This window comes from Lactiplantibacillus garii (assembly GCF_003885105.1).
Lineage (GTDB): Bacteria > Bacillota > Bacilli > Lactobacillales > Lactobacillaceae > Lactiplantibacillus > Lactiplantibacillus garii.
The window spans coordinates 57,672-114,711 of the sequence record NZ_QWZQ01000002.1 but is presented as its reverse complement, the minus strand read 5'-3'; the positions used below and the strand labels follow the sequence as shown (position 1 = coordinate 114,711).

63 protein-coding genes, 7 tRNA genes and 1 riboswitch (2 of these 71 only partly in view) are annotated in these 57,040 nt (G+C 48.4%); of the genes, 7 read left to right on the top strand and 63 right to left on the bottom strand.

From position 1 onward, the window contains the following. The 8 genes from rpsI to pplA all read right to left on the bottom strand — a co-directional run. Positions 1-164, bottom strand: partial view of a 30S ribosomal protein S9 gene (gene rpsI / locus D1831_RS01325; RefSeq protein WP_047999212.1) — the beginning only. The gene continues 229 nt to the left of window position 1, outside the view; the window shows 164 of its 393 coding nt (coding positions 1-164); the start codon lies at positions 162-164; its stop codon lies beyond the left edge, outside the window. Positions 165-177: 13 nt separating this feature from the next. Then, positions 178-621 (bottom strand): 50S ribosomal protein L13, encoded by a 444-nt coding sequence (gene rplM, locus D1831_RS01320; RefSeq protein WP_125070883.1) that lies wholly within the window; start codon positions 619-621, stop codon positions 178-180. Positions 622-835: 214 nt separating this feature from the next. Then, positions 836-1,633, bottom strand: a complete 798-nt coding sequence (gene truA / locus D1831_RS01315; protein WP_125070881.1) for a tRNA pseudouridine(38-40) synthase TruA — start codon at positions 1,631-1,633, stop codon at positions 836-838. Between the two features lie 58 nt (positions 1,634-1,691). Then, positions 1,692-2,492 carry an energy-coupling factor transporter transmembrane component T family protein gene (locus tag D1831_RS01310; RefSeq protein ID WP_125070879.1) on the bottom strand — a complete coding sequence of 267 codons (801 nt, stop codon included), beginning with the start codon at positions 2,490-2,492 and terminating at the stop codon, positions 1,692-1,694. Next, complete coding sequence (locus D1831_RS01305) at positions 2,482-3,369, bottom strand: energy-coupling factor ABC transporter ATP-binding protein (protein WP_125070877.1); 888 nt, start codon at positions 3,367-3,369, stop codon at positions 2,482-2,484. Before D1831_RS01305 ends, D1831_RS01310 begins: the two co-directional genes overlap by 11 nt. Next, positions 3,345-4,187, bottom strand: a complete 843-nt coding sequence (locus tag D1831_RS01300) for an energy-coupling factor ABC transporter ATP-binding protein (protein ID WP_179950277.1) — start codon at positions 4,185-4,187, stop codon at positions 3,345-3,347. Before D1831_RS01300 ends, D1831_RS01305 begins: the two co-directional genes overlap by 25 nt. Before the next feature lie 50 nt (positions 4,188-4,237). Beyond that, entirely contained in the window at positions 4,238-5,353 is a 1,116-nt protein-coding gene (locus D1831_RS01295) for an FAD:protein FMN transferase (protein ID WP_125070872.1), read from the bottom strand. Between the two features lie 695 nt (positions 5,354-6,048). Beyond that, a complete protein-coding gene (pplA, locus tag D1831_RS01290) occupies positions 6,049-6,972 on the bottom strand; it encodes an extracellular electron transfer flavoprotein PplA (protein WP_125070871.1) in 924 nt (307 codons plus the stop codon). Between the two features lie 284 nt (positions 6,973-7,256). Between pplA and D1831_RS01285 the strand changes: the two genes are divergently transcribed. The 4 genes from D1831_RS01285 (at position 7,257) to D1831_RS01270 (ending at position 11,328) form a co-directional block, all read left to right on the top strand. Further along, positions 7,257-9,167 carry an NAD(P)/FAD-dependent oxidoreductase gene (locus D1831_RS01285; RefSeq protein ID WP_125070869.1) on the top strand — a complete coding sequence of 637 codons (1,911 nt, stop codon included), beginning with the start codon at positions 7,257-7,259 and terminating at the stop codon, positions 9,165-9,167. 95 nt (positions 9,168-9,262) lie between these two features. Beyond that, entirely contained in the window at positions 9,263-9,754 is a 492-nt protein-coding gene (locus tag D1831_RS01280) for a NusG domain II-containing protein (protein WP_125070867.1), read from the top strand. A gap of 5 nt (positions 9,755-9,759) precedes the next feature. After that, positions 9,760-10,329: a Gx transporter family protein gene (locus D1831_RS01275; protein ID WP_125070865.1), complete on the top strand. Its 570-nt coding sequence runs from the start codon at positions 9,760-9,762 to the stop codon at positions 10,327-10,329. Positions 10,330-10,335: 6 nt separating this feature from the next. Beyond that, positions 10,336-11,328: a polyprenyl synthetase family protein gene (locus tag D1831_RS01270; RefSeq protein WP_125070863.1), complete on the top strand. Its 993-nt coding sequence runs from the start codon at positions 10,336-10,338 to the stop codon at positions 11,326-11,328. A gap of 300 nt (positions 11,329-11,628) precedes the next feature. On the opposite strand, the gene rplQ is transcribed toward D1831_RS01270, so the two are convergent. The 33 genes from rplQ to rpsL all read right to left on the bottom strand — a co-directional run bounded on the left by rplQ (position 11,629) and on the right by rpsL (position 30,335). Then, entirely contained in the window at positions 11,629-12,012 is a 384-nt protein-coding gene (gene rplQ / locus D1831_RS01265) for a 50S ribosomal protein L17 (protein WP_125070861.1), read from the bottom strand. A gap of 21 nt (positions 12,013-12,033) precedes the next feature. After that, a complete protein-coding gene (locus D1831_RS01260; protein WP_125070859.1) occupies positions 12,034-12,978 on the bottom strand; it encodes a DNA-directed RNA polymerase subunit alpha in 945 nt (314 codons plus the stop codon). Between the two features lie 86 nt (positions 12,979-13,064). Next, positions 13,065-13,454, bottom strand: coding sequence for a 30S ribosomal protein S11 (gene rpsK, locus D1831_RS01255; protein ID WP_003638085.1), 390 nt, complete (start codon positions 13,452-13,454; stop codon positions 13,065-13,067). Positions 13,455-13,478: 24 nt separating this feature from the next. Next, on the bottom strand, positions 13,479-13,844 hold the full coding sequence (gene rpsM, locus D1831_RS01250; RefSeq protein ID WP_125070857.1) for a 30S ribosomal protein S13: 366 nt from the start codon (positions 13,842-13,844) through the stop codon (positions 13,479-13,481). A 27-nt stretch (positions 13,845-13,871) separates the two neighbouring features. After that, a complete protein-coding gene (gene rpmJ / locus D1831_RS01245; protein ID WP_083491579.1) occupies positions 13,872-13,991 on the bottom strand; it encodes a 50S ribosomal protein L36 in 120 nt (39 codons plus the stop codon). Between the two features lie 36 nt (positions 13,992-14,027). Continuing rightward, positions 14,028-14,246, bottom strand: coding sequence for a translation initiation factor IF-1 (gene infA / locus D1831_RS01240; protein ID WP_003638082.1), 219 nt, complete (start codon positions 14,244-14,246; stop codon positions 14,028-14,030). Between the two features lie 178 nt (positions 14,247-14,424). Further along, complete coding sequence (locus D1831_RS01235) at positions 14,425-15,075, bottom strand: adenylate kinase (protein WP_318531876.1); 651 nt, start codon at positions 15,073-15,075, stop codon at positions 14,425-14,427. A 65-nt stretch (positions 15,076-15,140) separates the two neighbouring features. Continuing rightward, the gene (gene secY / locus D1831_RS01230; protein ID WP_125070853.1) at positions 15,141-16,436 is read right to left on the bottom strand and encodes a preprotein translocase subunit SecY; all 1,296 of its coding nucleotides are present in this window, start codon (positions 16,434-16,436) and stop codon (positions 15,141-15,143) included. Between the two features lies 1 nt (position 16,437). After that, a complete protein-coding gene (gene rplO, locus D1831_RS01225) occupies positions 16,438-16,869 on the bottom strand; it encodes a 50S ribosomal protein L15 (RefSeq protein WP_003638079.1) in 432 nt (143 codons plus the stop codon). A gap of 31 nt (positions 16,870-16,900) precedes the next feature. Next, positions 16,901-17,083: a 50S ribosomal protein L30 gene (rpmD, locus tag D1831_RS01220; protein WP_057706086.1), complete on the bottom strand. Its 183-nt coding sequence runs from the start codon at positions 17,081-17,083 to the stop codon at positions 16,901-16,903. 16 nt (positions 17,084-17,099) lie between these two features. Beyond that, a complete protein-coding gene (gene rpsE / locus D1831_RS01215; protein ID WP_125070852.1) occupies positions 17,100-17,600 on the bottom strand; it encodes a 30S ribosomal protein S5 in 501 nt (166 codons plus the stop codon). Between the two features lie 20 nt (positions 17,601-17,620). Further along, positions 17,621-17,986, bottom strand: a complete 366-nt coding sequence (gene rplR, locus D1831_RS01210) for a 50S ribosomal protein L18 (RefSeq protein ID WP_057706088.1) — start codon at positions 17,984-17,986, stop codon at positions 17,621-17,623. 34 nt (positions 17,987-18,020) lie between these two features. Next, positions 18,021-18,557: a 50S ribosomal protein L6 gene (rplF, locus tag D1831_RS01205; protein ID WP_125070848.1), complete on the bottom strand. Its 537-nt coding sequence runs from the start codon at positions 18,555-18,557 to the stop codon at positions 18,021-18,023. Positions 18,558-18,586: 29 nt separating this feature from the next. Then, positions 18,587-18,982, bottom strand: a complete 396-nt coding sequence (gene rpsH / locus D1831_RS01200) for a 30S ribosomal protein S8 (RefSeq protein WP_003638074.1) — start codon at positions 18,980-18,982, stop codon at positions 18,587-18,589. Between the two features lie 33 nt (positions 18,983-19,015). Further along, entirely contained in the window at positions 19,016-19,201 is a 186-nt protein-coding gene (locus D1831_RS01195) for a type Z 30S ribosomal protein S14 (protein ID WP_003638073.1), read from the bottom strand. A 20-nt stretch (positions 19,202-19,221) separates the two neighbouring features. Then, entirely contained in the window at positions 19,222-19,764 is a 543-nt protein-coding gene (rplE, locus tag D1831_RS01190; RefSeq protein WP_003638072.1) for a 50S ribosomal protein L5, read from the bottom strand. 28 nt (positions 19,765-19,792) lie between these two features. After that, positions 19,793-20,107 (bottom strand): 50S ribosomal protein L24, encoded by a 315-nt coding sequence (gene rplX / locus D1831_RS01185; protein WP_125070846.1) that lies wholly within the window; start codon positions 20,105-20,107, stop codon positions 19,793-19,795. A 33-nt stretch (positions 20,108-20,140) separates the two neighbouring features. Further along, entirely contained in the window at positions 20,141-20,509 is a 369-nt protein-coding gene (gene rplN, locus D1831_RS01180; protein ID WP_125070844.1) for a 50S ribosomal protein L14, read from the bottom strand. Between the two features lie 39 nt (positions 20,510-20,548). Continuing rightward, the gene (rpsQ, locus tag D1831_RS01175) at positions 20,549-20,818 is read right to left on the bottom strand and encodes a 30S ribosomal protein S17 (RefSeq protein ID WP_125070842.1); all 270 of its coding nucleotides are present in this window, start codon (positions 20,816-20,818) and stop codon (positions 20,549-20,551) included. Between the two features lie 22 nt (positions 20,819-20,840). Next, the gene (gene rpmC, locus D1831_RS01170; protein ID WP_024624521.1) at positions 20,841-21,035 is read right to left on the bottom strand and encodes a 50S ribosomal protein L29; all 195 of its coding nucleotides are present in this window, start codon (positions 21,033-21,035) and stop codon (positions 20,841-20,843) included. After that, the gene (gene rplP / locus D1831_RS01165; RefSeq protein WP_125070841.1) at positions 21,025-21,459 is read right to left on the bottom strand and encodes a 50S ribosomal protein L16; all 435 of its coding nucleotides are present in this window, start codon (positions 21,457-21,459) and stop codon (positions 21,025-21,027) included. Before rplP ends, rpmC begins: the two co-directional genes overlap by 11 nt. 2 nt (positions 21,460-21,461) lie before the next feature. Then, complete coding sequence (gene rpsC / locus D1831_RS01160; protein WP_125070839.1) at positions 21,462-22,118, bottom strand: 30S ribosomal protein S3; 657 nt, start codon at positions 22,116-22,118, stop codon at positions 21,462-21,464. 12 nt (positions 22,119-22,130) lie between these two features. Next, entirely contained in the window at positions 22,131-22,478 is a 348-nt protein-coding gene (gene rplV, locus D1831_RS01155; protein ID WP_057706094.1) for a 50S ribosomal protein L22, read from the bottom strand. Positions 22,479-22,495: 17 nt separating this feature from the next. After that, positions 22,496-22,771, bottom strand: a complete 276-nt coding sequence (rpsS, locus tag D1831_RS01150; protein WP_024624524.1) for a 30S ribosomal protein S19 — start codon at positions 22,769-22,771, stop codon at positions 22,496-22,498. 39 nt (positions 22,772-22,810) lie between these two features. Further along, positions 22,811-23,650 carry a 50S ribosomal protein L2 gene (rplB, locus tag D1831_RS01145; protein ID WP_125070837.1) on the bottom strand — a complete coding sequence of 280 codons (840 nt, stop codon included), beginning with the start codon at positions 23,648-23,650 and terminating at the stop codon, positions 22,811-22,813. Between the two features lie 23 nt (positions 23,651-23,673). Beyond that, a complete protein-coding gene (rplW, locus tag D1831_RS01140) occupies positions 23,674-23,967 on the bottom strand; it encodes a 50S ribosomal protein L23 (RefSeq protein WP_024624526.1) in 294 nt (97 codons plus the stop codon). Further along, positions 23,967-24,590 carry a 50S ribosomal protein L4 gene (rplD, locus tag D1831_RS01135; RefSeq protein ID WP_125070836.1) on the bottom strand — a complete coding sequence of 208 codons (624 nt, stop codon included), beginning with the start codon at positions 24,588-24,590 and terminating at the stop codon, positions 23,967-23,969. Before rplD ends, rplW begins: the two co-directional genes overlap by 1 nt. 18 nt (positions 24,591-24,608) lie before the next feature. Further along, a complete protein-coding gene (rplC, locus tag D1831_RS01130) occupies positions 24,609-25,238 on the bottom strand; it encodes a 50S ribosomal protein L3 (protein ID WP_125070834.1) in 630 nt (209 codons plus the stop codon). A 37-nt stretch (positions 25,239-25,275) separates the two neighbouring features. Next, the gene (gene rpsJ / locus D1831_RS01125; protein ID WP_003638059.1) at positions 25,276-25,584 is read right to left on the bottom strand and encodes a 30S ribosomal protein S10; all 309 of its coding nucleotides are present in this window, start codon (positions 25,582-25,584) and stop codon (positions 25,276-25,278) included. A gap of 509 nt (positions 25,585-26,093) precedes the next feature. After that, positions 26,094-26,915: a Cof-type HAD-IIB family hydrolase gene (locus D1831_RS01120; protein WP_125070832.1), complete on the bottom strand. Its 822-nt coding sequence runs from the start codon at positions 26,913-26,915 to the stop codon at positions 26,094-26,096. 272 nt (positions 26,916-27,187) lie between these two features. Then, complete coding sequence (fusA, locus tag D1831_RS01115) at positions 27,188-29,287, bottom strand: elongation factor G (RefSeq protein ID WP_125070830.1); 2,100 nt, start codon at positions 29,285-29,287, stop codon at positions 27,188-27,190. Between the two features lie 147 nt (positions 29,288-29,434). Beyond that, the gene (gene rpsG, locus D1831_RS01110; protein WP_125070828.1) at positions 29,435-29,905 is read right to left on the bottom strand and encodes a 30S ribosomal protein S7; all 471 of its coding nucleotides are present in this window, start codon (positions 29,903-29,905) and stop codon (positions 29,435-29,437) included. Between the two features lie 16 nt (positions 29,906-29,921). Further along, positions 29,922-30,335 (bottom strand): 30S ribosomal protein S12, encoded by a 414-nt coding sequence (gene rpsL / locus D1831_RS01105; protein ID WP_125070826.1) that lies wholly within the window; start codon positions 30,333-30,335, stop codon positions 29,922-29,924. Between the two features lie 318 nt (positions 30,336-30,653). Here rpsL and D1831_RS01100 point away from each other — a divergent pair, with 318 nt between their 5' ends. Continuing rightward, positions 30,654-31,331 carry a prepilin peptidase gene (locus D1831_RS01100; protein WP_225422744.1) on the top strand — a complete coding sequence of 226 codons (678 nt, stop codon included), beginning with the start codon at positions 30,654-30,656 and terminating at the stop codon, positions 31,329-31,331. A 66-nt stretch (positions 31,332-31,397) separates the two neighbouring features. On the opposite strand, the gene rpoC is transcribed toward D1831_RS01100, so the two are convergent. From rpoC to D1831_RS00995, 20 genes are all read right to left on the bottom strand, one after another. Next, positions 31,398-35,039, bottom strand: a complete 3,642-nt coding sequence (gene rpoC, locus D1831_RS01095; RefSeq protein WP_125070824.1) for a DNA-directed RNA polymerase subunit beta' — start codon at positions 35,037-35,039, stop codon at positions 31,398-31,400. Between the two features lie 17 nt (positions 35,040-35,056). Then, positions 35,057-38,671, bottom strand: a complete 3,615-nt coding sequence (gene rpoB, locus D1831_RS01090) for a DNA-directed RNA polymerase subunit beta (protein ID WP_179950276.1) — start codon at positions 38,669-38,671, stop codon at positions 35,057-35,059. 243 nt (positions 38,672-38,914) lie between these two features. Next, a complete protein-coding gene (locus D1831_RS01085; protein WP_125070820.1) occupies positions 38,915-39,517 on the bottom strand; it encodes a TetR/AcrR family transcriptional regulator in 603 nt (200 codons plus the stop codon). Positions 39,518-39,701: 184 nt separating this feature from the next. Continuing rightward, positions 39,702-42,206, bottom strand: a complete 2,505-nt coding sequence (locus D1831_RS01080) for an ATP-dependent Clp protease ATP-binding subunit (RefSeq protein ID WP_125070818.1) — start codon at positions 42,204-42,206, stop codon at positions 39,702-39,704. Positions 42,207-42,224: 18 nt separating this feature from the next. Beyond that, the gene (locus tag D1831_RS01075; RefSeq protein ID WP_125070816.1) at positions 42,225-42,692 is read right to left on the bottom strand and encodes a CtsR family transcriptional regulator; all 468 of its coding nucleotides are present in this window, start codon (positions 42,690-42,692) and stop codon (positions 42,225-42,227) included. Positions 42,693-43,013: 321 nt separating this feature from the next. Then, a tRNA-Pro gene (locus D1831_RS01070) sits at positions 43,014-43,087 on the bottom strand. A gap of 52 nt (positions 43,088-43,139) precedes the next feature. Beyond that, positions 43,140-43,213: transfer RNA gene (locus D1831_RS01065), tRNA-Pro, on the bottom strand. Between the two features lie 7 nt (positions 43,214-43,220). After that, a tRNA-Arg gene (locus D1831_RS01060) sits at positions 43,221-43,294 on the bottom strand. A 9-nt stretch (positions 43,295-43,303) separates the two neighbouring features. Further along, positions 43,304-43,389, bottom strand: a tRNA-Leu gene (locus D1831_RS01055). An 8-nt stretch (positions 43,390-43,397) separates the two neighbouring features. Then, positions 43,398-43,469, bottom strand: a tRNA-Gly gene (locus D1831_RS01050). A gap of 21 nt (positions 43,470-43,490) precedes the next feature. Beyond that, positions 43,491-43,563, bottom strand: a tRNA-Thr gene (locus D1831_RS01045). Positions 43,564-43,566: 3 nt separating this feature from the next. Continuing rightward, positions 43,567-43,648 (bottom strand) — tRNA-Leu (locus D1831_RS01040). 624 nt (positions 43,649-44,272) lie between these two features. Further along, entirely contained in the window at positions 44,273-45,550 is a 1,278-nt protein-coding gene (serS, locus tag D1831_RS01035) for a serine--tRNA ligase (RefSeq protein WP_125070813.1), read from the bottom strand. Positions 45,551-45,837: 287 nt separating this feature from the next. Then, on the bottom strand, positions 45,838-46,473 hold the full coding sequence (locus D1831_RS01030) for a deoxynucleoside kinase (protein ID WP_125070811.1): 636 nt from the start codon (positions 46,471-46,473) through the stop codon (positions 45,838-45,840). A gap of 252 nt (positions 46,474-46,725) precedes the next feature. Continuing rightward, positions 46,726-47,355 carry a pyridoxamine 5'-phosphate oxidase family protein gene (locus D1831_RS01025; protein ID WP_158610630.1) on the bottom strand — a complete coding sequence of 210 codons (630 nt, stop codon included), beginning with the start codon at positions 47,353-47,355 and terminating at the stop codon, positions 46,726-46,728. A 298-nt stretch (positions 47,356-47,653) separates the two neighbouring features. Beyond that, positions 47,654-48,421 carry a M15 family metallopeptidase gene (locus D1831_RS01020; RefSeq protein WP_125070807.1) on the bottom strand — a complete coding sequence of 256 codons (768 nt, stop codon included), beginning with the start codon at positions 48,419-48,421 and terminating at the stop codon, positions 47,654-47,656. A 170-nt stretch (positions 48,422-48,591) separates the two neighbouring features. Further along, complete coding sequence (locus D1831_RS01015) at positions 48,592-50,040, bottom strand: amino acid permease (protein ID WP_125070805.1); 1,449 nt, start codon at positions 50,038-50,040, stop codon at positions 48,592-48,594. Positions 50,041-50,175: 135 nt separating this feature from the next. Next, a riboswitch (Lysine riboswitch) is annotated at positions 50,176-50,357 on the bottom strand. Positions 50,358-50,414: 57 nt separating this feature from the next. Then, on the bottom strand, positions 50,415-52,097 hold the full coding sequence (gene alsS / locus D1831_RS01005) for an acetolactate synthase AlsS (protein WP_125070801.1): 1,683 nt from the start codon (positions 52,095-52,097) through the stop codon (positions 50,415-50,417). A gap of 190 nt (positions 52,098-52,287) precedes the next feature. After that, entirely contained in the window at positions 52,288-52,812 is a 525-nt protein-coding gene (locus D1831_RS01000) for an RrF2 family transcriptional regulator (protein WP_125070799.1), read from the bottom strand. Then, entirely contained in the window at positions 52,799-53,374 is a 576-nt protein-coding gene (locus D1831_RS00995; RefSeq protein WP_125070797.1) for a GNAT family N-acetyltransferase, read from the bottom strand. The genes D1831_RS01000 and D1831_RS00995 overlap by 14 nt, the downstream gene beginning before the upstream one ends. Positions 53,375-53,435: 61 nt before the next feature. Between D1831_RS00995 and D1831_RS00990 the strand changes: the two genes are divergently transcribed. Beyond that, positions 53,436-54,239 (top strand): alpha/beta hydrolase, encoded by an 804-nt coding sequence (locus tag D1831_RS00990; RefSeq protein WP_125070794.1) that lies wholly within the window; start codon positions 53,436-53,438, stop codon positions 54,237-54,239. A gap of 349 nt (positions 54,240-54,588) precedes the next feature. On the opposite strand, the gene D1831_RS00985 is transcribed toward D1831_RS00990, so the two are convergent. Further along, entirely contained in the window at positions 54,589-55,251 is a 663-nt protein-coding gene (locus tag D1831_RS00985; RefSeq protein WP_125070911.1) for a phosphatase PAP2 family protein, read from the bottom strand. 269 nt (positions 55,252-55,520) lie between these two features. Here D1831_RS00985 and D1831_RS00980 point away from each other — a divergent pair, with 269 nt between their 5' ends. Continuing rightward, complete coding sequence (locus D1831_RS00980) at positions 55,521-56,552, top strand: LCP family glycopolymer transferase (protein WP_125070792.1); 1,032 nt, start codon at positions 55,521-55,523, stop codon at positions 56,550-56,552. A gap of 110 nt (positions 56,553-56,662) precedes the next feature. On the opposite strand, the gene D1831_RS00975 is transcribed toward D1831_RS00980, so the two are convergent. Then, positions 56,663-57,040: the 3' portion of a threonine/serine exporter family protein gene (locus D1831_RS00975; RefSeq protein WP_125070790.1), read on the bottom strand. Its footprint extends 81 nt past the window's final position; only the last 378 of its 459 coding nucleotides appear in the window; its start codon lies off the right edge, out of view; the stop codon is at positions 56,663-56,665.

Genomic DNA, 57,040 nt, shown 5'->3' with positions numbered 1-57,040 from the left:
GTAACTTCGAATGGTTGTAACAATTCCTTGCGAATATCTGCAAATGGAATGTAGTCTTCAACGGACTTATCATTCATAACAATTTTACCAGTACCTGGTACTAAACGTACGCGGGCAACTGAATCTTTACGACGGCCTGTGCCGCGATATTGTACTTGAGCCAATGTAGTTTCCTCCTTAGATTAAGTTAGTGATGTCCAAAACTTCAGGCTTTTGTGCTTGTTGCGTATGTTCTGCACCAGCATAAACATGCAACTTCAAGCCCATCTTGTGACCTAAAGAGTTGTGAGGAAGCATACCCTTAACTGAAGTTTCAATTAACTTAGTAGGTTCCTTAGCTAAGAAGTCACCGGCAGTCCGTTCCTTTAAACCACCAGCATAAGCAGTATGATGATAATAAATCTTCTTTTCTGCTTTCTTCCCAGTCAAAGCGACCTTGCTTGCATTAATAACAATAACGTTGTCACCAGTATCCACGTTAGGGGTAAAGGTGGGTTTGTTCTTACCACGTAAGATTGATGCTACGACAGTAGATAAGCGACCCATAGGTACATCGGTTGCATCAACTACATACCATTTACGTTCAATTTCACCTGGTTTAGCCATATATGTTGTACGCACGTTGTGTTCCTCCATTTTCTGTTTTGCTTGACACTCAATAAGATTTCCGGGGCTTATCGTGGGGCAAACAATACCAACGATTAGTTTACCTAACTTAGCTTCAGAAGTCAATCTTTAATTCGTTTTCAGTAAGCGTGTCGGCCACCAAAACTGGCAATCGAACACGAGTGAACAGTCTACCACATTTTCAGCGTCCTGTCGCCCCCCACACTAATTATTGGTGGGGATCGTTAGCCAGGTCCGCCCGTAATTCGGCCGCGTCGTAGTACACCTTTTTCATGTAAAGGCCGGACGCCGGGGCGGTCCCCCGTGCTTGTTCACGGTCTTGCGCCGCTAACAACGCCGGAATGCAGTCAACCGCCCGCCGGCCCTGACCAATTTCCATCAGCACGGCCACCATGATGCGTACCTGGTTGTACAAAAAACCACTCCCGCAAAATTCAAACTGAATCTCGCCTTCACCCGGAAGCGCCCAGGCAGTCGCGGAATAAATTTCCCGCACGTGGTCGTGGGCCTGCGAACCGGACGCCACAAAACTTGAAAAGTCGTGTTTGCCGACTAGGTCGGGCAACGCCCGCTGAATCCGGTCAATGTCCGCTTGGAACTTGAAGTGGCCGGTGTAGTGGCGCTTAAACGGGTCGACGAACTCGTTTTGGTACGCCCGGTACCAGTAACGCTTGCCGACCGTGTCGTACCGCGCGTGAAAATCGTCGGCGACGATGGCGGCCGACTTGACCAGCACGTCGGTCGGCAACAGGCTGTTGAGCCCCCGGCGCACTCCCTCGGCGTTGATCGCGTACGGCAAATCAAAGTGAATCGTTTGCCCAAAGGCGTGTACCCCGGCGTCGGTGCGCCCGGCACCGTAAATCATGATCGGTTCAGCCGGATCCTTAGCCATTTTATTGACGGCCTTACTAAAAACCTGTTCAACGGTCCGCTGGTGCGGTTGGCGCTGAAAGCCGGCAAAGTTGGTGCCGTCATACGCCAAAACTACTTTATACCTGGTTGTCACAATACCCTCCATGATTGAAAAAGTTGGTGCGCCCAACTGGCCGTACCAACTTGATTAACTACGCTCTTAAGAAAATCAGCGCCGCCGTTAACACGGCAAAACTGACGGTCGCCCACGAATCGCGGGCGTGCCACTTCAAAATCCGAAACTTGCTCCGACCTTCACCGCCCTGATAACCCCGGGCTTCCATCGCGGTCGCCAGGTCCTCAGCCCGGTTAAACGAGCTGACAAACAGGGGAATCAGTAACGGCACCACGGCACGCATTTGTTGGAAGATGTTGCCTTCCCCAAAGTCGACCCCGCGGGCCCGTTGCGCGTTCATGATCTTTTCGGTTTCGTCCATCAACGTTGGCACGAACCGCAGCGCAATCGATAACATTAACGCCACTTCGTACACCGGAAAGTGCACGGCTTTGAGCGGCATCAGAATGTATTCGATGGCGTCGGACAGTTCCAACGGGGGCGTCGTCAGCGTCAGCAGCGTGGACATAAAGATGATCAAGACGAAGCGACAGAAGATGTACGCCCCGTTGATCAGGCCCAGTTGGCTGATCGTGATAATGCCCCAGTGCCAGTAAACGTGGCCGCCACTGGCACTAAACAAGATCTGTAAGACCACCGTGAACAAGATCAACCAAATCAACGGCTTGACCCCGTTAATGAAAAACGACCACTTGACACCCGACAGCGTAATTGCCAAAAAGGTAAAGGCAAACAATAGCAGGTACGTCAGCCAGTTATTCGCGATAAAAATAATTCCAATAAAATAAAAGCTCAGTAATAATTTAGCCCGCGGATCCATGTGGTGGATCACGGAATCGCCCGGAATGTAGCGACCAAAAATCAGCTTATTCATCATCGGTCGGTGCACCCCCAAACGCCGTGGCCGGCAACTGTGCAATCAAGTCGGCCGCTAGTTCGTCTTCAGTCAGCGGCATCCGGTCAAACTGCCAGCCGCGGTCGATCAGCTGCTGGGCAAAGGCCGTCGTTTTCGGTAGGCCCAGTTGGTGGGCCACCAGCCACTGCGGGTCCTTAAAAATCTCCCGCGGAGCGCCGGTCTTGACGACCCGCCCCTGATCCATCACGATCACGTGGTCGGCGTAGTTGGCAACGTCGTCCATTTGGTGGGTGACCAAAACAACCGTCAAATCCCGTTCACGCCGCAGCTTGGCGAACATTTCCATCATGTCCAGCCGGCCCTGCGGATCAAGCCCGGCCGTGGGTTCGTCTAAAACCAGTACCCGCGGCTGCATAGCTAACACGCCGGCAATCGCGACCCGCCGCATCTGGCCCCCGGAGAGGTCAAACGGCGAGCGGTCCAGTAACGACTGGTCCAAACCGACCAAGTCTAACATTTCGGCAGCCGTTTTAAGCGCGTCGGCTTCACTGACCCCAAAATTTTGCGGGCCAAAGGCGATGTCCTTAGCGACGGTCTCCTCAAACAGCTGACTTTCCGGAAACTGAAAAACGATGCCCACGTGTTGGCGCAGTTTTTTTAAATCCTTATTACTGGTTTCCGGCGTAATCACCCGTTCACCAATCGTGACGGTCCCGCTGGTTGGTTTTAATAACGCGTTTAAGTGTTGCAACAGGGTGGACTTCCCACTCCCGGTGTGCCCAATCAACGCGGTGTAGGAACCGTCCGGAATCGTTAGGTTAATGTCGGTTAACGCCTTAGTTTCAAAGGGGGTGCCCGGTTGGTAAGTAAAATCTACTTGTTTGAACGTAATTGCCATAACCAGTCCGCCATCCCTTTCTCCGTTAAGTAAGTTGCGGGAACCTGGACGTTTTGCCGTTTTAGCGCCGCCTTTAAACGTTCGGCGTAGGGCATGTCCAGTCCCATTTTGATCAGGTCTTCCCCGTGTTTAAAAATCTCCGCCGGGGTGCCCTCTTCTTTTAATTGTCCGTCGTTGACCACCAGGATCCGGTTCGCACTGGCAGCCTCGTCAATGTCATGGGTGATCGACAGCACCGTCAGATCCGAAGCGGCTTTCATCTGGCGAATCGTGGCCAAGACTTCTTCGCGGCCACGCGGGTCCAGCATCGAAGTCGCTTCGTCCAAAATTAGGATCTGCGGGCGGGCCGCAATCATCCCAGCCAACGCCACCCGTTGTTTTTGACCACCGGATAAGCGGGCCGGTTCACGGGTCGCGAAGTCCTGCATGTTGACCTGCTTTAACGCCGCCGGGACCCGCGTTAGCATCTCCTCGCGGGAAACGCCCTGGTTTTCCAAGCCAAACGCCACGTCGTCAGCCACGGTCGCACCGACAAACTGGTTATCGGGGTTTTGAAAAACCATCCCGATTTTGCGCCGAATGTCCCAGACCGTGTCTTCCGCCAGCACCTGGCCGTCCACGGTAATCGTCCCCGAAGCCGGGGCCAACAACCCGTTGATGTTTTTCGCCAGCGTCGACTTACCCGAACCGTTGTGCCCGACAATGGCGACCCATTCGCCCGCCGCAATCGAAAACGAAACGTCGCGCAGCGTTAATTCGTCCGCTGGCTGTTGCGGGTAGCGGTAATTCAAATGTTCAACGTCAATAATCGGACTCACCATCGTCCCTCATTTCCATAAATTGCTGGTTCTAATCATAACATACCTAACTATTTCAAATCACTAGTCGGTCCGTATTTATAGCCGTTGTCACCAAACAACGTAAACTTTTTCTTTAAGTTATTTGAAACGTAGACCTTTTTGTCCTTGGTGATGAAAATGGCCCCGATACCTTCATCGGCCTTGCCATTAATGTACTTCATCCCGTCCTTCAGCCCCTTATCAAAGGTTGCCGTTGACAAGGCGTCACCGTCCGTGGACTTCTTCGAGATGATTGAAACGCCCATCAAGTTGTTTTGGTACGGTGCCCCGGTCTTAGGGTCCATCAAATGACTATAGACCTTACCGTTCTTCTTCAAATAACGTTCGTAGATCCCGGACGTCACGATCGACATGTTCTTTTCGGGAACCGAGCCGATCGCCGTTCCCCGGGAAGCCTTCGGATCTTGGATACCAACCGTCCAGTTACCAGACTTGGTGCCCTTTGGACTGTCACCCAAGACGTAAATGTTACCACCTAAGTCAATAATGGCGGTCGAAACGCCGTGATTCAAGAAATAAGTCTTCACTTGATCGGCCATGTAACCCTTGGCGATTCCGCCTAAGTCCAGTTGCATGCCCTTCTTTTCCAAGTAGACCGTGCGTTTCTGGTCGTTCAATTTGACCTTGGTGTAGTCGACCAGTTTAACGTTGGTGTCAATTTCCTTTTGAGTCGGGACCTTCGCGTCGGAGAACCCGATGTGCCATAACTGGGTAATGGGCCCAATTGCCATGTCAAACGACTCGTCGGAATTCTTACTATAGTAGTAAGCCGCCTTGAGCATCGGGTAAAGGTCCTTGCTAACGGTGACCGGATGTTTACCGGCGGCCGCGTTGATCTTATCGATTTCCGACCCCTTCTGATTAACGGTGACTTCCTTAGCTTCTTTTTTAAGCAGCTTAAAGGCCCCGTCGATCACGTTATCCTTACCCTTGTTATAAACCCGCAGTGTAACCACGGTCCCCATCATAAACTGGGTATCTTCAGACGGGGTCTGAACTACCTTCGTGGGTTTGGGCCGGCTACTGCTAGCGGCCCCCTTAGAACTCGTACTCGTCCCACAAGCGGTCAGTGGCACTACCATGGCCACTGCTAAACCTAACTGAACCAATTTTCTCAGTTTCATGTCTTTACTTCCCCTACATATAATTTCAATCGTAATTATACCAAAGTTTCTATAACCCAGTGATACCGAATTTAAAACCCTTTCAGAAACAATGTGCGAACCAACACATTGTTCACAATTTATTTTGTAAATTCACCGTGAACTTTGCACTACTATGTGATAGACGTAACTATACATACTATTCGCTGTCCACCCTCCCCGCAAACCGGGCTCATGGGGACAACTTCTTCCGCTTAGCTACGATTAACCAACAATGGCAAGGCCCGCCCTACCTTGGGTGCCGAAACGTGTGTGGGGAGCAGCCTCCTCCGCTTGCTACGCTAACGCAATCGTGGCAAAGCCCGCCTTACCTAGAGTGCCGAAACGTGTAGTGAAAGGCAGCTTCTTCCGCTTGCTACGCTATCGGCAAAATGGCAAAACCCGCCATTCCTTGGGTGCCGAAACGTGCTCGTGGGGGCAACTTCTTCCGCTTAGCTACGGTTAACCAACAATGGCCAGGCCCGCCCTACCTTGGGTGCCGAAACGTGTAGTGAAAGGCAGCCTCTTCCGCTTGCTACGCTATCGGCAAAATGGCAAAACCCGCCATTCCACCAATAGCTAGGCAATGCTCGGAAGCTCCCGCCTTTTACTACACTCTAAAAATAAAGAGCCCTCAGCTTTCGCCTCAGGCTCCTACTTTAATAATGCTTAATTTCTTATTCAGCGAAGATCATGTTGTCAACGGAGATGGTCTTAGTGTCACCCTTTTGTGCCGCGTTTTGTAATTGTTCAGCATACAAAACGAAGGTGTTGGATGATTCAGTTGCACCCGTAACAACGTCAACCTTAGTTGGGTCACTGCTCTTAACCAATGACTTGTTCAAAGCTGGTTGGTAAGCCTTTGGATTAGTCTTGGCGATTTTCTTCATTTGCTTGTTGTAAGCAGCGTCGTCAACCTTGGACTTGCCCTTCTTGTTTACGTTGTCATAGTCTGACTTCGTAATCTTACCATTCTTAACGGTGATGGCAAACGTTACCCGGTAGCCGTGTGAGTAGTTCTTTTCAGCTAACTTGTAAGTCCCGTCCTTCATCTTCTTGCCGTTGTTGATCTTGATGGTAGCAGTATCGCCAGCTTGTGCGGCTTGAACTAATTGTTGCGTGTAGTTTTGGAAAGTCTTGGAAGATTCCGTTGCACCCGTAACAACGTCAATTGAACCTACGTTACCAGTTGCAGCGCTGGTCGTCAAAGCCTTGTTCAACTTAGGAATGTAAGCCTTCGGGTTAGTCCCGGAGCCCTTCTTCATTTGTTTGTTGTACGACGTATCGTCAACTTTGGACTTACCCTTTTTATTCACTTGATCATAACTGGACTTAGTGATTTTGCCCTTGCTGTTAACGGTGATGCTCATCTTAGTACGGTAACCGTATGAGTAGTTTTCTTCTTCGAGTTTGTAAGTACCCGCTTTCATTTTGCTGCCGGCGGTTAACTTAGCAACCTTGGTGGTCTTAGCTGAGCTCGATGATGAACTCTTCTTTGATGATGATGAGCTAGAACTTGACGAACTGCTCCCACAACCTGCTAAGGCTAATGCTGAAATTGCAACGACTGACGCAACTGCAGAAACTGATTTAAACTTCATAATATCCCACTCCTAACCTTTTTGTATGAAAATTCACATTTATCTTAACGTTTAAAATTAAATTAGTCAATCATATTTTAACAAAATAATAGTATTTTATGCTGATAACAGCGCAAATGAGAGCGGTTCACCTAATCTACTCCGGTTACCACTTCATTCGGGCCATCGGCAATGTGATATATTATGCATTCTGTTCAATAATCCATAGACAACCGCTTACATTATCGTTATAATTGTTAGTGGAATTATTATTTTACATTATTATTCAAGGGAGTTGTTACGCAATGGCAAAGAAAAACATTGTCGTTGTCGGTGCGGGGTTTGCCGGTGTCTACGCGACCAAGAAACTGTCCAAGCATTTTAAGAAGAACCCGGACGTTGAGATCACGCTTATCGATCGGCATTCATACTTCACGTACATGACCGAACTACATGAAGTAGCCACTGAACGGGTGGAACCAGGGCATATCCAATACGATTTGCAACGGTTGTTCGCACGGCGGAAGAATGTTCGCCTAGTTACCGACACGGTAACCGGCGTTGATAAGGAGAAACAAGTTGTTACCACTCAAAATGGAAGTTATCAATATGATCAACTCCTCATTAGTTTAGGTGGGGAATCCAACGACTTCGGAACTCCCGGTGTTAAGGAACACGGTTTTGAACTGTGGTCATTTGAACAGGCCATGGCCTTACGGGCTCACTTAGCGGCCATCATCCGGCGCGGTGCGGCCGAACTTGATCCGGCTAAACGGAAAGCAATGTTAACGCTGACCGTCTGCGGGTCCGGTTTTACTGGTTCCGAATTAGTCGGTGAATTAATTGAATACCGGGACGTCTTAGCGAAGGAAAACAAGTTGGACCCGAGCGAGATCACCCTTCAATTAGTTGAAGCGGCACCAACCATCATCAACATGCTCAACCGGACGCAAGCCGGTAAAGCTGAAAAGTACATGACTAAACATGGCGTTGATATTATGACCAACTCCATGATCACCGAAGTCTTCGAAGACCACGTTAACTTAAAGGGCAAGGATCCAATTCCGACCTATACGTTAATTTGGACCGCCGGTGTGCGGGCTAACAGCGTGGTTAAGAACTTCGGGATTGAAACCAACCCGCGTGGGGGTCGTTTAATTGCCAACGAGTTCATGCAAGCTAAGGACACCAAGAACGTCTTATTAGCCGGTGACTCGACCAGCTACCAAGAACCCGACCAACCACGGCCAGTTCCTCAAATCGTTCAAGGGGCCGAAGAAACGGCTGCTAAAGCGGTTGAAGGAATTATCAAGAACGTGGACGGCGGCAGCAAAGAAATCAAACCGTTCAAGGGTGCTTACCAAGCTTCCGTGGACTCAATTGGGTCTAAGTACGCCGTTGCCCAAGTTATGGACCACTGGAACGTTTCCGGTTTCATCGCCGTTCTCTTGAAGCACGCGATCAACTGGTTGTACTACTGCCAGATTTTCTCCGGCTACTACCTCTTCCAGTACTTCATGCACGAATTCTTCCGGACCCGCAACGGTCGGAACCTCGGGCGTGGCTGGATTTCACGTGCCGGTAACGTTTTGTGGAGTGTCCCACTCCGGTTCTTCTACGGTGCGATGTGGCTGTGGGACTGCTGGACGAAGGTTCAGGGTTCTGAATCCTGGTTCACCGACAAGTTGCGCTTACCGTTTAGTTGGTTACAAGCTGCCGCTACGAGTGGTGCTAGTCAAGCAACTAAGGCGGCCGCAACCAGCGGTGCTTCCGAAGCCGCTTCCGCAACCACGAAGGCTGCCAAAGGTGTCTTCAGTTTATCTTACATGTATGGTAAGGAACCGTTGATGGTCTTTGACAAGATGCCACACTGGTTCGAATCCGTTACTAAGGTCTTCGTACCAAACATGCAGATGGCGCTCTTCTTCCAGAAGTTCATGACCTGCGTGGAAATCGTTATCGCCCTTTGCATCTTCTTTGGTTTGTTCAGCTGGTTAGCGAACGCCATCACGATCGGCTTAGTCGTCGTCTTCTGCTTGTCAGGGATGTTCTACTGGGTCAACATCTGGATGGTCTTCGTGGCCCTCGCCTTAATGAACGGTTCCGGCCGGACATTTGGTTTGGACTACTGGGTCGTTCCGTGGATGCAAAAGCACCTCGGGCACTGGTGGTACGGCAACGTTCGTTCACATTACGATGCTGTCAAAACCCGCTAGATGCGTTATAATTAATTGAATAGTTTCCCGATGGTTCGAGGGTGGCTTTTTCCCCTTGAACCATTTTTTATGCCACGAAAAAAGGAGGGCTAACGATGAAGAAGTTACGGGCAACCGTTGACGTGCTCAAACGTTACGGCGGTATGATTCGGCCTTTTGATATTATTATTATTATTGCCTTGATTATTTTATCGTTTACCCCGATAGTTATTTTTTCATACCAGCAAAAACAACAAGCCCAGCGGGCCGAGCAGGTTGCCAAACAGCGCGCCCAAAAACGCCGGACGGATTACACCGCCGTCGTTTCCCATAACGGGACGGTGCTCAAACGGGTCAACCTGACCACCCTGAGTAAAACCACCCACTACACGTACCGCGCTAAGGACGGTGACTACAATACGGTGACCTTTAAGCCCCACAAAGTGGCCATTACGAAGGCCAACTGTAGTGACCAAGTTTGCATCCGTCGCGGCTGGATCACGAAACCCGGACAGACCATCGTGTGTTTGCCGCATAAGGTTTTGATCGAGATCAAGTCGGATAGCGGACACGTCAAGTCCGGCGGTAACGGGCTAGTTACGGAGTAAAACTATTGAATAATTCATTTGGACAATCAAACAAGACCCATCGCAATATTTACATTGCCCTCCTGGTTGCTCAAGGGGTGATCATCGGGATCTTAGAGCGGATGATTCCCTTCCCGTTTGCGTTTGCACCGGGGGCCAAATTGGGGTTGGCCAACTTAATCACCATCGTTGCCATTTTTACGTTGTCGTTCCGTGACGTCATCACGCTGACCTGGTTGCGCCTGATTCTGACCGCCCTACTGGGGGGAACCATGTCCACGTTCCTGTACAGCTTTGGTGGTGCTTTTCTCAGCCTGTTTTCGATGCTGCTCGTCAAACTACTCGGGCCGAAACGGGTGAGCATCATTGGCATTTCTGCGACGGGGGGCGTGATGCACAACGTTGGGCAATTACTAGTGGCGAGTCTGATCGCCCAGACGTGGACGGTGATGTTATATTTGCCGGCCATGTCGATCATCGGCCTCGCAGCCGGCATCGCCCTCGGAATCGCCGCCAACTACCTGTTTACGCACGTGACGATTCTTAGCTACTTACGGTTTAACCACGAAAAACACCCAAGCGAAAAAAAGGAGTAACAATTTATGCAATCGGCAACGCAATTACACCCCATCTGGCGTGATTATCCGGCGATGCAGCCGGAACTAAGCAAAGTCATGCAACTCATGACCGATAACATTAATATTCAGGATAGCGCCGTTTCCGACGCCATCGTTGACATGATTCACAGCGGTGGTAAGCTCCTGCGTCCCGCCTACTGCCTACTATTTTCCCAGTTTAAAGAGACCGACCGTGACCGGATGATCGCCTTAGCCGCGTCCTTAGAGACCCTGCACACGGCAACGCTGATCCACGACGACATCATTGACGACTCGGAACTGCGCCGGCACCAGGAGACCATTCAGGCCCGCTTCGGTAAAGACGTTGCGGTGTACGCCGGCGACTACCTGTTCGTCGTCGTCTTTAAGATTTTAGCCAAGTACTCCAGCAGTTTTAAGAGTATCCAACTAAACTCCGAAAACATGGAAAAGATTCTAGTTGGTGAGGTCCAGCAAAAGGACCGCCATTACCGCATCGACATTACCATGGACGAATATAAAGAACAGATCCAGGGGAAAACGGCCGAACTATTCGCGCTGAGCTGTTTCTTGGGCGCGTTCGAATCCGGTGAAAGCACGCTCTTCGCGCAACGGGCCCGTAAAGCCGGCATGGCCATCGGGATGGCTTTCCAAATCTTGGACGACATCCTTGATTACCAGGAAGCTAGTCAAGAAACGGGAAAGCCGGTCCTCGAAGACGTCGCTGAGGGCGTCTACACCTCCCCACTGATCTTCGCCTTACAAACGACGGCCCGCCGCGACCTGCTGCCCCTGATGCGCCTCCAAGGGGCCATTACGGACGAACAACGCCGTGAACTGCAAGCCATCGTAATTGCCGCGGGCGGTGTCCAGCGGGCCCAACAGCTCGCCGAGAAGTACACCCACGACGCGCTGCGACTATTAAATAAGTTACCAAACCAGCCGGCCAAGGATGCGTTGATCCAACTCACCACTCAATTACTGACTCGGCATAACTAACAGTTACACACAAAAAGGACGGTTTGCGTTAAAGCAGGCCGTCCTTTTTTACTCGCTTAATAGACAACTTAACGTTAGTCCACCACGCCAACACCAAAAAACCGTTCGCTGGCCTTCTTGATCGAAGTAACCACCGAACGGTTTGCTTTTGGCTGGCGCCAAAAAAAATCACTTAAGACTGCGATATGCCATCTATGTTAACCATAAACAACTTCCGAACTAGACTTGGAACCCCGTGGGGCTGCCCATCATCATAGCGTCCGTCAATCATCAATCCCAGTGATCCGTAAAACAATTTAACTAGTCAACGAGTTGCAAGACAACCATTTGTGCACCGTCGCCACGACGAGGCATAGTCTTGTAAATTCGTGTGTACCCACCATTGCGGTCAGCGTATTGAGGACCTAAGTCACTAAATAGCTTTTGCAAAGCGGTTTGTACAGCCACGTTGTCGCCATCTTCCTTAACATCGGCAACGACGTCACGCATAAAGGTAGCAGCTTGACGACGGGCGCTTAAATCACCCTTCTTTGCCAAAGTGATCATCTTGTCGGCAGTTGAACGAACTTCCTTAGCACGTGCTTCAGTCGTTTCGATCTTACCGTTAACGATCAATGAAGTCGTTAAATCACGGAGTAAGGCACGACGTTGTGAACTTGTACGTTGTAATTTACGGTAACTCATGAACGGATATCCTCCCTTGTATTAGTCTTCTTTGCGTAATGATAACCCGAGGTCAGCTAATTTTGCTTTAACTTCTTCGAGTGACTTGCGTCCAAGGTTGCGAACCTTCATCATATCAGCTTCAGTTTTGTTAGTTAATTCTTGGACCGTGTTAATACCAGCACGCTTCAAGCAATTGTATGAACGGACGGAGAGGTCTAATTCTTCGATCGTCATTTCTAACATTTTTTCCTTATGCGTTTCTTCCTTCTCAACCATCACGTCAGTGTTTTTAGCTTCATCAGTGAGATTTACGAAGATTGAAAGGTGATCAGTCAGGATTTTGGCTGATAGACTAATGGCTTCACTTGGAGTGATTGAACCATTTGTCCAAACGTCTAAGGTTAACTTATCGAAATCATCACGTTGGCCAACCCGCGTGTTTTCAACTTGGTAGTTGACACGTTCGATTGGGGAATATAATGAATCAACAGCTAAAACGCCAATTGGCATATCATCTTCACGATGTTTGTTATCCTCAGCGGAAACATAACCACGACCAGTATTAGCGGTCATACGCATATGGAAGTGTGCACCGTCCGCTACAGTACAAATTGCTAAGTCTGGATTTAAGACTTCAACGTCCGCGTCGCCAATGATATCACCGGCAGTCACGTTCGCTGGTCCCTTAACGTCGATTTCCAACGTCTTGGTTTCATCTGAATTCAACTTAAGCGCGATCTTCTTCACATTCAAGATGATTGCCGTAACGTCTTCGGTTACGCCTTCCACCGTTGAGAATTCGTGGAGAACCCCGTCAATTTGAATACTAGTAACAGCAGCGCCAGGTAAAGAAGAAAGAAGAATCCGACGAAGTGAATTCCCTAAAGTTGTACCATAACCACGTTCGAGTGGTTCTACAACAAACTTACCATAGTTGTCGTTTTCATCAATTTTATGAATGTTAGGTTTTTCAAATTCAATCATTCTTATCTTTTACCCCTTTCAAAACGCGTGGTGTTTAGTAGTTGTGCGCACAAAATGAAGTTTGCCCTCAAAATGAACGTCACAGATTAAACACGACGGCGCTTTGGAGGACGAGAACCATTATGAGGAACTGGCGTAACATCGCGAATGGCGCTAACTTCCAAACCAGTGGCTTGTAAAGCACGGATAGCGGCTTCACGACCCGAACCAGGGCCCTTAACAGCGACTTCAACAGTCTTCATGCCATGTTCCATTGAGGCCTTGGCAGCGGCTTCTGCGGCCATTTGAGCAGCAAAAGGCGTTGACTTACGAGAACCCTTGAAACCTAATGAACCAGCTGATGACCACGCAACGGCGTTCCCTTGCATATCAGTGATCATAACAAGCGTGTTGTTGAACGTTGAATGGATGTGAGCCACACCGGATTCAATGTTCTTTTTTACCCGACGACGACGGGTTGTCTTTCTAGTTGCCATAAAATTCGAAAACCTCCCTTATAATTATTTTTTACGTCCAGCGATGCTGACCTTTTTACCCTTACGAGTACGGGCGTTGTTCTTGGTGTGTTGACCACGAACAGGTAAGCCACGACGATGGCGCATCCCACGGTATGAACCGATTTCTTGCAATAACTTGATGTTTAAGCTGACTTCACGACGTAAGTCACCTTCAGTTTTGTAACCGTCAACGACGGTACGGATCTTATCTTCCTGGTCAGGAGTTAAGTCGCGTACACGAACGTCTTCTGAAACACCGGCTTCAGCAAGGATCTTCTGTGCAGAAGTGTTACCGATACCGTAGATATAAGTCAAACCAATGACAATACGCTTGTCACGTGGTAAGTCAATCCCTTCAATACGAGCCATTAATATTTCACCTCCGAATTATTTGAATTATTTACCTTGGCGTTGCTTATGCTTTGGGTTAGCAGAGCAAATAACCATTACGCGGCCTTTACGGCGAATAACTTTGCAGTGTTCGCACATCGGCTTTACAGATGGTCTTACTTTCATGAATTTTTACCTCCTATAAGGTACGAAGCGTCGGTCCTACTTGAAACGGTAGGTAATCCGGCCCTTAGTTAAATCATAAGGTGACATTTCGACCGTAACCTTGTCACCAGGTAAGATTCGAATGTAGTGCATCCGGATTTTACCAGAAACGTGTGCCAAGATTTCAGCGCCGTTTTCAAGTTCAACCTTAAACATTGCGTTCGGCAATGTTTCTTTGATGGTTCCTTGAATTTCAATGACGTCTTCCTTTGCCAAGTATGTGTCCCTCCCTTATTATATGGTTTCGTGCTGCCACGTATTTGGTTCGCTTTTCGAACCAGTCATTAGCTAATCATAACATTAAGAAAATATTAAATCAGTCAACGGCTAAACCTGAATAAGTTTATCACAACGGCATTTGAAAAGCAAACGCCGCCCTTTAGGAACCCTGGTTTTAAAGGTTATCAAGAATTTTTTTAATGTCCTTGTAAACATCATCAATGTCACGGTCACCGTCAACATTGTGTAATAAGTTTTCTTGACCGTAAAAATCAATTAACGGCGTGTTCAACTTAACGTTCACGTCTAACCGGTTCTTAACGGTTGCGGGCTTGTCATCTTCACGTTGATAGAAGTCGTGCCCACCACAAACGTCACAAGTGCCTTCAACTTTAGGCTTGTTGTAAATCTTGTGGTAAGTCGTGCCACAAGTCCGGCAAATGAAACGACCGGAAAGCCGTTCAACTAACACGGCTGGTTCAACGTGAATGTTGATCACGCCGTCCAACGGCTTGTTGAGGTCTTTCCCGATTTGTTTCAAAGCGTGGGCTTGATCAATGTTACGTGGATAACCGTCAAGCAAGAAACCATTTTTCGTATCCGCTTCGGCTAAACGGTCACGAACGATGCCGTTAGTGACTTCGTCCGGAACCAAGTTACCCTGGTCGATATACTTTTTGGCTTCAAGGCCCATCTTAGTTTCGTTCTTAATAGCGGCTCGGAAGATATCCCCCGTCGAAATATGCGGAATATCAAAATCTTCGAGGATCTTCTGAGCTTGAGTACCCTTACCGGCACCTGGTAGTCCCATTAAAATCAGGTTCATTGTTCCCATGCTTTTTTCCTCCTAAAAGTACAAATGTGCTGAGTTTCCCCAACACATTCGCTTGATTAACGGATAAAACCGACGTAATCGCGTTTCATCATTAATCCTTTAATTTGACGAATAGTTTCAAGGGCAACCCCGACAACGATCAGTAAGCTCGTCCCACCTAAACCAATGGATTCATCCAAGCCCCAAATATCAGAAGCTAATAATGGAATCAAGGAAATCAACCCAAGGTAAAGGGAACCAACCGTACTTAACCGCATCAACAATTTTGAAACCCAGTCCTGAGTATCCTTACCCGGCCAAACACCAGGAATATAGCTGCCTTGCTTTTGCAAGTTCTTGGAGAGTTTTTCAGGGTTGACCTGAACAAACGCGTAGAAGAACGTGAAGAGCACGATCAGAACGGTATATAGGATCGCACCGGTCGTCGACTGCATATTAAAGATGTTACTCATGACTTGGTACCAAGTTTCGTCACCATGACTCGCTTGGAAACCTAGTAAAATCGTTTGGGGTGTTGCAATGAAGGAACTCGCGAAAATAACGGGAATAACCCCGGCAACGTTCACCTTCAGTGGTAGGTAACTACTGTCAGGCGCACCAGCTGCACGACGCGTGTATTGAATTGGAATTCGGTCATTTGCTTGTTCGACCCAGGTCACAAACATGACGATGATCAAAACAATTAATAACAACCCAACGACAAACAACCCACTTTGCCACCATTGATCCTTGGCTACGTTAACGAATTGTTCTTGGTAAATTTGATAAATCGACGTAGGCATGCGGGCAATGATCCCGGCGAAGATGATAATGGAAACCCCATTACCGATCCCGCGGTCGGTGATCATGTCCCCCATCCAAGTCGTTAACATCGCCCCACCGGTTAGGATGATCCCAATCGTCAGGTAGGTGCTAATGCTTGGATTATCAACTAATTTAAGTTGACTGAGGGAGTTAAACCCGGCAGTGATCCCAATCGATTGAATGAACGCTAGGGCGATGGTCAGCCAGCGGGTCGCTTGATTAAGCTTGCGCCGACCAACTTCACCCTGTTTGCCCCATTCAACAAACTTCGGAACGATATCCATTTGTAACAGTTGGACAATGATTTGTGCAGTAATGTAGGGGGATACCCCCATAGCAAGGATGGAATAATTTGTTAAACCGCCACCACTGAATGTATTCAACATACTTATCAGCCCCGACGACGCAACCGATTGGAGCGCCTGGGCGTTAACCCCGGGAACTGTGATATAAGAGCCAAGACGAAATACAATCAAAACGCCCAACGTGAACAGAAGTTTATTCCGAATATCCTTTACTTTGAGAGCGTTCTTCATGGTAGTCAGCAAATTAGATCACCTCAGTTTTACCGCCAGCAGCTTCAATTGCCGCAACAGCGGTTGCGGAGAACTTGCTTGCCTTAACTGTTAATTTTTTGTTGAGTTTACCATTACCGAGAACTTTAACAGCAGAACTCTTTTTAACTAAGCCGGCTTCCTTTAATGATTCTGGTGTTACTTCGGCACCATCATCAAAACGGTTTAAGCCGTCAAGGTTAACAACCGCATATTCTTTACGGTTGATGTTAGTAAATCCACGTTTAGGAATCCGACGGTACAATGGCATTTGGCCACCTTCGAAACCTACACGAACCTTACCACGCGCCTTTTGACCCTTTTGGCCACGACCAGAAGTCTTACCTTGGCCACTTGAGTCACCACGACCAATGCGACGACGTGAAAAACGTGAACCTTCACTAGGTGTTAATTCATGTAACTTCATTTAGTAGGCACCTCCTCTTTGAAAATTTTAATTACTTAACGATTTCAACATCGATCAAGTGAGCGATGTGAAAGATTTGTCCGCGAGTTGCCGCGTCATCAGGTTTGATAACTGAGCTGTTAACCCGGCCCAAACCTAATTCCTTAACAATTTTACGTTGCTTAGGAAGACGGTGAGCTGCGCTGCGAACTAAAGTGATCTTTAATTGAGCCATGTTGTTTGTCCTCCTATTATTCAGCTAAGTGTTCGGCTGAAACACCACGTAAAGCGGCAATTTGTTCAGCAGTCTTTAAGCTCTTTAAGCCTTCGAACGTTGCACGAACAACGTTAACGGGCGTGTTTGAGCCAAGTCGCTTACTAGTAACATCATCCACACCGGCTAATTCCATGACGGCACGAACGGCGCCACCAGCGGCAACCCCAGAACCTTCAACGGCAGGCTTAAGCAAAATGCGGCCACCGCCGTAAACACCGATAGTTTCATGAGGAATGGTGGTACCAACCATTGGTACAGTGATCAAGTTCTTTTTAGCAGCTTCGGAAGCTTTCCGAATTGCTTCTGGAACTTCTTGAGCCTTACCAGTACCGAAACCAACGTGTCCTTTGTGGTCCCCAACGATTACTAACGCAGCAAAACGTAGGCGACGACCACCTTTAACAACTTTGGTAATCCGGTTAATGGCAACAACGTTATCGTCAAGATCTAATTTTGATGGATCAATGAAAGTCATATGGTATTATTCCTCCTTTGTTAGAATTTAAGTCCGTTTTCACGAGCGGCTTCAGCCAAGGCTTGAACCCGACCGTGATATAAGTAACCGCCACGATCAAAGACTACGTCTGAGATCTTCTTTTCAGCAGCTCGTTTAGCAACAACTTCACCGACGGACGCAGCCTTTTCGGTTTTGTTGTTACCCTTAACTTCGCTATCTAAAGTTGAGGCACTTGCGAGCGTTACACCCTCTACATCATCAATAACTTGAGCGTAGATGTTTTTGTTTGAACGATAAACATTTAAGCGTGGGCGCTCAGCAGTACCAGAAATCTTACCGCGAACACGTGCGTGACGACGTTGACGTGTTTTGTTTTTATCTGGTTTTGAAATCACAATAGTCACCTCTATATATTAGTATGGACAGCTTTAAGCTGCATTATTTACCAGTTTTACCTTCCTTACGACGAACATATTCATCGACGTAACGAATCCCTTTACCTTTGTAAGGTTCAGGCGAACGAATCGCCCGAACTTCGGCAGCAAAGTCACCAACAGCTTGCTTACCAATACCAGAGATATTGATGTGCGTGTTGTCAGGAACTTCGACCGTTAAGCCTTCGGGCGTTGCGAATTCAACTGGGTGGGAGTAACCAACGCTTAATACTAACTTCTTGCCTTGCAATTGGGCACGGTAACCAACACCGACCAATTGAAGGTTCTTAGTAAAGCCTTTAGTAACCCCTTCAACCATGTTGTTGACATTGGCACGGGTAGTACCGTGTAATGCCTTCATTTTGTAATCATCAGTTGGGCGCGTGAATTTAACTTCGTTGCCTTCAACTGACATCGTAATCTTGCTGTCGATGTTCCGCGTTAACGTTCCCTTAGGTCCCTTAACCGTAACGACTTCGCCAGCTTGTGAAACTTCTACCCCAGCGGGTAATTCAATTACTTTATAACCAATACGACTCACTTAGTTGCACCTCCCGTCTTATTTAGATATTACCAAACGTAAGCTAAAACTTCGCCGCCAAGCTTCTTAGCGCGAGCTTCTTTATCAGTAATTACGCCTTCTGAAGTTGAGATGATAGCAATCCCTAAACCGTTTAAAACCTTAGGAACAGCATCAGCTTTGACGTATGAACGTAAACCTGGCTTTGAAATACGCTTCAAACCAGAAATAACCCGTTCATTGTCCTTACCATACTTCAAGAAGACACGGATGATGCCCTGTTTGTCATCATCGATGTATTCAACGTCGCGAACAAAACCTTCATTCTTTAAAATTTCAGCAATGTTGCGTTTGATTTTTGATGCAGGAACTTCTAATGAATCGTGACGTACCATGTTAGCGTTACGGATACGAGTCAAGAAATCTGCGATTGGATCAGTCATCATGAAAGTTTAACCTCCTTTAACTTGGGTTCGTTTTTACCAGCTGGCCTTTTTCATGCCAGGGATTTGACCTTTGTGGGCCAGGTCGCGTAAGCAGATACGGCACAAGTGGAATTTACGGTAAACTGAATGTGGACGACCACAACGTTCGCAGCGCGTGTAGTTTTGTACGTTAAACTTGGCGCCACGCTTTTGTTTAGCAATTTGTGATTTTTTAGCCAACTTCGATTAACCCCCTTCGGTTATTTGGCAAATGGCATGCCAAATTGAGTTAACAGCTCACGTGATTCTTCATCACTATCAGCCGTCGTGACGATTACAATGTCCAAACCGCGAACACGGTTAACATTGTCATAGTTGATTTCTGGGAAGATCAATTGTTCACGGACACCCAACGTGTAGTTACCGCGACCATCAAATGAACGAGTACTTACACCATGGAAGTCACGAACACGTGGTAATGAAACGTTGATCAACTTGTCCAAGAAGTCATACATACGTTCACCACGTAAGTCAACTTTGGCACCAATTGCCATACCTTCACGAAGACGGAAACCGGCGATAGATTTCTTTGCCCGGGTAACCAATGGTTTTTGACCGGAGATCAAAGTCAATTCTTCGACTGCTTCGTCTAAGTTTTTAGCGTTGGTAACTGCATCACCAACACCCATGTTCAAAACGATCTTTGCCAGCTTAGGAACTTGCATTACTGAAGTGTAATTGAACTTGTCAACTAATGCTGGAACGATTTCTTTTTCATATTGAGCTTTTAAACGGTTTTCCATGAAACTTGCTTCCTCCTTTCAGTCAGTTTTAGTTTTCTAAGTCCTTACCAGACTTTTTAGCAAAACGGACACGCTTGCCATCATCTTCGCGACGAACACCTAAACGCGTAGGTTCGTTGGTCGATGGGTCAAGGAACATAACGTTCGAAATATCAATTGGTGCTTCGATATCTACGATCCCGCCTTGTGGGTTAACGTTCGTTGGTTTTTGGTGTTTCTTGATCTTGTTAACACCTTCAACAACGACACGGTTCTTGGCAACGAGTACCTTTTTAACAGTACCTTCTTGACCACGATCCTTACCGCTGATTACACGAACTTTATCACCAGTTTTAATCAACATTAGGTTGCGCACCTCCTTATTTACGGTGTGTGACTACAGAACTTCTGGCGCTAATGAAACGATACGCATGAAGTCCTTATCACGTAATTCACGAGCGACAGGGCCAAAGATACGAGTCCCTTGCGGAGTCTTGTCATCTTTGATAATAACTGCAGCATTTTCGTCAAACTTGATGTATGAACCGTCAGCACGGTGAACGCCAGACTTAGTCCGAACGATTACGGCTTTAACGACATCGTGAGCTTTGACAACACCACCGGGTGTTGCTTGTTTGACCGTAGCAACGATAATGTCACCAATGTTAGCAGTTTTCCGACCAGAGCCACCTAATACCTTAATAGTAAGGATTTCACGGGCACCGGAGTTGTCAGCAACTTTTAAACGACTTTCTTGTTGGATCACAGTAAGTGTCCTCCCTTCATGTAATTTTATTCAGCTAATCTAGATAATAACAGCTTTTTGAACAACTTCAAGTAAGCGGAAACGCTTAGTAGCTGAAAGAGGACGAGTTTCCATGATCTTGACGATATCGCCAATTTTGGCTTCATTCTTTTCATCATGAGCCTTGAATTTCTTTGAATAACGAACACGTTTGCCGTATACCGGATGGTTCTTGTAAGTTTCTTGAACGACAACGATGGTCTTATCCATCTTATCAGAAACAACGCGTCCTTGGATTACCTTACGGCTGTTACGAGTATCTTCACTCATTCGTGATTGCCTCCTTTATACTCTACTTGTTTAACTCTTGTTCACGCAACGCAGTTTTGATACGCGCAATGTTCTTACGAACTTGTTTTAAACGAGCGGTGTTTTCAAGCTGACCAGTGGCCAATTGAAAACGCAAGTTGAAAAGTTCGTCTTTGTAAGACTTTTCTTTTTCGAGCATTTCAGCAGTGGACAATGCTTTAATTTCCTTAGCCTTCATCTGATTCGCCACCTACTTCCTCACGCTTAACAATCTTAGTTTTAACAGGTAACTTGGTGCCGGCTAAGCGTAAAGCTTCGCGAGCAACTTCTTCGGAAACGCCACCGACTTCAAACATAACCTTGTTACGCTTTACTGGGGCAACCCAACCTGCAGGAGTACCTTTCCCATTACCCATCCGCACACCAACACCTTTTTCAGTGTAGGACTTGTGAGGGAAAATCTTAATCCATACCTTACCGCCACGCTTCATGTAACGGTTCATAGCAACACGGGCAGCTTCAATCTGCCGGTTACTGATCCAGTGTGATTCGAGTGTTTGTAACCCGTATTCACCAAAAGCAACTGTTTTACCGCCTTTAGCTTCACCGCGCATCTTACCACGGTGAACACGACGGTACTTAACCCGTTTAGGTACCAGCATGTTTATTTCCCTCCTTTAGCTGCAGATTTCTTTTCTGGCAAGATTTCGCCACGGTAGATCCAGGTCTTAACACCTAACTTACCGTAAGTGGTACGAGCTTCAACCCATGAGTAGTCGATGTCCGCACGCAAAGTATGCAACGGAACCGTTCCATCAGAGTAAGCTTCAACACGAGACATGTCGGCACCGTTTAAACGGCCGGCAACTTGGGTCTTAATACCCTTGGCACCTGAACGCATAGTACGTTGCATAGCACCACGCATTGCACGACGGAAAGCAACCCGGCCTTCCAATTGACGCGCAATACTTTCACCAACTAATTTAGCATCTAAATCAGGCTTCTTGATTTCGATGATGTTGATGTGTACTCGCTTACCAGTTAAATTGTTTAATTCTTTACGAAGTGCTTCAACTTCAGAACCACCCTTACCGATAACCATCCCTGGTTTTGCGGTGTGGATTGAAATGTTGACGCGATTTGCGGCGCGTTCGATTTCAACGGTGGAGACGGAAGCGTCGGCAAGTCGTTGTTCGATATACTTACGGATGCGTAAATCTTCGTTCAAGTAGGCAGCAAAATCTTTTTCAGCATACCATTTTGCGTCCCAATCACGAATGATCCCTACACGTAATCCGGTTGGATTTACTTTTTGACCCACGCGTTATCCCTCCTATTTTTCAGTAACTGTGATCGTAATGTGGCTAGTCCGCTTGTTGATTGGGGAAGCAGAACCCTTTGCCCGTGGACGGAACCGTTTTAAGGTTGGTCCTTCGTTAACAAAAGCTTCGCTTACGACCAAATCTTCACGATCTAAGTCAAAGTTGTTTTCAGCGTTAGCAACTGCTGATAATAATACCTTTTCAACTACTGGAGAAGCACCCCGTGGAGTGAACTTCAAAGTTGCTAAGGCTTCGGCAACGCTTTTACCTCTGATAAGATCGACAACTAGGCGGACCTTACGAGCGGCGATACGAACAGTTTTTGCAGTTGCACGTGCAGATGTTACTTGTTCAGCCATTCTATATATCCTCCTAACTACTTAGTTGTCTTATCGTCTGTACCGTGACCATGGAAAGTACGAGTTGGAACGAATTCGCCTAACTTGTGACCTACCATATCGTCTTGGATATAAACTGGGACATGCTTACGCCCATCATATACAGCGATAGTGTACCCAATAAAACTTGGGAAAATTGTTGAACGACGTGACCACGTCTTGATGACAGATTTCTTGTCAGAATCAGATTGCGCATCGATCTTCTTTAAAAGATGTGCATCTGCGAAAGGTCCCTTCTTTAAACTACGACCCATCGTGTGACCTCCTCTCGAGAACTACAGTAATTTCAAATATTAGTGTTTGCCTGGGCGACGACCACGAACAATCAGCTTGTTTGAACGAGCCTTAGTGTTACGAGTCTTCTTACCAAGCGTCTTCTTACCCCATGGAGACATTGGAGATGGATGACCGATTGGTGCTTTACCTTCACCACCACCATGAGGGTGATCGTTAGGGTTCATTACAGAACCACGAACCGTTGGACGTTTACCTTGCCAACGCGTACGACCGGCTTTACCTGAGTTGATCAATTCGTGTTGTTCGTTACCAACAGTACCAATCGTAGCACGGCTAGTTAACAGAACTAAGCGAACTTCACCAGAAGACAAACGAACAATGGCGTACTTGCCTTCCTTACCAAGTAATTGAGCTGAAGCACCAGCAGAGCGAGCTAATTGGCCACCCTTACCCGGCTTCAATTCGATGTTGTGAATAACAGTACCAACTGGAATGTTGTTTAATGGTAAGGCGTTACCAACCTTGATGTCGGCTTCGGCACCTGATTGAACCGTCATACCAACTTCCAAACCTTTTGGTGCTAAAATGTATGATTTCACACCGTCAGCGTAAACTAATAAAGCGATGTTTGCTGTCCGGTTAGGATCATATTCGATTGCTTTAACGGTTGCAGGAAGTTCATCCTTGATCCGCTTAAAGTCAACCAAACGGTATTGTTGCTTGTGACCGCCACCACGGTGACGAACAGTAATGTGACCATAACTGTTACGACCGGCAGTATGACTTTGTGAGTCTAATAATGACTTTTCTGGTTTAGTCTTAGTAATTTCGGCGAAATCAGAACCAGTCATGTTACGACGGCCGTTAGTGGTTGGTTTATACTTCTTAATACCCACTAGAGTTACCTCCTAAATTAGATTTATTGTTGATCGTCGTTGAACAACTTAATTTCGTTAGAATCAGAACTTAAGGTAACAATAGCCTTACGACGCTTCTTAGTGTAGCCGGCGTAACGACCTTGACGCTTAAATTTCCCTTTAACGTTCATCACGTTAACTTTAACGACCTTAACATCGAAGATTTCTTCGATGGCTTTTTTAACTTGTGTTTTTGTCGCCTGTACGTTGACATCAAATGTGTAGCGCTTGTCGTCCAAGTCAGCCATTGATGCTTCAGTAACTACAGGACGTAGAATTACATCGCGTGCTTCCATTATGCGAGCGCCTCCCCTAATTGATCGAGGGCTTTTTGAGTAACGACTAATTTGTCACTATTAGCGACATCTAAGACGTTAACACCTTTGGCTTTAAGGATCTTAACATTTGGTAAGTTCCGACCTGCCAAAGCAGCCTTTTCATTGTCCTCTTCAACCAAAACAAGAGTCTTGGTGTCTAAGTTGAGGTTATTTAATACGTTAGCAAATTCCTTAGTCTTTGGTGCGTCGAAAGCTAAAGTTTCAACGGCAACTAAGCTGTTGTCTAAGACCTTTTGTGAAAGGACAGACTTCAAAGCTAAGCGCATAACCTTCTTAGGTAATTTGTAGCTGTATGAGCGTGGAGTTGGTCCGAAGACGATCCCACCTTTACGCCATTGTGGCGAACGGATAGAACCTTGACGCGCACGACCAGTACCCTTTTGACGCCATGGTTTACGACCACCACCGCGACGAGCACTACGGTTCTTAACTGCGTGAGTTCCTTGACGCAAAGATGCACGTTGCATCAAAATGGCGTCAAATACCACGTTTTCGTTTGGTTCAATACCAAACACAGCGTCGTTTAAAGTAACGTCACCATTTTGCGTACCGTCTTGTTTGTATAATGCTACGCTAGTCATGTATTATGTCCTCCTTCCTTATTTACTCTTAACAGATGTTTTAATCGTTACAAATGATTTGTTAGCGCCAGGGACGTTCCCTTTGATTAACAATACGTTGTTTTCAACGTCGGCACGAACAACTTGTAAGTTTTGCATCGTCCGTTGGTGATTACCCATCCGGCCTGGTAACTTCTTACCTTTGAAGACCCGGTTGATAATGGCACCTAATGAACCAGGACGACGGTGGTAACGAGAACCGTGAGCCATAGGACCGCGGCTTTGGCCGTCCTTATGGATATTACCTTGGTAACCATGACCTTTGGTGATACCCGTAACGTCAACGGCGTCGCCAGCTGCGAAAATGTCAGCCTTGACTTCGTCACCTTGTGTGTAATCTCCAAGCTCAACATTACGAATTTCACGAATGAAGCGCTTAGGAGTCGTTTTTGCTTTTGCTGCATGACCTTGAGCAGGTTTGTTCGTCAAGACTTCACGCTTGTCGTCAACACCTAATTGAATTGCATCGTAACCGTCGTTTTCAACGGTCTTAACTTGCAACACAACGTTTGGTTGAACTTCAACAACTGTAACTGGGACTAATTCCCCGTTTTCAGTGAAGACTTGCGTCATTCCTACCTTTTTCCCTAAGATTCCTTTAGTGGTCATGAGTACACCTCCAATTAATTGATTTTAGTATTAAAAATTAAAGCTTGATTTCAATATCCACACCGCTAGGCAAGTCTAACTTCATTAATGAGTCGACCGTCTTAGGCGTTGGGTTAACGATATCGATTAACCGCTTGTGAGTCCGCATTTCGAATTGTTCACGTGAGTCCTTAAACTTATGTGGTGAACGTAGAACGGTGTAAATGGTCCGTTCAGTTGGTAAAGGAATTGGACCTGAAATAGTAGCACCAGTTCTCTTTGCCGTTTCGACAATCTTGTCAGCTGACTGATCAAGAATGCGGTGTTCGTATGCCTTTAAGCGAATACGAATTTTTTGCTTTGCCATTGTTGTGACCTCCTTCGTCTATTTTGAAAATAAGACTAGCTCCGTGAAAATTACCGCCACGTCCCATGACAATGTGGCCGGGCGTGTCGCAACCTTTCACATCAAAGCTAACTACGACTACTTGATGCTGGGGGGTACAGTACTCCCCTTCTAAATACCAAGCACAATCTATAATAAATGAAAAGCTTTGTAATAGCAAGTGTTTTCGCACTTTTTTCTAACCATCGTTGTAAACCGTGTTACCTTTTTTGAACCAGCATCAATAAATATAACATGAATCAATACTGATTAGTAGGGTTTTACTGGATTAATTTATGTAAACCGTTTTCGCGGCTCGCCATTATCCAACCGTTAGTCTTAAAACCAACAGAAGCAAGCATACCACACAACGCTCGATTTTCTGGCCAATATGCACTTCCAAATTTTAAGTACTCCCGTTACGGCCCATCAACTTAGCTCCTTTTAACGGGTTACTTCTATAGTATGGTGTCACCAACTCGCACCGTGCCTCATACTAGCCGGCTCAGCACGTCTAAGACCCCTTCCGCGTTATTACTCGTCGTCTGGTGCGGTACCCGCGCCTTGACGTGTTCAACGGCGTTAGCCATGGCGTAGGCGTGGGGGGTCACCGTTAGCATGCTTAGGTCGTTCTCGTTATCACCAAAGGTCATTAACTCATCGTCGGCGATGCCGTACTTATTTTGCAGTTCACGGATCCCGGCCCCCTTATTGACCGTCGCCGCGCTGATCAGTTCGGTCTGGTACCCGGACGTCTGACTGGTCACTCCCGCTGGTAATTGGGGGCGGAGCCGCGTTAACGCCCGTTGAAAGTTCACCTGCTCGGCAAAGGTGATGCCAATGCTCGTGATCTGGTCGTTTAACCGGGCCGCCGTGACGCCTGCTAAATTGGGGACCCGTTGTAAATGGTCATAGTAATGGTAAGTTTGTTGCCAACTGGCATCGGAGATCAACTGATCAACGTACGCCGACTTAACCCCCACCACCAAGTGTTCCGCCACCTCACTAGCCGTAAACGCACGTGCGATCGCCACAAGCGTGGTCCTTACCGCACTCGCCGGCATCGCCGTGACCCGCAAAAGTTGGCCATCGCTGTGGACGACCGCGCCGTTTTGCGAAACGAAGTCCATCTGGTCTTGAAAAGCCCCAAACTGAGTCTGTAAGCGTTGGTACTGCGAACCACTGGCCGCGACTACCCGAATGCCCCGTTGGCGCAGCTTAGGCAGTAACGCCCCGTAACGCTGATGATTATACGTGTTTTGATCATTTAAAAACGTCCCATCCATGTCAAACGCCACTAATTTGATGGTCATCTTGGCACCTCCTCTAAAAATATCAGTTTAACACATCACAAGTCCCCGTGAAAAATGACTTGATTTTCATACCCGGGCACTCCCAGACCGTCCGTGAACGCAAAAAAAGGCGGTGACAAAAGTCACAGCCTCTTCTTCATCTCCGAACATTTATTGTTGAAACGAGTGTCAAAAGTCAGCCGGCTCCACTCACCAGCTAACCGACTTTTGGCACACTCTGGCAAAAAAAAGCCCCGAGCACGCGGCTCGAGGCTTAAAGGTTTTAACCAAGCTTAGTTGGCAGCGGGAGTGCCACCGTTCTTCTTGATGATTTCTTCTTGAACAGACTTTGGTACCTTTTCGTAATGGTCAAAGGTCATGGTGAAAGTCCCACGACCTTGCGTAGCTGAACGTAACGTGGTTGCGTAACCAAACATTTCAGCTAACGGAACGTAAGCGTGCACTTCTTGGGCATTCCCACGTTCTTCCATACCTTCGATGTTACCACGACGGGCGGTAACGTGACCCATAACATCACCTAAGTAATCTTCTGGGGCAACGATATCAACCTTCATGATTGGTTCGAGGATAACCGGACCGGCACTCTTAGCGGCGTTCCGTAAGGCCAATGAAGCGGCAATCTTGAAGGCTGCTTCACTAGAATCGACATCATGGTAAGACCCATCATAGAGCTTAGCCTTAACGTCAACTAACGGATAACCAGCTAACACACCGTTAGCCATGGATTCCTTCAAACCTTGTTCAACTGAAGGAATGTATTCGCGAGGAACAACCCCACCGACGATGGCGTCTTCGAATTCGAAGCCTTTACCTTCTTCGTTAGGTGTAAATTCAACCCAAACATCCCCGTATTGACCTTTACCACCAGATTGGTGAACGAATTTCCCTTGAACCTTAGTTGGTTTCGTGAAGGTTTCACGGTAGGAAACTTGAGGGGCACCAACGGTTGCTTCAACGTTGAATTCACGACGCATCCGGTCAACGATGATGTCCAAGTGAAGTTCACCCATCCCAGCGATCAAAGTTTCACCAGTTTCAGGGTTAGTTTCAGCCTTGAAAGTTGGGTCTTCTTCAGAAAGCTTTTGTAAGGCAACGTTCATCTTGTCTTGGTCAGCCTTAGTCTTAGGTTCAACGGCAACCTGGATAACTGGGTCAGGGAATTCCATTGATTCCAAGTGGTATGGATGGTCAATCGAAGTCAATGAGTCACCAGTCGTGGTGTTCTTCAAACCAATGGCAGCGGCGATATCACCAGAGAATACTTCTGGGATTTCTTTACGTTGGTTCGAGTGCATTTGAAGCAAACGACCAACCCGTTCACGCTTGTCCTTAGTGGCGTTCAAGACGTATGAACCAGATTCCAAAGTTCCTTGGTAAACCCGGATGAAAGTCAAACGACCAACGAATGGGTCGGTAGCAACCTTAAATGCTAAGGCGGCAAATGGCTTGTCATCACCGGCAATCAAGTCAACTTCTTGGTCGGTTTCAGGATCAGTGGCCTTGTAAGGCTTAACATCAAGAGGTGATGGTAAGTAGTCCACAACGGCGTCCATTAACATTTGAACACCCTTGTTCTTGAAGGCTGAACCAGCCAGAACAGGGAAGAATTCAAGTGCCAAAGTCCCTTTACGGATAGCAGCTTTAATTTCGTCTTTAGAAATTTCTTCACCGCCAAGGTACTTTTCCATGATACCGTCATCGATGTCGGCTAAGGCTTCGATCAAGTCGTCACGGGCAGCTTGGGCTTCTTCTTTGTATTCGTCAGGAACGTCAACCGTATCCCATTCAGTACCAAGTTGATCTTCATCATAAAGGTCAGCCTTCATTTCGATTAAGTCAATGACCCCTTCGAAATTGTCTTCGGCACCAATTGGTAATTGGATGGCGTGGGCGTTAGCTTGTAAACGATCGTGGATCGTGCTTACAGAGTACTTGAAGTCCGCACCAATTTTGTCCATCTTGTTAACGAAAACGATCCGGGGAACGTTATACGTTGAAGCTTGACGCCAAACCGTTTCAGTTTGGGGTTCAACACCAGATTGGGCATCCAATACGGCGATGGCACCATCTAAAACCCGGAGGGAACGTTCAACTTCAACGGTGAAGTCCACGTGTCCTGGGGTATCGATAATGTTGATACGGTGGTTTTTCCACTGTGCGGTAGTCGCAGCAGAGGTAATGGTAATCCCACGTTCTTGTTCTTGGGCCATCCAGTCCATTTGTGAAGCACCATCATGGGTTTCACCAATTTTGTGGATCTTACCAGTATAGTACAAGATACGTTCGGTAGTAGTAGTCTTACCGGCATCGATATGGGCCATAATACCAATGTTACGAGTCTTATCGAGTGAAAATTCTCTTGTATTAGCCATTAGTAATGTGTTTCTCCTCTCAAAATAAATGGAATAAACAATTATATAACATTTCTTGAAAAAAGTGACTACTATATGCTCACATATAATAGCCACCTTGTTGTTGCGTTTTAGTTAAAGGCGAGCTTTAACCAAATCACAGAAATATTACCAACGATAATGTGCGAAGGCACGGTTGGCTTCTGCCATCCGGTGAGTATCTTCACGTTTCTTAACGGAAGCACCGGTGTTGTTAGCAGCATCCATGATTTCACGAGCTAACCGGTCGGACATTGTATGTTCGCCACGTGAACGAGCATATTGGGTAATCCAACGAAGGCCTAAGGTCGTTTTACGGTCTGGGCGAACTTCGATTGGAACTTGGTAGTTAGAACCACCAACACGGCGGGCCTTAACTTCAAGTACTGGCATAACGTTCTTCATGGCTTCTTCGAAGACTTCCAAAGGATCGTTACCAGTTTGTTCCTTAATTTGATCAAACGCATCGTAAAGGATCGTTGATGCGGTACCGCGTTTACCATCTAACATTAAGTGGTTAATTAAACGCGTAACTAACTTAGAATTATACATTGGATCTGGCAAAACTTCGCGCTTTGCTGGTGCACCTTTTCTTGGCATTTAACTTACCTCCTTATTATTTCTTAGGTTTCTTGGTACCGTACTTGGAACGGCTTTGGCGACGGTCTTCAACACCGGCAGTATCCAAAGCACCACGGATAACGTGGTAACGAACCCCAGGTAAATCCTTAACACGACCACCACGAATTAAAACAACACTATGTTCTTGGAGGTTATGACCAATACCAGGAATGTAAGCAGTAACTTCGATTAAGTTTGATAAACGTACACGTGCGTATTTCCGTAAAGCCGAGTTAGGCTTCTTAGGAGTCATGGTACCGACACGAGTGGCAACCCCACGTTTTTGCGGTGCTGGGTTCTTAGTTGCAACCTTCTTGTAACTGTTATACCCAAAGTTTAAAGCTGGGGAATTTGATTTTGATACTTTAGTTTTACGACCTTTACGAATTAATTGGTTAATTGTAGGCATATTCTAAAGTGTCCTCCTTCCAAAATTGTCTGATTTTAAGTCCACACATCCAGGTGGTTCTTTTTTAAGTAAAAAAACGACACCCAAACGATGGCGATTGTGCGATAAGCCGACCAGTCAGCATGTCTGTATTCCTGATACAGGAATCTGTCTGCAAAAAGCACCTTTACTAAGGTAACACGGCATCACCGCAACTGTCAACCAGAAATGTAAGTTTAGCGGTAGTTTTCAGTCCCCGGCTCCCAACTTATCCGCCTTAAAAAAACGGGGCCGCCCCCCGCTTTACGGAGTTAGGGTTAGACGAGGGAGGGAGCAACGTTGCTTTTATTATCCGGTTACCTATTTATTTGCGGCACCTGCGTGGGGTCGTTTATTACTTGTATGGCGGAACGGACCTGTGCCGCGCGACCGCTGCTTAATCGCCAGCGGTCCGTGTGCCCGACTTGTTTGCGGCAGTTGCGCTGGTGGCAGCTCCTGCCGCTGATTGGCGTGTTGATTCAGCGGGGCCGCTGCTGGGACTGTCACCACCCGATCAACTTGCGTTCCAGTTACGTCGAATTACTTTGCGGAACGTTGGCCCTGACCAGTTTCCCGCAACCCAATCTGGCCCTGCTCTGCGGGTACGCGGTGCTGTTTTTTAACAGCCTGACCGACACCCTCCAGTTCACGGTGTATCCAATCACGCTGCTGCCTCCCGCCCTGTTGGGACTGATGGGGGGATTCCCCTTCCCCGACATGCCCTTAGTCATTTTAGGCGGGTTACTGCTCGGGTTGTTTTTGCTGGCCCGCTACTCGGCCAAATTTGGCATGGGCGACGTGGACGTTTTACTCATGCTCAGCTGCCTGGCGCCCCCGGTAACGGTCATCACAAGTCTGACCCTCGCTGCCTTTGCCGCACTAGTCACGTTTAGTTTGGACCGCCGCTCCGCGCGCCGACTCCCCTTCGTGCCGTTCATGACCTGGGGCTTCGTGCTCTGCACGCAGTTCGGCAACTAACCGCGTTGCGCTATGTAACGCAAAAGGACGGCCCACGGGGGTCGTCCTTTTACTAACGGCTAACAATTACTTGCTAGCGTCTTGTTCTTGCATTTGTTTTTCAAGGTCGCTGATCGAGTAAACCCCGTCAGCCACGTTGCCAACTTCCTTGGGCTTGATGTGCCGATAGTTTGGCATCCCAGTCCCGGCAGGAATAATCTTACCAATGATAACATTTTCCTTAAGACCGATCAGTGGATCGTTCTTACCACGGATAGCAGCATCGGTTAAGACCCGGGTCGTTTCTTGGAATGAAGCCGCTGATAAGAAACTGTTGGTTTCAAGGGCGGCCTTGGTGATCCCAAGGATAACTGGACGGGCCGTCGCCGGAATACCACCGGAAATCAAGGTCTTGTAGTTATCATCCTTGAAGTCCGCAATATCCATTAACGTACCAGGTAAGACGTCGGTATCGCCCGGATCCATGACCCGAACTTTACGTAACATCTGACGAATCATGATTTCAACGTGCTTATCGCCAATTTCAACCCCTTGCATCCGGTAAACCCGTTGGACTTCACGGAGCAAGTAGTTTTCAGTTGATAAGACGTCCCGAACTTGAATTAATTGCTTAGGATCGATTGACCCAACGTTTAAGGCCGCGCCACGGTGAATAAAGTCGCCTTCACTAACCGCCATCCGCGCCGTCAACGGTAAGGTGTAAGTCCGGGTATCAGTTTCACCCTTAACCGTAACTTCCTTAGTCCGTTCCGCTGGGTTTTCTTCGATTGATTGCACCGTACCAGTAACTTCGGTGATTTCGGCACGACCTTTAGGATTACGTGATTCAACAATTTCTTGAACCCGTGGCAACCCTTGGGTAATATCGTCCCCGGCAACCCCACCAGTATGGAAAGTCCGCATGGTCAGTTGCGTACCGGGTTCACCGATTGATTGAGCGGCAACCGTACCAACGGCTTCGCCGACTTCAACTTCGTCACCAGTGGCCATGTTACGGCCGTAGCAGTGTTCACAAACCCCGTGTTTCGTGTTGCAAGTAAAGGCTGAACGAATGGTTACTTCAGTCACACCGGCGTCCACGATCTTTTGGGCTAACTCTTCGTCGATCATCACGTTGTTGCCAACGATTTCTTCGTGGGTTTCAGGGTTGAAGACCGTCTTCATCGTGTAACGACCTAAGATCCGGTCGTACAATGGTTCGATGACTTCGTTACCTTCCATAATGGCACTGATCCGTAAACCACGGTCAGTCCCACAATCCTTTTCACGCACGATCACGTCTTGCGCAACGTCAACCAGACGACGAGTCAAGTAACCTGAGTTGGCAGTCTTCAGGGCCGTATCGGTCATCCCTTTACGGGCACCGTGGGTCGAAATAAACATTTCCAAGACGGACAGCCCTTCACGGAAGTTCGAAAGAATTGGTAATTCCATGATCTTCCCGTTAGGAGCGGCCATCAAACCACGCATCCCGGCTAATTGAGTAAAGTTTGAGATGTTACCACGGGCACCAGAATCACTCATCATGAAGATTGGGTTATCCGGACTGAAACTTTCAACCAGTTTTTGTTGAATTTGGTCCTTAGCGTCGTTCCAGACACCAATGACCCGTTCGTACCGTTCGTCATCGGTAATTAAACCACGACGGAACTGTTTTGAAATCGTGTTAACTTGCTTGTGGGCGGCGTCGATAATGGCTGGCTTTTCTTTCAAGTCGGTAATATCGGCAACCCCGACCGTCAAACCAGACTTAGTTGAAATGTTGTAACCTAAGTCCTTCATCCGGTCAAGCAAGAGTGACGTTGCCGTCACGTGGTACTGTTTGTAAACTTCGGCGATGATGTCGGCCAAGAAGCCCTTCTTAAACGGCATGATCAAGTCCTGCGCGTCTAAGAATTGGTGAATATCTTCACCCGGCTTCAAGAAGTACTTGTCCGGCGTCCCGTCGATCAAGTTATCGTTAGTCGGTTCGTTCAAGTAAGGGAACTTCTTCGGCAAAATGTCATTAAAGATCGCCTTACCAACGGTCGTTACTAAGATTTCTTGTTTTTCTTCGTCGGTAAACGGCTTTTCGGGCATCGATGAGGCTTGGATCCCAACCCGGCTGTGCATGTGCACGTAACCAGCTTGGTAAGCTTTTTGGGCTTCGTTCAAGTCCTTAAAGATCATGCCTTCGCCTTCACGACCAACTTCTTCGGTCGTCAAGTAGTAGTTACCGATAACCATATCTTGAGACGGCGTCACAACGGGTTTCCCGTCCTTAGGCGCCAAAATATGGTGGGCAGCTAACATTAACAACCGGGCTTCGGCTTGGGCTTCGTCGGATAACGGCAAGTGAATGGCCATTTGGTCCCCGTCAAAATCGGCGTTGTAAGCTTCACAAGCCAACGGGTGCAACCGCATCGCTTTACCACTAACCAATACGGGTTCGAACGCTTGAATCCCTAAACGGTGAAGCGTAGGGGCCCGGTTCAACAGAACGGGGTGTTCCTTGATAACGTCTTCCAAGACGCCCCAAACGTCGTCGTCAGCCCGTTCGATCTTACGCTTAGCGTTCTTAATGTTCGAAGCTAATTCGCGCTTGACCAATTCCTTCATAATAAACGGCTTGAAGAGTTCCAACGCCATTTGACGCGGCAGACCCATTTGGTTCATCTTCAAGAAAGGACCAACGTCGATAACGGAACGACCAGAATAGTCAACCCGCTTACCAAGTAAGTTTTGACGGAAACGACCTTGCTTCCCCTTCAACATGTGTGAGAGGGACTTCAGCGGACGGTTACCAGGACCAGCCACCGGACGACCCCGCCGACCGTTATCGATCAAGGCGTCGACGGCTTCTTGGAGCATCCGTTTTTCGTTTTGTACGATGATGCCGGGCGCGTTTAAGTCTAATAAACGCTTCAACCGGTTGTTACGGTTGATGACCCGCCGGTACAGATCGTTCAAGTCGGAAGTGGCAAAACGGCCACCTTCCAGTTGAACCATCGGTCGAAGATCCGGTGGGATGACCGGAATCGCGTCCATTACCATCCAAGCCGGTTCGTTACCAGAAGTAATGAAGGCTTCAACGATATCCAAACGCCGAACGGCCCGGGTCCGTTTTTGACCCGAAGCGTCCTTTAAGGCTTCTTTCAAGTCGCGGGCTTCTTTTTCAAGGTCCACGTCATTTAATAAGCGCTTGATGGCTTCAGCACCCATTTCGGCGTCAAATTCATTGCCGTACTGGGCCTTCTTTTCACGGTATTCACGTTCAGAAAGCAGTTGCTTCTTTTCAAGCGGCGTGTTACCAGGTTCGATAACGACGTATGAAGCGAAGTAAATGATTTCTTCAAGTGCACGGGGGCTCATGTCTAACACTAAGCCCATCCGGCTAGGGATACCCTTAAAGTACCAGATGTGCGTTACTGGCGCGGCGAGTTCGATGTGACCCATCCGTTCACGACGAACTTTAGAACGGGTAACTTCGACCCCACACCGGTCACAGACGATTCCCTTATAACGGATCCGTTTGTATTTACCACAAGCACATTCCCAATCCTTGGTAGGACCGAAAATCCGTTCGTCAAACAGACCGTCTTTTTCGGGTTTCAATGTCCGGTAGTTAATGGTTTCCGGCTTTTTGACTTCGCCATATGACCAGCTGCGGATCTTATCTGGTGATGCCAGACCGATCTGCATGCTTTCAAACTTGTTGACATCGATCAAAGGACCGACCTCCCTTTTTATTGATTATCCTGGTGCGCGTTCGTTGTTGCTTCAGTCGTCGTTGTATCGGTCTTACCCGACTTGTCAGCGGCCTTTTGTTGTTGTTCTTGTTGGAATTTGCTTAAGGCATCCACGTTAACCACTTCATCGTCGTCATCGTCCATGTCCCGCAATTCAATTTCTTTATCGTCAGCATCCAGCACCTTCATATCAAGGCCCAGTGCTTGTAATTCTTTAACCAGCACGCGGAAGGATTCCGGCACACCCGGCTTAGGAATTGGTTCACCCTTAACGATGGCTTCATAGGTCTTAACCCGACCAACCACGTCATCGGACTTGTAAGTCAAGATTTCTTGAAGGGTGTAGGCTGCCCCGTACGCTTCAAGGGCCCAAACTTCCATTTCACCAAACCGTTGGCCACCAAATTGCGCTTTCCCACCAAGGGGTTGTTGCGTAACTAAGGAGTACGGTCCAATTGAACGGGCGTGGATCTTATCATCGACCATGTGGCTAAGTTTCATGTAGTGCATGACCCCAACGGCAATCCGCTTGTCGAAAGGTTCCCCGGTCCGACCATCGTAGACGATTGACTTACCGTCTTCGTCGACACCGGCTTCACGAACGGCCTTCCAAATATCAGAATCACGCGCCCCATCAAAGACTGGTGTGGCCATGTGGATACCGAGCTTACGTGCGGCCATCCCCAAGTGCAATTCCAAAACTTGTCCGATGTTCATCCGTGAAGGCACACCCATGGGACTCAACATGATATCGATTGGCGTCCCGTCTGGCATGTACGGCATATCTTCTTGCGGTACCACGATGGAAACGGTCCCCTTGTTACCATGACGACCGGCCATCTTGTCACCAACTTGAATCTTCCGCTTTTGCGCGATGTAAACGCGGACCATCATGTTAACACCAGGTGAAAGTTCGTCCCCGTTTTCACGGGTAAAGATCTTAACGTCCTGGATGATCCCGCCGCCACCGTGAGGAACCCGCAGTGAGGTATCCCGGACTTCACGGGCCTTTTCACCAAAGATGGCGTGTAGTAACCGTTCTTCGGCTGATAATTCCGTAACCCCTTTAGGCGTTACCTTACCAACTAAGATGTCACCGTCTTTAACTTCGGCACCGATCCGGATGATCCCGTCTTCGTCCAAGTTCTTCAAAGCGTCTTCCCCAACGTTAGGGATTTCGCGGGTCATTTCTTCAGGTCCTAACTTCGTATCACGCGCTTCTGATTCGTATTCTTCAATGTGAATCGAAGTGTAAACATCTTCGCGAACTAACCGTTCGTTAATGATGATGGCATCTTCGAAGTTATAACCGTTCCAAGTCATGAAGGCTACTAATGGGTTTTGACCTAAGGCTAATTCCCCGCCTTCCATGGCTGGCCCGTCGGCTAAGACTTCGTCATTATCGACGTGGTCGCCGACTTTAACGATTGGCCGTTGGTTATAGTTCTTACCACCGTTTGACCGGCGGAATTTCATTAATTTGTAAGTGTCAAGCGAACCATCGTCGCGGCGAACGCGAACTTCACGCGCGTCAACGTATTCAACGGTCCCTTCATGACGACAGATCAAGGCGATCCCGGAGTCGTGGGCCGCTTTGTATTCAATCCCAGTCCCGATTAACGGAGCGTGCGGATCAACCAGCGGAACGGCTTGCCGTTGCATGTTGGCACCCATGAGGGCCCGGTTAGAGTCATCGTTTTCCAAGAAAGGAATACATGCCGTTGCGACGGCAACCACTTGTTTAGGTGAAACGTCCATGTAATCGACATTTTCGATTGACGTTTCCAAGTTTTCTTCCTTTTCCCGGGCTAAAACGGTGTCTTCAACGAACGAACCGTCATCGTTCAATGGCGAGTTGGCTTGCGCGATCACAAATTGGTCTTCTTCGTCGGCTGCTAAGTAGTCGATCTTATCGGTAACCTTATGCGTCGTCCAGTCAACCCGGCGATACGGTGTTTCGATGAACCCGTAACGGTTGACCTTGGCGTAAGAAGCCAAACTGTTGATCAAACCGATGTTCGGGCCTTCAGGCGTTTCGATTGGGCACATCCGACCGTAGTGGGTATAGTGCACGTCTCGAACTTCATAACCGGCACGGTCACGGGTCAAACCACCAGGTCCTAAGGCTGATAAACGCCGCTTATGCGTTAATTCACCTAACGGGTTGGTTTGGTCCATGAATTGTGACAGTTGTGATGACCCGAAGAATTCTTTGATTGAAGCAACCACGGGACGAATGTTGATCAATTGTTGCGGCGTTACGGTTGCGGCGTCTTGGATCGACATCCGTTCACGAACGACCCGTTCCATCCGGGATAACCCGATCCGGAATTGGTTTTGCAATAATTCACCCACGGAACGAATCCGCCGGTTACCCAAGTGATCAATGTCATCGGTCGTGCCGAGGCCTTCTTGCAAGTTAAAGAAGTAGTTAATGGAAGCAATGATATCCGCTGGCAAAATGTGCTTGAACTTCAAATCAATGTTGCCGTTCCCAATCACGTTCAGCACCTTTTCAGGGTCGTTTTGGGAGTAAACTTTAACCACTTGTAAGACCATCGGGTTAGTGACGACTGATTCGTCGGAAGGCGTGTAGGTGATCGTCTTGAAATCGTCACGTTCCAAGTATGGTGCTAACTTGGCCATCACGTTCTTGTCAATGACGTCGCCCTTTTGCGCGATCACTTCACCAGTGTCGGGATCAGCTAAGGTTTCCGCTAAGGTTTGACCAGTTAAACGGGTCTTCATACTTAACTTCTTGTTGACCTTGTAACGACCAACCGGTGCGAAGTCGTAACGTTTCGGATCAAAGAACCGAGCCGTTAACAAACTCCGGGAACTGTCGGCAGTTTTGGGTTCACCAGGACGTAGCCGTTCGTAGATATCCTTTAAGGATTCTTCGACCCGGGAATCGTCGGTGTTTTTATGAACGTCCTTTTCCAACGTGTTCATCAAACTGTCAGTTTCACCCAACATATCGATGATATCGTCGTCGGAACCGAAACCTAAGGCCCGGACTAATTCCGTTAACGGAATCTTCCGCGTCCGATCGATCCGAACGTAGGCGATGTTCTTGGCGTCGGTTTCTAATTCCAGCCAAGCCCCACGGTTAGGAATAACGGTGGTACCGTAGCTTGGACGGCCGTTTTTATCTAATTCTTCATTGAAGTAAACGCCGGGTGAACGAACCAATTGTGAAACAATGACCCGTTCGGCACCGTTAATGATGAACGTCCCTTGTTCAGTCATTAATGGAAAATCACCGAAGAATACGTCTTGCGATTTGATTTCACCAGTTTCGTGGTTAGTCAAACGCAAGGTCACATGCAATGGTGCCGAGTAGTTGGCATCATGTTCACGAGCTTCTTCGACGGTGTACTTTGGTTCTAATAGTTGATAGTCGACAAATTCAAGTGAAAGTTTCCCTGCGAAATCGTCGATTGGCATAATATCTTCAAACATTTCCCGGAGACCTTCGTCCAAGAACCATTGGTAAGAATCGGTTTGGATTTCGATCAAGTTAGGCAAATCAAGAACTTCCTTGATACGCGCATAACTTCTACGGGTACGGTGTTTACCGTATTTTACTAAATGTCCGGCCAAGTTGTTCACCCCTTCTTATTATTCCGGAACCCGCTCGCCGTTCAATCAAATATTACATTTATGTTACAAATGCGTTATTAACCGAATTTTGAGCATAAAAAAACCAAAAATAGTCATTTAAGTTAACTATTTTTGGATTATTATTAACGAACCGCGCAGACAATAGATTGCGCCGTTGTTCGAGTTCACGGTTACAGACAAGTTATAATATACCGCTTGGACCAGCGGTTGTCAAGTTGCAACCCCGTTTTTTTAGTTGTTAGTTGGAGCCTGGGCCACCCCGTACAAAATCATCTTTAATAGCGTTTGGACCCGGGTCCGTTCGTCCGCGTTCGGGTCCCCAATCTGGTGAAAACTGTTAAATAGCGGACTCAGACTAGTCAAATAGAAGTTGGCCGCCATCGCGGGCGTGACGTTGGCCTGCAAGTGCATGGCCGGCTGTTCAAAGACCGCCTGAATCGGCTGAGCGTAGTCGGTCGTAAACATCCCCGCTAATTCCCGGATATGTTCCGGTGACAACGCCTTAAAACTAGTATGGATCAGTGTAAAGACGTCGGCCGGGTGCTTATGGGTCAATAACATTGAAACGTCCGTTAGCTGTTCCAGTGGCGGTTGGTCACTCGTTAAAATTGCTTCGATCCCCGTTTTGATTTCCGCCCCGACGGTGTTGATCACCGCCAAAAAAATCACTTCTTTATCTTTGAAATGATGATATAAAGCCGGCTGGGTAATGCCAATCGCGTTGGCAATGTCGCGGGTACTCGTTGCGGCGTAGCCGTTTTTTAAAAACAGCTCTCGTGACGTTTCTAAAATTGCCTGGTGGGTCTTAGCCAACTGTTCTGCGCGCGTCACCATTTCATCATCTTCCTTCCCCTTTTTATCTACTATTATAATCTACACCAATCAGCTTGGGGATACAAAGTAAGTCTGCCGAAAAAACGGCAACAACGGTTCGGTTGAAGCACAAAACCGGTACCATTCCCCAAAATTAGGAATAGTACCGGTTTTATCATTAATAGTCACAGTTTAAACTGTTTGCCTATTTCGCGGAAACGGTCGAACGGCCGTCCGTTTTCGGTTGTTCTTTAACGTTAATTTTAATAACACCCTTGGTGGCACCAATCGTCACGACGTCGTGCGCCTTGATCGCGCCGGTCAGTAACTCTTCACTCAAGCGGTCTTCAATCTCGGTTTGGAGTGCCCGGCGAATTGGCCGTGCCCCGTATTCCGGATCAAAACCAGCCTTAGCAACCACGTCAACGGCTGCCGGGGTGATCTTCAGGCGAATATCTTGTTGGGCCACCCGGTCGATAATTTCCTTGGACATCAACTTAACGATTTCGTGCAACTGTTCCTTATTTAAGGAGTGGAAGACGATGGTCTCATCGATTCGGTTCAAGAACTCTGGCCGGAACGTTTGCTTCAAGGCTTGGCGAATCGTCGCCGCGACCGCGTTGTAATCGTTAGCCCGGTCTTCGGCACCAAACCCGACCGACTTTTCATCCCGTAAGGTCGTGGCCCCGAGGTTCGAAGTCATGATCAGGATGGTGTTGCGGAAATCGACTTTGCGGCCCTTCGAGTCGGTCAAGTAACCGTCATCCAGTACTTGTAACAGAATGTTAAAGACGTCCGGGTGGGCCTTTTCAACTTCGTCAAACAGCACGACCGAGTATGGTTTCTGGCGAACCTTTTCGGTCAACTGCCCGCCTTCGTCGTAACCCACGTAGCCGGGAGCCGAACCAATCAAACGACTGGTCGAGTAACGTTCCATGTATTCCGACATATCGATCCGGATCATGTTGTCTTCCGACCCAAACATGGCGGCGGCTAACGCCTTGGCCAGTTCGGTCTTCCCAACCCCGGTCGGTCCGAGGAACATGAAGGAACCAATTGGACGACTCGGATCCTTTAAGCCGCTGCGTGCCCGGCGAATCGCTCGGGCAACCGCGGAAACGGCTTCCGGTTGGCCGATGACCCGTTCGTGCAAAATCTTCTCCAAGTTCACTAAACGTTCGCTTTCGGATTTTTGCAACTGGGTCAGCGGAACACCGGTCCATTCGGCCACGACCTGGGCAATGTCTTCACCGTTAACGTTTAACGTGTAACGGGGACCGTCACCCTTGGCGGCTTCTTCTTCCTGGTTGGCTTCGATCTTATCGACCCGGTTTTTCAGTTGCATTTCCTGCTTGCGGATATCGGCCGCCTTTTCGAAGTCCTGGGCTTCAATGGCCGCTTCCTTATCCGCGCGCAATTTAGCCAACTTATCCTGATTCTTGGTGAGCTTATTCGGCTTACCCATTTGGTCGATACGAACCTTCGCCGCGGCTTCATCCATTAAATCAATGGCCTTATCCGGTAAGAAGCGGTCACTGATGTAACGACTGGACAGCTTAACGGCTTGTTCAACCGCCTCGTCCGTAATGTTAACGTGGTGGTGATCTTCGTAACGGGGCCGTAAGCCGCGTAAGATCTCAACCGCTTCGTCTTGGCTGGGTTCGTTGACCATGACGGTCGCAAAGCGCCGTTCTAAGGCCGCGTCCGATTCAATGTACTTTTGGTACTCGTTTAAGGTCGTGGCCCCGATGGTTTGGAGTTCGCCCCGGGCTAGCGCCGGCTTCAAAATGTTGGAAGCGTCAATGGCACCTTCCGCGCCACCGGCCCCAATCAGGGTATGCAGTTCGTCGATGAACAGGATCACGTGACCATCGTTATAAATTTCGTCGATCACTTTCTTTAAGCGGTCTTCAAATTCACCACGGTACTTGGTCCCGGCCACCAGGGAGCCCATGTCGAGCATCATTAGGCGTTTATCAGCCATGTCGCTCGGGACGTCCCCGGCCACGATCTTTTGCGCTAAACCTTCCGCGATGGCCGTTTTACCGACCCCGGGTTCCCCAATCAAAACGGGGTTATTCTTCGTGCGCCGTGATAAGATCTGAATGACCCGCTTTACTTCCTTGGAACGGCCAACGACCGGGTCCATTTCCTTTTCACTAGCTAACTGGGTCAGGTCCCGCGCTAAGGAATCCAACGTCGGGGTCCCTTCGGCCTTTTTGCCACCGCGAACCGGGCCGTTGGTTTTACGTTTGCCCATGGCGTCACTGACACCGAGTTTACGCAGAACCACCTTCCGGGTTTGGCCTAAATCTAAGTTTAAGTTCATTAAGATCCGCGAGGACAGGATACTTTCGTCGGATAACATTGCTAACAGCAAGTGTTCCGTCCCAATTTTATTAGCGCCTAAGCGTTTTGCTTCGTCGCCAGCAACGGACAAAATTTCTTTAGCTTTCGGTGAATACGGCAAGTAGGTATCCTTGCCAACGTTGCTCAAAGTCCCATAACCCGTAAAGCGCTCGATTTCTTCACGAATATCGTCTTCACTCACGGCGTATTGCTGTAAAACTTTATTGGCAATGCCATTTTTTTCAATGGCTAAAGCTAATAGTAAATGTTCCGTGCCAACGGCCTGATGTTTAAAATACTTCGCCTGTTCTTGGGCTAAAACTAGGACACTTTTGGCACTGGGGGTAAATAGGTTATCCATTGCGATTCCTCGCTTTCTTTAGCTTTCGTAACGCAGATGATTTAAAATCCCAATAATAATCCGGGCCCGCAGACTATTTTCCAAGTCGTGATCGTCAACCCCTAAGGTATTGCGATCGGTGGCCACTAAAATCAACTGGGCTTCCCTGCGATTTAAAACGTTATCTTCATACAAGCTTTGCACGACCGCATAGGCATCCCGCTGTGTTATTGAATCACCAATCACTTGAATGAGGGTGTCCAAAACATCGGCATCATCCATCAAATTAACCTTTTCAATTCGAATGTAGCCGCCACCGCCCCGTTTACTTTCAACTAAGTAACCATTTTGAATGGTAAAGCGGGTCTTAATGACGTAGTTAATCTGGGAAGGTACCACGTTAAAAAGGTCGGCAATTTCGGAGCGCCGAATTTCAACGTGCTCTGCGTCCGCCAAAATACTTTTTAAATACTTCTCAATAATATCGGAGATATTTTGACTTTGCATGTGCTTCACCCTTTTCGTTATCTTTGACTAATATTGACTATTATTATACGAGGATAATCGAAAAAAGCAAAGAATTTCACCTAGCACGCACGCTGACGCGGTCTCCACGGTTGTTCCAGCATAGCACGCTCCCTGCAAGCTTTCAATTGATTGGACCGGTAATTCCCGTGGAAAGGCCGCATTTTAATCCGACTGCTTTATAGTGAAGAATCCTGATACCGGCAACCTATCGAACTAACGCCGGTCTGAGCACCCAGCTTGAATTTTCGGCACAAAAAAATCCGGTCAACGAATTGACCGGACTAAGTGGTTTAGCCGTAATCGGGAAAACAGGATTTGAACCTGCGACCCCTACGTCCCGAACGTAGTGCTCTACCAAGCTGAGCTACTTCCCGTTAAAGTTTAAACAAAAAGCCCTAGTTTAACACTAAGACTGTTAAGATACGATCGGGAAAACAGGATTCGAACCTGCGACCCCCTGGTCCCAAACCAGGTGCTCTACCAAGCTGAGCTATTTCCCGATACAAATGCACCCAGTAGGAGTCGAACCTACAACCTTCTGATTCGTAGTCAGACACTCTATCCAATTGCGCTATGGGTGCAAATTAATATGCCGAGGACCGGGATCGAACCGGTACGGTTATCACTAACCGCAGGATTTTAAGTCCTGTGCGTCTGCCAATTCCGCCACCCCGGCAAATTAAAAGCGGAAGACGAGATTCGAACTCGCGACCCCCACCATGGCAAGGTGATGTTCTACCACTGAACTACTTCCGCATAATAATATTAAGTTGTAAATGCCGACTAGAGGATTCGAACCTCCGACCTCCTCATTACTAGTGAGATGCTCTGCCAACTGAGCTAAGTCGGCATGTGCGGGTGAAGGGACTCGAACCCCCACGTCGTAAGACACTAGAACCTAAATCTAGCGCGTCTGCCAGTTCCGCCACACCCGCATGATTATTATTAACCATGCCATGTTGTCGTATCTAACAGCCTTACTCGCTTGCCTTTGACAACTATTTAACTTTATCATTCAACCAAATGATTGTCAACAAGTTTTTATAAATCTTTTTGGATAAATATACTTTCTGAAGTGCTTAAGTCGTATATTTTCCGACAAGAAATATTATAGCACGCTCCACTAAAATAGCAAAGCTTATTTTCAAAAAAAGTTGAAATATTGGGATTTTTTTCATTTTAACGTTTCCCTCTCAGACGTCAAACTGCTTAACACCGGTGTTTTCTCAACTATTTCCTCCACGGGTCCCAGGACGCTAACTGGTCCGTTTGCTTCATTACTTAAGCTGAATTGCGGTAGTTACCGCCCGTTTTCGCTAATTTATAATTATTTATCCCCCAACATATATTTCCTAATTATACAAAAAAACGAGACCGTGACAAAAGTCACAGTCTCGTTTTCCTCTCCAAACAATTATTGTCGAAACGTGCGCTAAAAGTCAGCTGTTTCCGCTTAACCCCGTATGGCAAACAATCCAAGCCCAGGATTATTTGCCATACGCCGTTAATGCTCACCAGCTAACCGACTTTTGGCACACTCTGGTTTCGCGGACTAGTTATTAGCCCTGCTTTTCAATTTTAGTTTTGCCGTGCATGTATGGGACCAAGACGTCCGGAATCGTGATGGTGCCGTCTTCGTTTTGGTAGTTTTCCATGATGGCTGCCACCGTCCGACCAACGGCTAAACCACTCCCGTTCAGCGTGTGCACGAACTGTAACTTGCCATTGTCGTCACGGTACTGGATGTGCGCGCGACGGGCTTGGAAATCAGTACAGTTTGAACAACTTGAAATTTCACGGTACTTGTTTTGTTCTGGGAACCAAACTTCCAAGTCGTGGGTCATCGCCGCGGTGAAGCTCATGTCACTCGTGGTTAAAGTAATGACGTGGTACGGCAAGCCCAGTTTCTTCAATAGTGATTCGGCGTTATTGGTCAGCTTTTCCAATTCATCCCATGAATCTTCCGGCTTAGTGAACTTCACCATCTCAACCTTATTGAATTGGTGTAAGCGAATCAAACCCTTGGTATCACGACCGGCACTTCCGGCTTCTTCCCGGAAAGCTGGTGATAAGGCGGTAAAGTACACCGGCAATTTTTCGGCCGGGATCACTTCGTCGCGGTAGTAGTTGACCAGTGGCACTTCCGCCGTTGGGATCAAACTAAGATCCTGGGTCGTGATCCGGAAAGCGTCGTTCTTAAATTTAGGAAATTGGCCGGTCCCGTACATCGATTCGTCCGTTACCATGTATGGTGGTAAGACTTCGGTATAGCCTTCCGCTTCGTGTTGATCCAAGAAGAAGTTGTAGACGGCCCGTTCCAGCTTAGCCCCGTCACCAACGTAGTAGAGGAAGCGACTACCAGAAACTTTGGCACCCCGTTCAAAGTCCAAGATACCGAGGTCTTCACCCAGCGTCCAGTGGGCCTTCGGTTCAAAATCAAATTTCCGCGGCGTTCCGATCCGACGTAATTCTACCGAACCATCTTCGGTCGCGCTGATTGGGACGTCCGGGTGCGGAATATTTGGCAAGTGGGCGGCCATGTCGTGAACCTTGGCTTCAGCGGCACGCCGCTGTTCGTCCAGTTCCTTGATTTCCGCGCTGACTTTTTGCATTTCGGCAATTTCACCGCTGGCATCTTCCTTATTCCGCTTCTTGGCAGAAATTTCGCCCGAAACTTGGTTACGGGTGGACTTTAATTGTTCACTCTTAGCGATCAAGTCCCGGCGAGCAGCGTCTTCGGCCAATAAGGCATCAATATCGGCGGGGTCCACGTTACGGTGCCCCAACTGTTCCTTAACAAAATCTGGTTTTTGACGAATCATTTTAAGATCTAACATCTCATCAACACGTCCCTTTCGGCTATTTTAGTAAATAAAAACAGTCTCTCCTCCCAATTGGGACGAAGAGACTGCGATTCGCGGTACCACCCAAGTTCAGGATTTTTAAAAAATCCCACCCTTAAAACGGATAACGGCCCTTGCCGTGCAGTATTACCTGCCCACTTTGTCGCGCCGGAGTTTCGGCCACCGGTTTACACCACCCACCGGTTCTCTGAAGGCCTACTTAAAACGCGCCGTGTTTAATATTCACCATCTACTATAAGGCATCGACTGCTAAAAGGCAACTAGCTTAAGCTCGCAACCTTTTCATCGATCAACCGGATAACCTCTTTGCGTGCCTCTGGATCGGCTACGAAGTCTAACTGGTCCCCGTCGATCTGCATCTTCGGACTGTGGTCGTAGTTCGCGTACCAGTCAGTATACCGTTCGTTTAACGTCTGGTAGTACTTATACAAATCCGGATCTTGGTCGATCTGTTCGTACGACCGGCCCCGCTTCTGGATCCGTTTTAACATCGTGTCAAACGAAATGTTAATGTGGATCAGTAAGTCCGGACTCTTCTGGTGTTCGGCTTCTGGCAACTCCTGCATCATGTTGTTCAACAGGGAATCGTAAATATCGACTTCGGTATTGGTCGCGCGACCGAGATCCCCGTTTAAATGGAACAACAGTGAATCTTCAAAGATCGAACGGTCCAACACGTCCAAATCGTTCGCAAAAGCGGATTTAATACTGTCCAACCGTTTATTTAAAAAGTAGATTTGTAGTAAGAAAGCGTACTTTTTAGGGTCCTTATAAAATAGCGGCAAAATGGGGTTATCATCTACGGATTCGTAAAACGCTTTGGAGCCAAAGTGTTGGGCAACCAACTGCGTTAAACTCGTCTTGCCGGCACCGATTGTTCCTGACATTACAAGCATGGGGCGTCTCTCCTTTAGTATACGGATAATTTCATTTTCTCTTTAAAGCAACACTACATATTGTACGCACCTACATGTCAAAATGCAATATCTGGGGCAAGGTAATCTTAATTCCAAGCGTTTGATCCCCGGTTTACTTCATTTAAGACAATCAATTAACCCGCTAACCGGCACTAAAACGGCTTCCAGATGAAGCTGCTTCCTTAGTGGTGTTTAAACTCGGGGCAAACTACCGAACCGTTAAAATCGCCTTTAATCCTGATTAGGCGTCCGCTGTGACGCACCGGAGACGTCGTCAACTTCACTAGCCGCCTGCTCACGATCATCCCGTTGAACCGCCCCCTGGGCATCGTAGTGCAAGCCAGTGGCGATTGGTGCGTTGATGCCCAACGCCGCCTGCCACTCCGCCGTGGGATGGTGAACGCGGGCCGTTACGTCAACCACGGTAATCTTCCACACGGGGACTTTAGCGACTTTTTCAGGGTGAATCGCCACCGGAATATCTAAAACGTAGTGGTGTAACATGGTACGCAGGGCGTGGCTTTTCTCATCGGCATCCGTAACGATACTGACCTGGCCGTGGCCCATGACGCTTCGAAACGCCGGACCGAACGCACCTTCCTTGGGCGGCGTGTAAGTCAAGTGTTCGTGACCGCCGTCGGTTTCAAAACTAATCAGCGATTCTTGGTTGAGCGCGTGCCCCTTTTGCCCGTCACTGGTTCCGTGAACGTAAAGGACGTACGTGCCGTTAACGTCTTCGTAGCCGTAGTTGACCGGAACCACGTACGTCCCCCGTTCGTCCGTCAAACCTAGCCGCAAAATTTTACAATGATCTAAGACCCAGCTAATCGTGGGGTGATCTGAATAAACTTCTTTTCTCATCATAATCCCTCCATTAATGTTTACTCAGTCTATCATAATCGTGGACTTGTCATAAGTATAACGAGAATAATTCAGGTTGCGATGAATGGTCGACACGTTTGCTAAAATCGTTGTCCCGACAAAGTTCATCCCCAAAAATACACAAAAATAGTCAGCAAATTGAGTCCCGTGTTCCCAATTTACTGACTACTATGAATTTAATGGATTTAAACTGCATTAGGCCTTGAAACTATCAATGAACCGGTCAATTTGACTAACAAGGTCCCACTCAAAAACACGACGCCCACAGCGTCAACCGTTACTTACCGGCTTTTTCGCGGGCTTGCAGGAGGCTGACGTACTGTTCGAGGGTCAGGTTGTGCTTGACCATAAAGGCCGCGCTCTTTTTACCGACGTAGCGGAAGTGCCACGACTCGTAGTCGATGCCGGTAGATTTGACACCGTCCTTAGGAAAACGGAGGACAAAGCCATAGTCCGCGGCGTGGTTAATGAGCCACTGCTGACCCTTGTTTTTATCCGAAGAGGATAGTAACTGGTTGCCGTGGGTGTTGTACCAGTGGGTGTTCATGATGTCCACGGCGAGGCCGGTCTCGTGTTCGCTACCACTGGGAACCGCCACGAACTCTTTCGTTAATTTGAGGGCCTGCTTAGCCGACTTGCCCTGGTTTTCGTAGGTTTGGATCGATTGGTCCCAGACCTCTTTTTGGTAGGCGACGGACCGGTAACCCGAGACGACCGTCGTGGGGTAACCGGCCTTCTTAGCACCGGCTAAAAAAGCTTCCAGTGGTTTAACGATGGAACTACGGACCGCGATGCCGTTCACGCTGGATTTACTAAACGACATTTCACTCCGCTTATGCCATTTATTGACTAAAACTAAATCACTGTCGCTGGACTTAACGCCCTTCGGCAGTTCACTGATCAATTTTTGACGTTTGGTTTGGGTCTGACTACTCTTCTGACTGGCCGTTGACGATTTGGACTGGTGGGTCGTTGTCCCACAGCCGCTTAACACGCCCGCGAGCGCCACGAAGGTGAGCCCCTTCAACACGCTACTCTTTATCATTCTCTCTCGCTGCCTTTCAAGTCTAGGTTAGCATACCTGTGAATACCGCACTGGTACGACGAAACTTTCTTCAATTTATCTTAACGAATTTGTAATAAATAAACTAGCCATCCGGTCAAAGAAAAAATGGATGCGCCCAAATTATTTGGGAACATCCATCCGTTAACTAACTAATCATCGTGGTGACTCTGGGTGAGGTCCACTTTATCGAGCGGAATCATCTTGGTCTTATAACGAATTTTATAATAAACGTACAAAATAATAAACAGCGGGATACTCATGTAAGTGACCCCGATGGCCTGCCAATCCAGCGTGGCAAACGAGTGCAAGTCTTGGCCAATGATCACGATCAGGCACAGGGCGAACGCGAACCACGGGCCAAACGGGAACCACTTGGCATGGTAACGGAGTTCGCTAAGCTGGTGGCCCTGTTTAACGAAGGCCTTGCGGAAGCGCAAGTGTGAAATGGCAATCCCTAACCAGGCAATAAAACCGGTCAACCCACTGGCTGAAACGAGGAAGATGTAGATCCGTTCCCCAAACAAACTGGATAAGAACGTTAACAAACCAATCACGGTCGTCCCGAGCAGCGCCATGATTGGAATGCCCCGCCGGTTAACCCGGCCAAAGGTTTTCGGCGCGTAACCCTGCAGCGACAGCGAGTATAACATCCGCGTTGACGCGTACATCCCCGAGTTGGCGGCGGATAGGACCGACGTTAAGATCACGGCGTTCATCACGCTCGCAGCGGCGGCTAAACCGGCGCGTTTGAAAACTAGGGTAAAGGGACTGATCGCAATATCGCTGGCCGACGAGCCCAATAAGTCCTTAGACGTGTAGGGAATGATGGCCGCAATCACGAAAATGGCTAAAATGTAAAATAATAAGATCCGCCAGAAAACCTGTTTGATGGCGGCCGGAATACTCTTTTCCGGAGTCGCCGATTCACCGGCCGTGATCCCAATCAGTTCGGTCCCCTGAAACGAGAAGCCGGCCACAACGAACACGCTGAGAATCGTTGGAATCCCGCCGACAAACGGCGCCTTGTGATAGGTAAAGTTGCTTAAACCGGTCGCGTGACCACCCATGATCCCAACGATGGTCAGTACCCCCACCACTAAAAAGATCAAAACGGTCACAACTTTAATCAGCGAGAGCCAGTACTCGGTCTCCCCAAAGGAACGGACCGATAAGGCGTTGATCGTAAAAATCAGGATCAACGCGATCAAACTAAACACCCAGCCGGGAACTTCCGGTAACCAGAACTGCATGACGATCGCCGCGGTACTGATATCGACCGCCAAGGTGATCGCCCAGTTAAACCAGTAGTTCCAGCCCATCGCAAACCCGAGGGCCGGGTCTACGAACTTAGTCGCGTAAGTTGAAAACGACCCGGAAACTGGCAAGTAGGTCGCCATTTCCCCTAAACTGGTCATTAAAAAGTAAACCATGATCCCGATCCCAACGTACGCGAGTAACGCCCCACCGGGCCCCGCCGTTGAAATTGCCGAACCGGACGCGACGAATAAGCCGGTCCCAATACTACCACCTAGTGCAATCATGGATAAGTGCCGCGTTTGTAACGATCGGTGCACTTCCTGATGTTGTTCTTCTGCCATTGCAGAACCTCCAAAAAATCGATTTATATCTAAAAGTGTTCACACCGATTCAGGTAAGCCCGACCAAAATAAAAAAGTCCCTTTGCAAACTGCGCAAAAAGACTTTAATCAGATTGATAAACTAATGCTGATCTCATCGTCGATAGCGCCCCGCAACTATTCTAGCTGCGACAGTCCTTGATTTATTCAACCAAGGCCCAACTTCCAAACCGGTCACCAGTTCGGTCATTTCGGCGGTCGCCCCTTTCACCAGCGCGCGCTGACGGTGACCCGTCTTGCGCTGGTTACTCTTGTTAACCGCGTCCTCTTCTTTCGATATACTCAATCATTATACAAAACCCCGGTTATTTTGACAACCGGGGTTTAACGTCATTTTAATAGAATTGATCCGGCAACATGGTCTTGCCTAAGGCCTTGTTATCGGAGTAGTCGATCGGGATGTCCACGATGACCGGACCCTGGGTCTTAAAGGCTTGATCTAAAACACCGTCTAAGTCTTGGGGCTGGTTCACGCGTAAACCGGTGGCACCGAAGCTTTCAGCGTACTTCACGAAGTCGACCGGGCCAAACTTGACCGCGGCGTCTTCACCGTACTTCATTTCTTCTTGGAATTTCACCATGTCGTACGTGCCGTCGTTCCAAATTAAGTGCACGATGTTTAAGTTTAGGCGGACCGCCGTTTCCAATTCTTGGGCGGAAAATAGGAAGCCGCCGTCCCCGGAAATCGAAACGATTTGGGTGTTGGGCCGAACTAACGCCGCCGCGATCGCCCACGGTAACGCGACCCCGAGCGTTTGCATCCCGTTACTAAATAACAGGTGCCGGGGTTCGTAACTGCGGAAATGGCGGGCCATCCAAATGTAGTGGCTCCCCACGTCGACCGTCACGGTCATGTCGTCGCTCACCCGTTTTTGTAACGCCGCAATCACGGACAGCGGGTGGTTTAAGTGGGAGTCTTCATTAATATTCGGTACGAAGTCGCGCGTTTGAAGCCGTTCCTGTAAGTCGTCCAGGTAAGTTTGGGAATCAGCGCTAAGGTTATACCCCTTCATGTAAGGTAACAGGAAGTCTAGGGTCTGCGCGATGTCACCAATGAGTTCGGTTTCCGGTTGGAAATTGTGATCTAATTCGGCGCGCATGTCGTCGATCACGACGATGCGGGACTTGCCTTCCGCGTTCCAGTTGCGGGGTTCGTATTCGATCGGGTCGTAACCCACGGCAATCACCAGGTCGGACTTCTTCAGTAACATGTCGCCGGGTTGGTTACGGAACAATCCCACGCGGCCAAAGAAGTGGTGGGCTTCCAAGTCACGCGAGATCACCCCGGCCGCTTGGAAAGTTTCCACAACGGGCAAGTTAGCGGCCGTGACTAAGTTGCGGATGGCGTTGGTCACTTCGGGTGAGGAAGCGCGCATCCCAACTAATAAGACCGGCAACTTGGCCGCCTTGATCTTTTGGGCCAACAACGTGGTTTCGACCGGACTGGCCGGCCCCAACTTAGGCGCTTGGATCGGCGTGATCACGGGGGTGCGCACAACCGAGTCGGTCACGTCTTGGGGGATGCTGACAAAGCTGGCCCCCTGCTTAGCCGCGGTCGCTTCTTGGTAAGCGTTGGCGATTACTTCCGAAATGTTTTCGGGTTCTTGGACTTCGGCGCTGTATTTAGTGATGGGTTTAAACAGCGCCGCGTTATTCATGCTCTGGTGGGTCAGGCGCAACAGGTCGGCCCGCTGCACTTGTCCAGAAATGGCCAGCACGGGATCACCTTCCGCCGTCGCGGTAACCAGACCAGTAGCTAAATTGCTGGCACCGGGACCAGAAGTCGTCAAAACGACCCCCGGTTTCCCGGTGATCCGACCGATCCCCGCCGCGATAAACGCCGCGTTTTGTTCGTGGCGCGTGACGATCATTTTAGGACTCTTCGGGTTCACCGGGTGATCAAGTCGTTCAAAGACCCGGTCAATTTTGGCACCCGGGATCCCAAATACGTATTTAACGTCATGGTTAACGAGGCTATCAACGATCGCGTCCGCACCATAGTATTTTTTATCTGCCATTGCTGTTCCGTCTCCTCCGTCTTTGTGAAAAGTAATGTTAGAATAACACAAACAACCCTGTAATCATAGGTTTTAGGGACTTGTGAAAAAAGTTTATAAAGCTTAATTTTCTGAAAGGTGTTCAAAGCCTTGCCAGACTTGAATCGGGTTTGGAAACCGCATACAATTCCGTTCAAGTTTGTAATCCGAATCACTTATCTGCCCGTAAACGCGTTAGGAGCGTATTTAACTGGGCCATTTTATCTTCGGATTGGTTGGTCCAGTCTAGGACCGGGATCTCCTTAACCGCCAAGAGCTCCTTAATTAAGGTTGCAATCTTTTTTTGATCCAAAAAGTCCAACCACAGGTCATCGGCTTGTGAAAAGATGGCGTTGACCACCTTAGTCCCCTCGTCGGCCACCGGTTCCACGTCTTTAAACACCTGGTCAAAATACCCCAGGTTGGGAAAAGTGTGGAGGGTCCCCTCAATCGCGGACACGACGTCTTTGATAGAGATCTCTTCCGGTGATTTGGCGAGGTGGACCCCGCCATTGTTACCGCTACTGGACGCGACTAAGCCGGCAACGACTAATTTGCGAATGATTTTGCGAATATAGCTGGCCGACCCCCCGATGCGGTCGTGTAACACGTCGGCCGTTAACGGTTTATCCGGTTGCTGCGTCGCGAGCAAAACTAACACACAGGCGGCCTGTTCAAACGATTTAGCGAGTTGCATTCTGATCATCCCCCGGCGTGGTCGCTAACCCCACGCATTCATAAAACAATTCCGTTTGCCCCGCTCCAAAGGGGGCGTAATCCGGGTGTTGGACCGCGTCGTACTGCCGAAAACCCGCATGCTCCAAAATTAATTTGGACGCAACGTTATCAGCAAGGCAGCTAGCGGTGACCCGTTTTAACTTTAACGTTTCAAAGGCGTAACGCTGTAATAACCGGACCGCGGCCGACATGATCCCGCGTTGCCAGAAGCTGGCGTTTAGCATGTAACCTAGGTCCATCTGCTGCGGGGCGGGTTCGCCGTAACGGTTCATCCGTTCGTACAGCCCGACACTCCCCACGACCTTATGCAGGGCCGGCAGTTCCAAGGCATAGACTTCGGGCAGCTTCAACTGTTGTTTGAGCAGAAAGCCCGCTTCGGTCACACTGTGTGCCGGTGTAAAACCAGCGGGAGCCGCGATTGCGGTATTCGCAACCAACTCATAATAATCCGTCACGTCCGCGAACGTGAACGGCCGGAGTTCGAGCCGTTCGCCCCGCGTTGTAACCGTAACCATTTCCATTCTTGTTCCACCTGATTTGCGTTATAATAGTTATGTTAACCATATCAATAGAGGTGATTGCATGCAAGTTATTCAACAAAAATTAGCGGGCAGTTCTGCCCAACTGACTGGCTTTTTGCACCAGCCGGACCCTAACGCGCACCAAACGACCCTGCCAGCAATCATAATCGTTCCCGGCGGATCGTATACGCAAATCCCGACTGGTCAGGCTGAAAGTTTAGCCATGGCGTTTGCAGGACACGGCTACCAGGCGTTCTACTTGGAATACACACTCCTGGGTGACCAACAACCCTTAGAATTAGCAGCGGTCCTCGATTTAGGTCGGGCCGTCCAGTTGATCCGGCAACAAGCTGCGGCTTGGCACGTCGATGATGATCAGCTCACCCCGGTGGGCTTTAGCGTTGGCGGTCACGTGGTCGCGCTTTATAACGACTACTGGGCCACCGAAGTTGCGACGCAATTAGGCGTAGCCGCGGACACCTTAAAACCGCAACAAGTCATTTTAGGCTATCCGGTCATTAGTCCCCAATTGGGCTTCCCCAAAGACGCCGCAACGTTAGCCAAGTGGACTAACACCCCCGCGCAATTAGCGGCGGATCAACACGTTAGCGCGACTAACCGGCCAACCTTTATCTGGGTAACGGCTGACGATCCGATCGTACCGGCGACTAACTCCCTCGCCTACGCGACCGCCTTAGCCCAGGCCAAGGTTCCCTACGAACTGCACGTCTTTAAACACGGTCCCCACGGGTTGGCGCTGGCTAATAGTCAAACGGCTTGGAAGGCTGATGCCGACCAGCCGCACGCGGCGCACTGGCTGACGTTAGCCTTGGAATGGCTCCGTGATAACCAAACTGAAAATTAAATTTTCAAAAAAAGTGGGCCAAAAGCCGCTCAGTTTGCGAGCATACCGTAAACAGAGTGGGCTAAAAGTCGGTTAGCTGGTGAGCATTAACGGCGTATGGCGAATAATCCTGGGCTTGGATTATTTGCCATACGTGGTTAAGCGGAGCCCGCTAACTTTTGAAACCCGTTTCGACAATAATTGTTCGGAGATAAAACAGCGGCTGTGACTTTTGTCACAGCCGCTGTTTTTGTTAAGCGGAACAAACTGGCTTTTGGCCCACGTTTCGGCACTACGGACTAGCAAAATGAGGCCGAAGTTTAACGGTTTGGTCCCAGACCTTTTTATATACTAATTAAATTAGTTATCTTTACAAATAAGAACGGTAGAATAATTTCCACTGCAACAGGTGCCGCGCCCACAGGACGTAGAACCATTCCATCACTTGCGCCCACGTCCACGCCAGTAAGACCGCCCCGAGTGTATCGGTTGGGTAGTGCGCGGACAAGTAGATACGCGAGAAAATTACCAGCAACAACCACACGACACCGGCCCATTTCACAATTTGCGCCATCCGGTAACTTGGCAGCTCCGGCACCACGAAAATGATGATCACGCTGACCAACACGAACGTCCCCAGTACGTGCCCACTCGGAAAGCTGTAGCCGGTATCGGCAGCCAGGTGGTTGATCGGCCGAATCCGGGCAATCAGGTGCTTAGTGACGGCCCCCAGGAGCATGGCCCCTGCCATGTACCCGAGCGACCAAACGGCCTGAATTTTATACTTGAACCCGTACATCAGAAAGGCCAAGATCACCAGCCAAAGAACGTCTTTTGCCGGTGAAGCGATCCAGCTGACCACCTTGTAGAAGCCAACGAAGAACCCGCTGTTACTAACCTGCACCAGCGACGTCAGCCCGGCGTCCACCAGGTCGATCCCGATGGCGCCGGCACTGATAAAATAACTCAGGTAGGCAAATAAAATAACGCCAATGACAAACTTGATCGGCCGACGACGCGACTTATCGATCATCAAAACAAGAACCCCCATTAATATTAAAATTACTAAAATTATACCATAATCCTGTAATCCGCCGAACGAAACCTTAATATCTTAAGGTTGAACATTAAAAAAAAACAAAGAAATCATAATTTCCTCACCATTTCTTATAAAAACAGTTATGATTAAAATCGAAATTACGGGTTAAGGAACGAAAGGTTATGCGGATTCAGTTCCCGTTCGCCCTAAAAAATGCTAAACTGAGGTAAAGTTTTGCAACATTACCATTGGAGGAAGAGTTCATGGAAGATATGCCAAGTCGTTCAGAATTGCATCACGATGATCAAAAGGGCAATGGTCCGAAGGGAAAAGGTCCCAAAAAGAGCCATACCGTTCGTAATACAATTTTAATTATTATCGCGGTCCTGCTAGTCGGGACCGGGGCCTTCGCCGCGCGGACCTATTTTAACGCCCGCAACGCGGCTAACACCGTCTTTAAGAGTAGCGGTATCAAGAAATCCCGGAATACCAGCGCCGTGTTAAACGGTAAAAAGCCGGTATCGATCCTATTATTAGGGACCGATACCGGGGCGCTCGGTCGGGATTATAAGGGCCGGACCGATACCATCATCTTGGCCACTATCAACCCTAAGACCAAGACCACCACGTTAATGAGTTTACCGCGAGACTCCGAAGTGGCCGTTTCGGGCTTTGAACAGGACTTCCCCACTAAGTTGAACGCGGCTTACGCTTACGGGAGTGCCGGGACGACCATCACCACCATTCAAAAATGGTTGAACGTGCCGATCGACTACTACGCGTTGATCAACATGGGTGGAATGAAGAAAGTCGTTAACGAGATTGGCGGGGTCGACATTACTCCGATCCGGACGTTTACTTACGAAGGCTACCACTACACTAAGGGCGTTAAGACCCACATGAACGGTGATAAAGCCCTCCAGTACTCCCGGATGCGTTACGATGATCCCCTCGGTGACTATGGTCGGCAACAACGGCAACGGCAACTGATCACCGCCATCCTGAGTGAAAGTACCAGTGCTTCTAACTTATTAAAACAAGACTTCTTACAATCATTGGCTAAGCAAACCCGGACCGACTTAACATTCGGTAACTTGACCAGCCTCTTCTCCAACTACCGTGGTGCCACTAAGAACGTGGTTTCCGACCACGCGCAAGGAACTGGTAAAATGATCAGTGGTCAATCCTTCGAAGTTGTTTCACAATCCGAAAAACAACGGGTCACCAACGTCCTGCGGAAATCCTTGAACCTCAAGTCCGCAACGACCGGTGAAAAGTTCGCTAACCAAAACTAACCCGCCAACATCAAAAGTTAAACCCACCCACGACTCAGCCTAACGGGAGTCGCGGGTGGGTTTTATTTTTGCTAAAGGTTAAAACACGCGTGTGAAAAATCAGTTGGTTCCTAACGGTCCGGGTGGGCCAGCCGCCAGCGCAACGTGCAAAAGGCGATCAAGCGGTTTAACAGCTCGGCTAACAGGAACCCCAGCGCAATCGCCCCGGTAATCATCACCAGTTGGAGGGTGAAGCCGACCGCCTGGCGGTAATTGCCGAGCGCAAAGTTACGCACCATTTGATACGCCTGACTCCCCGGCACGAAGGACACCAAACTGGGAATGTTAAAGATAATGGCCGGCATCTTTTTATAACGGGCCGCCATACTGCTTAAAACGCCGATCCCGACCGACCCAATTAAACTGCCAAAAACCACCCCACCGTCAAACGCCTGTACGATCAGGTAGCTCCCCCACGTCAGGGTGCCGATCCAGCCGGCCAGGTTTAA

Excerpts from the sequence above, each read along its gene's own strand:
- D1831_RS00995 (WP_125070797.1), bottom strand. The coding sequence starts at position 53,374 with ATGGAAATGGTTACGGTTACAACGCGGGGCGAACGGCTCGAACTCCGG.
- rplW (WP_024624526.1), bottom strand. The coding sequence starts at position 23,967 with ATGGAAGCACGCGATGTAATTCTACGTCCTGTAGTTACTGAAGCATCA.
- rpsJ (WP_003638059.1), bottom strand. The coding sequence starts at position 25,584 with ATGGCAAAGCAAAAAATTCGTATTCGCTTAAAGGCATACGAACACCGC.
- D1831_RS01080 (WP_125070818.1), bottom strand. The coding sequence starts at position 42,206 with ATGGATAACCTATTTACCCCCAGTGCCAAAAGTGTCCTAGTTTTAGCC.
- D1831_RS01000 (WP_125070799.1), bottom strand. The coding sequence starts at position 52,812 with ATGCAACTCGCTAAATCGTTTGAACAGGCCGCCTGTGTGTTAGTTTTG.
- D1831_RS01310 (WP_125070879.1), bottom strand. The coding sequence starts at position 2,492 with ATGATGAATAAGCTGATTTTTGGTCGCTACATTCCGGGCGATTCCGTG.
- D1831_RS01270 (WP_125070863.1), top strand. The coding sequence starts at position 10,336 with ATGCAATCGGCAACGCAATTACACCCCATCTGGCGTGATTATCCGGCG.
- D1831_RS01280 (WP_125070867.1), top strand. The coding sequence starts at position 9,263 with ATGAAGAAGTTACGGGCAACCGTTGACGTGCTCAAACGTTACGGCGGT.
- fusA (WP_125070830.1), bottom strand. The coding sequence starts at position 29,287 with ATGGCTAATACAAGAGAATTTTCACTCGATAAGACTCGTAACATTGGT.
- D1831_RS00980 (WP_125070792.1), top strand. The coding sequence starts at position 55,521 with ATGGAAGATATGCCAAGTCGTTCAGAATTGCATCACGATGATCAAAAG.
- rplD (WP_125070836.1), bottom strand. The coding sequence starts at position 24,590 with ATGACTAGCGTAGCATTATACAAACAAGACGGTACGCAAAATGGTGAC.
- rpmD (WP_057706086.1), bottom strand. The coding sequence starts at position 17,083 with ATGGCTCAATTAAAGATCACTTTAGTTCGCAGCGCAGCTCACCGTCTT.
- D1831_RS01235 (WP_318531876.1), bottom strand. The coding sequence starts at position 15,075 with ATGAACCTGATTTTAATGGGACTACCAGGTGCCGGTAAGGGTACTCAA.
- rpmJ (WP_083491579.1), bottom strand. The coding sequence starts at position 13,991 with ATGAAAGTAAGACCATCTGTAAAGCCGATGTGCGAACACTGCAAAGTT.
- rplX (WP_125070846.1), bottom strand. The coding sequence starts at position 20,107 with ATGTTGATTAAAACTGGTGATAAAGTTCGTGTAATCAGCGGTAAGGAT.
- D1831_RS01085 (WP_125070820.1), bottom strand. The coding sequence starts at position 39,517 with ATGGTGACGCGCGCAGAACAGTTGGCTAAGACCCACCAGGCAATTTTA.
- rpmC (WP_024624521.1), bottom strand. The coding sequence starts at position 21,035 with ATGAAGGCTAAGGAAATTAAAGCATTGTCCACTGCTGAAATGCTCGAA.
- D1831_RS01120 (WP_125070832.1), bottom strand. The coding sequence starts at position 26,915 with ATGACCATCAAATTAGTGGCGTTTGACATGGATGGGACGTTTTTAAAT.
- D1831_RS01305 (WP_125070877.1), bottom strand. The coding sequence starts at position 3,369 with ATGGCAATTACGTTCAAACAAGTAGATTTTACTTACCAACCGGGCACC.
- D1831_RS01015 (WP_125070805.1), bottom strand. The coding sequence starts at position 50,040 with ATGGCAGAAGAACAACATCAGGAAGTGCACCGATCGTTACAAACGCGG.
- rplO (WP_003638079.1), bottom strand. The coding sequence starts at position 16,869 with ATGAAGTTACATGAATTAACACCTAGTGAAGGTTCACGTTTTTCACGT.
- D1831_RS00985 (WP_125070911.1), bottom strand. The coding sequence starts at position 55,251 with ATGATCGATAAGTCGCGTCGTCGGCCGATCAAGTTTGTCATTGGCGTT.
- rplQ (WP_125070861.1), bottom strand. The coding sequence starts at position 12,012 with ATGAGTTACCGTAAATTACAACGTACAAGTTCACAACGTCGTGCCTTA.
- pplA (WP_125070871.1), bottom strand. The coding sequence starts at position 6,972 with ATGAAGTTTAAATCAGTTTCTGCAGTTGCGTCAGTCGTTGCAATTTCA.
- rpsH (WP_003638074.1), bottom strand. The coding sequence starts at position 18,982 with ATGATGACTGATCCAATCGCAGATTTCTTGACTCGTATCCGTAACGCT.
- D1831_RS01260 (WP_125070859.1), bottom strand. The coding sequence starts at position 12,978 with ATGATTGAATTTGAAAAACCTAACATTCATAAAATTGATGAAAACGAC.
- rpsS (WP_024624524.1), bottom strand. The coding sequence starts at position 22,771 with ATGGGTCGTAGTTTAAAGAAGGGACCTTTCGCAGATGCACATCTTTTA.
- serS (WP_125070813.1), bottom strand. The coding sequence starts at position 45,550 with ATGTTAGATCTTAAAATGATTCGTCAAAAACCAGATTTTGTTAAGGAA.
- D1831_RS01030 (WP_125070811.1), bottom strand. The coding sequence starts at position 46,473 with ATGCTTGTAATGTCAGGAACAATCGGTGCCGGCAAGACGAGTTTAACG.
- rpsQ (WP_125070842.1), bottom strand. The coding sequence starts at position 20,818 with ATGAGTGAAGATACTCGTAACAGCCGTAAGGTAATCCAAGGACGCGTT.
- D1831_RS01075 (WP_125070816.1), bottom strand. The coding sequence starts at position 42,692 with ATGCAAAGTCAAAATATCTCCGATATTATTGAGAAGTATTTAAAAAGT.
- rplC (WP_125070834.1), bottom strand. The coding sequence starts at position 25,238 with ATGACCACTAAAGGAATCTTAGGGAAAAAGGTAGGAATGACGCAAGTC.
- rpsE (WP_125070852.1), bottom strand. The coding sequence starts at position 17,600 with ATGACTTTCATTGATCCATCAAAATTAGATCTTGACGATAACGTTGTT.
- D1831_RS01025 (WP_158610630.1), bottom strand. The coding sequence starts at position 47,355 with ATGAGAAAAGAAGTTTATTCAGATCACCCCACGATTAGCTGGGTCTTA.
- D1831_RS00990 (WP_125070794.1), top strand. The coding sequence starts at position 53,436 with ATGCAAGTTATTCAACAAAAATTAGCGGGCAGTTCTGCCCAACTGACT.
- rplP (WP_125070841.1), bottom strand. The coding sequence starts at position 21,459 with ATGCTGGTACCTAAACGGGTTAAGTACCGTCGTGTTCACCGTGGTAAG.
- rpsK (WP_003638085.1), bottom strand. The coding sequence starts at position 13,454 with ATGGCAACTAGAAAGACAACCCGTCGTCGTCGGGTAAAAAAGAACATT.
- rplE (WP_003638072.1), bottom strand. The coding sequence starts at position 19,764 with ATGGAAAACCGTTTAAAAGCTCAATATGAAAAAGAAATCGTTCCAGCA.
- D1831_RS01285 (WP_125070869.1), top strand. The coding sequence starts at position 7,257 with ATGGCAAAGAAAAACATTGTCGTTGTCGGTGCGGGGTTTGCCGGTGTC.
- D1831_RS01295 (WP_125070872.1), bottom strand. The coding sequence starts at position 5,353 with ATGAAACTGAGAAAATTGGTTCAGTTAGGTTTAGCAGTGGCCATGGTA.
- D1831_RS01020 (WP_125070807.1), bottom strand. The coding sequence starts at position 48,421 with ATGATAAAGAGTAGCGTGTTGAAGGGGCTCACCTTCGTGGCGCTCGCG.
- rpsL (WP_125070826.1), bottom strand. The coding sequence starts at position 30,335 with ATGCCTACAATTAACCAATTAATTCGTAAAGGTCGTAAAACTAAAGTA.
- alsS (WP_125070801.1), bottom strand. The coding sequence starts at position 52,097 with ATGGCAGATAAAAAATACTATGGTGCGGACGCGATCGTTGATAGCCTC.
- rpsG (WP_125070828.1), bottom strand. The coding sequence starts at position 29,905 with ATGCCAAGAAAAGGTGCACCAGCAAAGCGCGAAGTTTTGCCAGATCCA.
- rplV (WP_057706094.1), bottom strand. The coding sequence starts at position 22,478 with ATGGCTGAACAAGTAACATCTGCACGTGCAACTGCAAAAACTGTTCGT.
- rpsM (WP_125070857.1), bottom strand. The coding sequence starts at position 13,844 with ATGGCTCGTATTGAAGGGATTGACTTACCACGTGACAAGCGTATTGTC.